The sequence below is a fragment of the Methylosinus sp. R-45379 genome (genome assembly GCF_001644125.1).
Lineage (GTDB): Bacteria > Pseudomonadota > Alphaproteobacteria > Rhizobiales > Beijerinckiaceae > Methylosinus.
Map to the genome: position 1 here is coordinate 1 of NZ_LUUM01000248.1, position 57,671 is coordinate 57,671.

Consider the following 57,671-nt stretch of genomic DNA (forward strand, 5'->3'; position numbering starts at 1 on the left):
GCGGGAGAAGGAGCGCGCACCGAGATTCAGACCAATTCTTTCGCGAGCTTATTCTCGACGGCGATGCGAATGAGGTCGGCGCGCGAGCGGGCGCCGAGCTTGCGCTTCAGCAGCGAGCAGCTGTTGGCCACCGTCTTGTAGGACACGCGCATGACATGCGCGATCTCCGCCATTCCCTTACCTTCCGCGAGCAGGCGCAAAATCTCCAGCTCGCGGCCGCTCAGCCCCTCGAGCGGATTGGCGCCGTGCTTCTGATCGAAGAAGGCAAGCTTTTGCGCCACCTGATTGGAGAGATAGCGCTCGCCAGCCGCAACCATGCGCACCGCCTTGAGGAATTGCGCCGGATCCTCGCTCTTGGCGAGATAGCCCTTCGCGCCATGCTCGATGGAACGCGCAGCGAAGACGGGATCGTCATTCATAGTGAAAACGATCGCCTTCGTATCCGGCTTGCGCTTCAGCATGCGCCGCAGCAGCTCGAAGCCGGAGAGCCCAGGAAGATTTATGTCGAGCACGATGACGTCCGGCTGCGCGGACGCATGCGCCTCGAGCGCCGCGTCAGCGTCGCGCGCCTCCAGCACTTCTATGTCCGATTGCCCGGACAACATGCCGCGGCATCCGGCAATCACCATGGGATGGTCGTCGACGATCAGCACGCGCATCGGGCATAGCCATTGTTCTAGAGAAGATTACTATGCGAATACAAAATCTTGTTTGTCAATCACCGGCGCCTCGCGCCGACGCGACGCGAAAATGGGAGTGTTCCATGTCCTTGAAGGCGAGGCTCGGCTGGCTCATCGCCATCGTCCTCACTGCAATGCTCGCGGTCAATGTAGCGATCATGATCGGCCACGCCGGCCCGCGCGTGCGCGCCGAGGCCGAGAGCATAGAGCATTTGGCGCATGAGCTGGTCGAGACCGCGCTCGCCAGCGTGCAGGAGACCAAGGACCCGATCCCCGCGCTGCGCAGGCTGTTCGACAATCTGCGCAATCTGCGCCACATAGAGATAGAGATATTGCCCAATGACGATATCGCGCCGAGCTTCGACTCGAAGTGGCGCAAGGAGATGCAGACGGGCGTGCCCGATTGGTTCGTGAGCCTGTTCGCGCCGACGCCCAAGATCGACATCATCCCCGCGCGCATCGGCGACGTCCAATACGGCAACATCGCCATCATCTTCGATCCGGTCGACGAGCTGGCCGAGATATGGTCGGACCTCCTATGGCTCGGCGCCATCAGCCTCGCCGTCACATTGCTGATGCTGGCGCTGGTGCTGACGCTGCTGAGCCGCACGCTCTCGCCTTTCGACTCGCTGGGGCGCGGATTGGCGCGGCTCGAGGCGGGCGAGAAGGATGTGCGTCTCGATCTGCGCGGCGCCTCCGAATTCAGGAATATTTCCCAAAAGCTCAATTCGCTCGCCGCGACGCTCGATCGCGTGACGGAGGAGAATCATTCGCTCATCGATCGGCTGTTCGCCGTGCAGGATTCCGAGCGTCGCGACATCGCCCGCGATCTGCATGACGAAGCCGGCCCCTGTCTCTTCTCCATCCGCGCCGGCGCCGCGACGCTCGTCGCCTCGGGATCGGGAAATTTTCCCGATCCCGAGCTGCTGCGGCGAACGTGCGCCAATATAGACGCCGCCGGACAGGCGCTGCAGACGCTGCTGCGGCGAATGCTCGAGCGGCTGCGCCCGCCGGCGATGAGCGAGCTCGGCCTCGAGGCGGCGTTGCGCGGGCTCTTCGCCTCCTGGACCGGCAGCCGCGCCGATGTGCGGCTGTCGCTGCGTATCGCGCATGATCTCTCCTGCCTCGACGAGAAGATCGCGCTGACCGCCTATCGCGTGGTGCAGGAATCGCTCACCAATATTTTCCGTCACGCATCCGCCGCCAATGCGGAGGCGCGACTGGAATTCGTCGAGGCGCCGCCGGAGCTCGCAGAGGCGGGCGGCGCCGAGGCGCTGCGCGTTCTCGTCGAGGACGATGGCGTCGGCCTGCCGGACGAGCGCAGATTCGGCCTCGGCCTCATCGGCATGAGCGAGCGCGTCCATGCGCTCGGCGGGCTGATGCGCATGGAGCCGCGGCCGAAAGGCGGCACGCGGATAGAGGTGCTGCTGCCGCTGCCCGAGGTGGAGGAGCCGCCCGAGGCGGACGAGCGCGAGGGCGACGATCTGTAGCGGGGCCGCGTGCATATGTACGCTTTGTGTGATCGGCCGGCTCCGACTATATTGGGAGAATCTCGCGATTTTCGTCGGGAAAAGGAGGCAAGATATGACGGCCAAGTTTCACATTATCGCCCTCGGCGCTGGACTGTGCCTCGCGTCGGCCATGGTCGCGCAACCTGTTTTCGCGGCGCCTTCGCCGATCAAGAGCTTCGACACGGATAATGACGGCACGCTCGATCTCGCCGAGGTGAGCAAGACCGCCGCGGCCGTCTTCGACAAGCTCGAGAAGGACAATGACGGCACGGTCGACCGCAAGGAGGTCGGCGCGCGCATCGGCAAGAAAGATTTCGCCGCCGCCGATCCGGACGATGACAAAACGCTCACGAAAGAGGAATATCTCGCCCTCGTCGGCAAGCTGTTCAAAGCGGCGGACAAGGACAACGAAGGCACGCTCGACGCCAAGGAGCTGAAGTCCAAGGCGGGTCAGGCGCTGCTGAAGCTGATTCGCTGAACGAAAAAAGGAGCGGCCGACACGCGTCATGATCAAGCGTTGCGTCATCGGGGCGTCGGTCGCCGCCATTCTCGCCATCATGCCCGCCGCGGCCGAGCCGCTGCGGGTGAAATTCGGCGTGCTGCGCCAGCAGCATTCGAGCGAAACTCTGTCGATCCTCGACCTGCCGGCCGAGGACGACACGCTCGCCGGCGCGCTGATCGGCGTCGCCGACGATAACACCACCGGCCGCTTCACCAATCAGAGCTTTGAGGCGATCGACGAGAAGCTCGCGCCCGGCGATGACGCCGTCGCCGCCGCGCAAAAGCTGCTCGACCAGGGCGCCGTCGCGATACTCGCCGATCTTCCCGCCGACGATCTTCTACATGTCGCCGACGCGCTGAAATCGCGCGACGCGCTTCTCCTCAATGTGAGCGCGGCCGACGATAGGCTGCGCGAGGAAGACTGCCGCGCCAATGTCATTCATGTCGCGCCGACGCGCTCCATGCTGACCGACGGGCTGGCGCAATATCTCGTCTGGAAGCAATGGCGCCGCTGGCTCGTCATCAAGGGCTCGCATCCGCAGGACGAGCTGCTCGCCGCGGCCTATCGCGCCAGCGCGAAGAAATTCGGCGCGAAGATCGTCGACGAGCGCGTCTATGTCGACACGGAGGGCGGACGCCGCTCCGATTCCGGCAGCGTGCAGACGCAACGGCTGATTCCGCCGCTGACGCAGGGCGCCAGCTATGACGTGCTGATCGCCGCGGACGAGAGCGAGGTTTTCGGCAATTATCTGCCCTATCGCAATTTCGATCCGCGTCCAGTGGCGGGCTCGGCCGGCCTCATTCCGACGAGCTGGGACGCCTCGCATGAGCAATGGGGCGCGGTTCAGCTGCAAAATCGCTTTCGCGCGCAGTTTCATCGCGGCATGAACGCCCGCGATCACCAGGCCTGGGTCGCAGCGCGCATGATCGGAGAGGCGGTGACGCGCGCCTCCTCCGCCGATCCGAAGACGCTGGCCGCCTATCTCACCGGGCCGGATTTCAACATAGCGGCCTTCAAAGGCGTGCGCCTGTCGCTGCGACCCTGGAATCGACAGCTGCGCCAGCCTATTCTGCTCGGCGACGGCCGCATGATTGTCTCGGTGTCGCCGCAGGAGGGCTTCCTGCATCAGACCTCCGAGCTCGACACATTGGGCGTCGACAAGCCCGAAACCAAATGCAGGCTGAAATGAAAGCGATCAGAAATCTCGGCGCGCGATTCCTTCTCCCGTTTACGGGAGAAGGTGGCCCGGCGCAGCCGGGTCGGATGAGGGTCCATTCGAGACAGCTCAGCGACTCGCCCTCATCCGCCGCGCATTCGCGCGACGCCTTCTCCCGCGAGTGGGAGAAGGGACGCGCGTTCTGCTCGGCTGCGGTCGCGGCTCTTCTTCTCGCTGCTCCGGCGCAGGCCTTCACCGCCTATGTCAGCAATGAGAAAGGCAATAGCGTCACCATCATCGACACCGACAAGATGGAGGCGATCAAAACGATCAAGGTCGGCCGCCGGCCGCGCGGCATCGAGATCTCCAAGGACAATTCCGAAGTCTATATCTGCGCGGGCGACGACGACACGATTCAGGTGCTCGACACCAAGACGCTCAAGATCACCGGCAATCTGCCCTCCGGTCCCGATCCCGAGCTGATGATATTGAGCCCCGACGGCAAGACCGTCTATGTGTCGAATGAGAACGACAATCTCGTCACCATGATCGACACCAAGACCAAGCGCCAGATCGGCGACGTGCCTGTCGGCGTCGAGCCGGAAGGCATGGCGGTGAGCCCGGACGGACGCATTCTCGTCAACACGTCCGAGACCACCAATATGGCGCATCTCATCGACACGCAGACGAAGCAGATCATCGCCAATGTGCTGGTCGATGCGCGTCCGCGCTTCGCCGCCTTCAAGCCGGATGCCTCCGAGCTGTGGGTGTCGTCGGAGATCGGCGGCACGGTCGCCGTCATCGATCCGCAGAGCCATAAGGTGACGCAGAAAATCCGCTTCGAGATTCCGGGCCTCTCCAAGGAGGCGATCCAGCCGATCGGCATCGCCTTCACCAATGATGGCAAGCGCGCCTTCGTCGCGCTCGGCCCGGCCAATCGCGTCGCCGTCATCGACACGGCGACGAAGAAAATCGAAAAATATCTGCTCGTCGGCCAGCGCGTCTGGCATCTCGCCTTCACGCCGGACGAGAAATATCTCCTGACCGCCAATGGCGTCTCCAATGATATTTCCATCGTCGACGCGGCCAGCCTCAAAGTGCTGAAGTCGATCCCCGTCGGGGCCTTCCCCTGGGGCATTGCGGTCGCCGGCAAATGACCGACGAACCGCTCGCGCTCAACGTCGAGCATATCGGACACAGCTATGGCGCTCGGCGCGCGCTGGACGATGTGAGCTTCTCCGTCGCGACGGGAAGCTTCACCGTGCTGCTGGGCCTCAATGGCGCCGGCAAGAGCACGCTGTTCTCGCTCATCACACGCCTCTACGCCGCGCGCGAAGGCAAGATCGAGATCTTCGGCCATGATGTCGCGCGCGAGAGCGGCGCGGCGCTACGCCGACTCGGCGTCGTCTTCCAGGCGCGCACGCTCGATCTCGAATTGAGCGTGATGCAGAATTTCGTCTATCACACCGCGCTGCACGGCATAGGCCCCGCCGAAGCGAAGCGCCGTGGGGAGGCCTTGCTGGAGCGCGCCGGCCTCGCGGATCGCGCCAAGGACAAGGCGCGCGATCTCTCCGGCGGCCAGATGCGCCGCGTGGAGATATTGCGCGCGCTGCTGCATGAGCCGCGCGTGCTGCTGCTCGACGAGCCGACTGTCGGCCTCGACATAAAGGCCCGCGCCGATATTCTCGCGCAAGTGCGCGCGCTGGTCGCCGAGCGCAAGCTCGCCGTGCTGTGGACCACGCATCTCATCGACGAGGTGACGCCAAGCGATGATGTCGTCGTGCTCCATCAGGGCAAAGTTCTCGCCGCCGACACATCGGCGAATATAATGGCGGCGACATCGACAGAGTCGATCGGCGCCGCATTCGAGCAATTGACCGGCGCCAAGGCGCGAGACGCGGCATGATGCGGCCCTCACGCCGCGCGCCCGAAGACAAAGCGGAACAGCGATGACGACCGAAACCAGCGGCTTCACCGCGCGCCAATACGCCATCTGCCTCGCCGGCGTGATCTGGCGCGAAGCCTTGCGTTTCCTGCATCAGCGAGAGCGCTTCGTCTCCGCTCTGGTGCGTCCCTTGGTGTGGCTGCTGATCTTCGCCGCCGGCTTTCGCCAAGTGCTCGGCGTCTCCATCATCCCGCCCTATGAGACCTATGTTCTCTACGAGGTCTATATCACGCCGGGATTGATGGCGATGATCCAGCTCTTCAACGGCATGCAGTCCTCGCTGTCGATGGTCTACGACCGCGAGATGGGCAATATGCGCACGCTGCTGGTCTCGCCCTTTCCACGCTGGTATCTGCTCGGCGCCAAGCTTCTCGCCGGCGTCGCCGTGTCGATATTGCAAGTCTACGCCTATCTCTTCATCGCCTATTTCTGGGAGATCGAGCCGCCGACGCCGCTCGGCTATCTCACCGTGCTGCCGGCGCTCGTGCTCGCGGGACTGATGTTCGGCGCGCTCGGCATGCTGCTCTCATCCGCGATCAAGCAGCTCGAGAATTTCGCGGGCGTGATGAATTTCGTCATCTTTCCGATGTTCTTCGCCTCATCCGCGCTCTATCCGCTGTGGCGCGTGCAGGAGTCGAGCCCCGTCCTCTATTGGATTTGCCTCGTCAATCCTTTCACCCATGCGGTGGAGCTGATCCGCTTCGCCTTTTATGAGAAAATCTCCTGGGACTCGCTCGCCGCCGTCGCCGGCTACACGACGTTCTTCTCCGCCGGCGCGCTCATCGCCTATGATCCCGCCAAGGGAATGCTGATGCGCAAGGGCGGCTGAGCCGCCCCCGCTCACTGGGCCGCTTCGAAAACCCGCTCGTCGCGACGCGCTGCAACAACTCCGGGCGTCGTCTCGATCCAATCGACCGCGACGGGCTTGCGCGTTCGGAACATTTCCGGCGCCGGCAGCGCATCATCGGCCTTGTAGCCGATCAATATGGAAGCGACGATATCGATCTCCGCGCCGAGACCGAGATAATGTCGAAGATCGCGCTGCACATTGAGATAATTGGATTGAATGCAGGTCGATAGGCCACGCGATTGCGCGGCGAGCGTGACCGCATAAGTGAAATTGGCCAATCCGAAAGTGCGCGTCAACGCATTGACGCGCACCAGCACGGGCACATTGCGCAGCGATGCGAAAAAGCAGCGCAGCCCTTGCAGAAGGCTCGGGTCGCGCGCCGCCCGCCGCAGCAGCGCAGTGAGCGACAAGCGCACGAGATCGACGTATCTGCGCCGGTCCGCGGTGCGATAGACGAGCACCAGCCGCGGCGCGCCTTTGACCTCGAAGAAGCGCCGATACATGCCGGTCACATAGCGCCTCCATTCATCCGCCGTCGCCGGCCTGCGCTCGTCGACCTTGGAAGGCTCCGCGCCGCCATTGCGCAGCACCTGCTCCAGCACCGGAAAGACGGACTCCCATCCGGCGAGCTCGAAGCGCGCGATCACATCCTTCGAGGCGTCGTGGCCAAGGACGATCACCTTCCAGGCTTGCGTGTTGCCCGGCGACGGAGCCCATGATGCGAGCTCGAATATTTCCGCGAGCAATGCGTCGTCGACCGGCGCATCGCTGTAATGCCGAATGGCTCTTCTTTCGCGCAATCCTTGTTCGAGACCGATATCGTCCATGCGCTCACTCCTTCGATTCCACCGACGCTGCGCTTCCATCGCGATGAGCCTCAATTCGGCATAGAGACGCGAACGCTCTCGTCATCGCCCGCTTCCTCGCCAGCGCCGATCGCTTTCGAGAAGTGGCGATTGAGACGCTTCGGCCTCTGGCGATGCGCCGCGATCGATTCCGCCAAGCGCGCTCCGACGCATGAGGATGCGCGCACGCGCGGCGCGTCGATGATCTCGTGCAGCGCCGTCGACAGATCGTCCATTTCATCGACGAAAGCGACATGAGCGAGGATTTGCAGCAAATGCGCTTCGGCGATATTGCGCGTCTCGCCCGTTCGATCTTCGACAGTGAAGAAGGCGTCGCCGATGCGCGCCGGGCGTCCTTGAAAGACCGCCGCCATGCGGTCGATCGCGATTTTCGCGTCGGCGATCCGCTCGGCCAGGGTGAAGCGCTCTATCCTTTCGCGATCGGCGAGAACCTCGGACAGCAGCACGGGAATGGCGTCCGTCACCATGGCGCGCGACATGACATCCCATCCGATGAGCCCGGCCATATGGCAGAGCCCTAAGGTATGATAGGGAACGCCGATCCGTAGATGCGGCATCAATACTTTGATATCCGATCGCGCGCAGACGACCTCGCGGCAGCTGAGCGCCAATTCGACGCCGGCGCCGACGAGATGGCCTTCGACGCGCGCCATTGTCGGGACGCTGCGGCCGAGCTCGCGGAGAAGCTGCGTCACACGGACGAAATAATTGTCCTCGCCCAGCAGATCTTCGCCGGGACTGACGCGCCGCGCCGCGGCTTCGAAATCGTTCAGATTGAGACCAGCGCAAGCGACCGAGCCCGAGGCCGTATCGAAAGCGATCTCGAGACGATCGAAGGGCAGCTCGTGAAAGCGGCGAAGCGTCTCATAGAGACTATCCGTCGCGACTTTCGTCAGCGCATTGTGGTTCGGCGGGTCCGAAACAATGACGTGAAGCACGCCGTCGCCGGCCTTGTAGCGCAGACCCGCGACATCGCCGAGCCCGAGCATGGCGCGCTTCGCCTCTTGCTGAAAATTGACGTCGTGCTGCATTTTGAAATCTCCAATCCGCATGAAATTGGACGCGTCGAAGCTGACGCGCGATAGAGGAGCCGTTCGGCTGCGCCGATGTCGCCTCGCGCGCCTATGATCCGGCGCCCGATTTCGGCGCCTCGACCGCGCGAAGCAGAAATGTCGCGAGCCAGGACGTCTCCGCCTCGACGAAGCTGCTCGGAACCAATATTGCGATCACGATGATCGCGACCGCGATGAGGAAAAGCGACGGCATCAGCAATCGCGACGGACGCCGCTCGATCGGTCGCGGAACCCATGGGATATGGCGCATCGGCGGCGCCACGCGTCGCGCGCTCGCCTGAATCTTGCGTCGATCCGGCGATTCTTGCGCCTCCCGCCACGCGGCGAGCACTCGACGCGCGAAAACGGTCTTCCATTCGGCATGGGCGTGATCGGGATGCAGCCAGATCATCAGCCAACGCATATGCTTTCGCATATCGGCGCGGCTCGCGCCGGGGCTCACGCCGAGAATTCTATGGCTGTCGGCCGTAGGAAAGAACAGGATCTGCTGCACATAAAATTCCGCCGCCGCTTTAACATAGCTCTTGTCCTTGCCGGAGCGACGCGCGGCCTCCTCGAGCGTTTCCTCGCAGCCGGCCGCGATGCGAATGACCTCGAGCACGTCGTCGGGCAATGGCAGCTCGCGCGCGCGCGCCGCCATCGGCGGGATCGACGCGAGAGCGAGCGCGCATTGCAATGCCCTGCTTCTCGGCACGTCACTGTTCCATCGTCGCGGAAATTGCGCGATCCTTTTGGTTCTTCGCTCCATAGCCGAAATATTCGCCGCCATAGGCAGGACCGTGGCCGTAAGCGTCACCATAGGCGTAGCCATAGGAGTGACCGACGTTGGTCGCGTCGAACTTATTCAGCAGGCAGCCGAGAATACGCGTGCGTGCGAAATCCAGCCGCTTGACCGCCGCACGGACGACGCGCCGGCGCGTGTGCATCGAATCGACCACGAACACAGCGCCATCCACTATGCTGCCGAGCAGGGGCGCGTCGGCGAGGCCCACGACCGGAGGACCATCGATGACGACAATGTCGAATTTCTCTCGCGCCAGCGCGAGCAGCGAGGCGAAGCGCGGTCCGGCCAAAAGCTCCGCGGGATTCGGCGGCACAGGACCGGACGACATGAAGGTGACGCCATAGATGAGATTCTCGGTGACGGCGGCGGAGGCGTCCAATGCCCCGGTCAGCACATTGGCGAGGCCGCTGCTGTTGTCGACGGAGAGTATGTCGTGCAACGACGGCTTGCGCATATCTGCATCGATCAGCAGCACCTGCATTCCGAGCTGCGCGAAATTGGCCGCGATGCAGACCGATGTCGTCGACTTGCCCTCTCCTGGCCGCGAGCTCGTGACGAGGAGCGTCTTGGGCGCGCCCGTGGCCGTCGAGAATTGCAGCGACGTCCGCAGCGAGCGATAGGCTTCCGCCATTGAGGACAGAGGATCGCCGATGACCTCGTTCGCGACAGAATAGGACGGGTCGCGGGCTTTCTCGTCATCCCGCCGCACGAGTGGAATGACGCCGAGCACGGTGAGGCCGAGCGCCTCCTCGATCTCTTCCGGAATCTTGAACGTATCGTCGAGAAATTCGCGCACCGCGATCGTCGCGACCGAGATGAGCAGGCCGAGGACAATGGCGAGGCCGAGATTCTTCAGCAGCCGCGGACTCGACGGGCTCTTCGGCCGCTCCGCCTTGTCGATGACCGAGACATTGTTGGTCCCGATCGCGCCGGTCACGCCGACCTCCTTATATTGCTGCAGCAGGCCGTCGTACAAGGACCGGTTGGTGTCGACCTCTCTTTGCAGAATAGTGTATTGAATGCTGCGATCCCGCAGATCGAGCGCATCTACCTTCAGGCTTTCGATGCGCTTGAGGAACGACGATTCCTGATCGCGTGCGGCTTCATAGCGCGCCTTGATCGCCTGACGAATGAACTCGACGTGCTCCCTGATCTGGCGATCATATTCCGCGATCTGCGCCCGCAACTGCCTCATCTCTGGAAAGTCCGGCTTCATGACGCCGAGCTTGTCCTGATATTCCGCCATCAGCTCGGTGCGGCGTTCGCGGGCTTTCTGAATGCTCTTGTCGTCCAGCACCTGCGGCAATCCCAATCCGCTGCCGCTCTGCGCCTGCATCCACAGCTGCTCTTCCTTGATGCGCTGCGCCATGGCGGCGCCGAGGGAGTCGTTGAGCGATTTGAGATTGGCCCCGGTGATGGAGAGCTTGTCATCGACATTCACAATGCCTTCGCGTTGCGCATAGGCGACGAGCTGCTTCTCGGAGTCTTCCAATTTGAGCTTCACCTGCTGCAGCTTCTCCTCGAGGAAAGTGCGCGCATAGGCGGAGGCGCTGTAGCGGCGGTCCAGCGTCATCGCTACGAAATTCTCGGCGACCGCTGCGCTGACCTGCTGCGCGAGAATGGCGCTTTTGCTGCTGAAGCTGACCTTCACGATGCGCGACATCGGAATCGGCTGTACCGCAAGGCCTTTCAGCACGGCGTCGACCGCCAAGCGTCGCCTGCGGACATTTTCGGGCTCCTCCTCGCGTCGCTCGAACAGGCCTTGAAGCACGCGCCCGAGGAGAGAGACCTCCACATCGACGAAGCCCTTCTTGTCCGCGAGGGAGAGCGAGGACACGACGCGCTCGGCGAGCGCGTGACTCTTCAAAAGCTCGTATTGAGTCGTGTAGAATTGCGGATCGTCGGTTTTCTCCACCAGCGCGTCTTGAATGCGCACGACCTTCGCGGCCTCGCGATCGATCTGCATCGTCGTCGTCGCCGTATAGATTCGCGGCGTCAGGAATGTGATGACGAAGGCGCAGAATATCGCGCCGGCGCAGATAGCGGCCACGAGAATGCGATACTTGATGAGCAAGCCGACATATTTGAGGAAGTTCGAGGCGCCGCTATTCTCGTCGAAGCTCGGCTGCCGTTCGTCACAAGGGGCAGAGTAGCGTCTGCCGGCGACGATCGCTCGCTCCGATTGCGTGGCGTCGAGAGCGACGGCAGACGCACCCGTCTCTGGCCTTTGATCCGCGCTCATTCCAAAAACGACCTTTCTAGCGTTGACTTTGGAGCGTCACCAAGGTCTCGCTCCGATGCTGAGCATTGCGGGGACCGCCGATTTGATGACTTGCACGCCTGTGCGCGCCAAGGATTCATCGACGACGATCGTGTCTCCGCCATAGACCAGCGGATCGGGCGCCTGGCCGGAACGAATGGCGGCGACGTCGAATTTCGCGCTGACGCGCCTTTGATCGGAGACGCGGATCAGCGTCACCGCTGAGTCGCCGACGTCATTGATCCCTTCCGCCATCGCCAGCGCTTGCAGCAGCGTGTTCTTGCCCTTGAGCGCATAGACGCCGGGCTTTTTGACCGCGCCTTCGACGGTCACGCGAAGCCCGACCGATTCTCTCACGAACACCGACACCTGCGGCGATTGCAGATATTTCGCCGCGAGCTTGCGCGTGAGCTCGGCTTCCAGCTCGCTCACCGTGCGACCTGCGGCGACGACTCCGCCGATCAAGGGAAAGGAGATGCGGCCATTGCCGTCGACCTGCGCCACGCGGCTGAGATTGGTAAAGCCGAATATGTTTATTTCCAGCACGTCCTGCGCGGAGATGCGATAATCGCTCTGTGTGAAATCCGTGTCGGCTCTCGCCGTGTCGGGCTCTGGAAGGCTGGCGGTGTAGGACGGGTCGACGCCCACGCCGACCTGCGGAGAGCATCCGGAAAGCGTGACGCAAATGGCGGCGAGCGCCGAAAATCGGAATAGACACACAATCATAATCTGGCCTTTGCTCCCGTGGGCGCGCATCCTCTGCTCGACCGAAACTCTTGTGAAAAAGGCTATCGAACAGCGCGCCGCGCGAAATCTCCGGCGCCTCGGTCAGCTGGGCTCGACGGCGCGATAGGGGTAATCCATCGCCACCGCGTCGAGCGCCGGTAGCCTCTCGGCGCGTTCCGCGACCGCGCGGCGACGGTCGCGCGGCGTCTCGCGCTCGCATGGGGCATCGCGACGCGATGCGGCATGCACTGCAAACTCTTGGCGATACCAGCGGATCGCATGCTCGACCGCGCGTCCGTTCAGCTTCTCGCCGCCGAGCGCGACGAGCAGCGTCCCAATGACGATGTCGAGATCGAGCCGCGGGCCGGCGTGCTTGATGTACCAGAGGTCGAGCGCGTTTTTTTCTTCCGGCGTGACGATGGCGCCGCCATTGATCTGCGCCCAGCCGGTGACGCCCGGACGCACGCTGAGTCGCGGTCCCGGATCCTCGGGCTGATCCTGCGGCAAGAGCGGCCGCGGGCCGATGAGCGACATTTGGCCCGCGATCACATTATAGAGCTGCGGAATTTCGTCGAGGCGGCTCGAGCGGATGATGCGGCCGATGCGGGATAGACGCTGCTCCTCCGGCGCCGGACGGCCCTTGTCGTCGAAAGGCGCGCGATAGGTGCGGAACTTATAGAGCAGGAATTTCTGGCCGTTCTTGCCGATTCGCTGCTGCCAGAACAATATGGGCGCGCCGACATCGATAAAGACGACATAGGCGACGCAGATCGCGAGTGGAAAGGCTGCGACGAGCAGCAGGCTCGCGGCGCAAATGTCGATGACGCGCTTCGCCTTGAAGTATGCGGGCGTCTCGAACGTCTCGATCGCGCCGAGCTCCTGCGCCGCGGCGGGCGGCGCAGCGATGAAGTTCCACGCTTCCGTTATGCAGTGGATCGGCACGCCGCGCGCCGCGCATTGCGCCTCGACCGTAGCGAGAAGATCGGCGGGCAGGAAGGTCATGTCCTCGGCGCGCCACACCTCGTCGACTTCGACGCCATGGACGGCGTATTCGTCGATGACGGCGCCGATGTCGCTGGGGTCGCCGACGATGGAGACGCCGGCGATCTTGCGGCCGAGGAGCGCTGGGCGCGCGTCGAGCGCAGCGACGATCTGGGTCGTGCGCGGCCGCAGATAATCCGTCAATTTGATCGCCGCCGAGGCGAAGCGATCGACGCCGACGACGATCACGCGGCGCAATTCGGCCTCGGCCTCCGCGCTGTCGAGCTCGTGCTTGCGCGAGAGATCCTTGTGAAGCGCGCGCATCGTCATGCGCGTGGCGATCATGCCGGCGACGAGCACCAATCCGAAGATCAAGGGCGTCGAACGCGGCACGCCTTCGAAGCGCGTGAGCGCGAGAAGAATGGCCGAGCTGGAAGCAACCGCGCAAGCGGTGGCGCCGCAGAGGGCGAAGGCGTCGCGCAGGGAGAAGAACTGCCCCATGCGATCGCTCAGCCGAAAGGCGAGGATCATGACGATGGCGCAGCCTGCGGAGATGACCGCATATTGATAAGGCGCTGGAAATGCCGCCGGAAAATCGCCGGGGTCGAGCAGCAGAGGATCGCGCAGAGCGAGCGCGATAATCGGCGCGATGATCGCCGACAGAAGATCGGCGGGCTCGATACGAAAACGAATGCGGTCTCTCGATGCTGGCGAAGCCAATCGCATGGCGCAAATTCTCCGATCGCGATCGGAAACTGGCGTGCATTTTTCGAAAAGTCACTCCGGGCTGGCGTCTAAGGCCAATGACGGACGCACGCATCTGCGCAAGCGCGCGGACGCGTGCGCACAATCGCGAAAAGGCCAGAAAATCATTGTCGGAAGGTGTGGCGCAGTCGCCGCGAAGGACACGCGGGATGACGCCGGCGGCGCGTCTGGAACCGCGGGAAAATTCGGCGCGCGGAGGCGCCGAGCGAGCGAGTCGTTTGTGGATAAGCTCGCTGGCGCAGCCTGCGAACGCGACCGCCTCGCCGCTCGAGCGGCGAGGCTGGATGATCGGCGAAGATCGCGCGGCTAGATCAGCGCTACTCGCCGGCGGCGGCGATCTGTCGGCTCTTCTCCGACATTTCGCGATAGCGCTCCTGCCATTCGGTGGGGCCGTTGGAAGGCGAGACCTGCACCGCCGTCACCTTATATTCCGGACAATTGGTCGCCCAATCGGAATTGTCGGTGGTGACGACATTGGTCTGGCAGAGAGGATGGTGGAAGGTTGTGTAGACGACGCCGGGCGCGACGCGATCGGTGATCTTGGCGTGGAGCGTCGTTTCGCCGGCGCGGCTCTGCACACGCACCCAATCGCCCTCGCGCACGCCGCGCACCTCGGCGTCATGTGGATGGAGCTCAAGCACGTCCTCGGGATGCCATTGGCTGTTCTCGGTGCGGCGGGTCTGCGCGCCGACATTATATTGTGAGAGTATGCGCCCCGTCGTCAGCAGCAGCGGGAAGCGCGGCCCGGTGCGCTCCTCCGTCGGCACATATTCGGTGATGACGAACTTGCCCTTGCCGCGCGCGAATTTGTCTATGTGCATGATCGGCATGCCTTCCGGCGACAGATCATTGCAGGGCCATTGCACCGAGCCCACCTCGTCGAGCTTGGCGTAGGAGACATGCGCGAAAGAAGGCGTGAGCTTGGCGATCTCGTCCATGATCTCGCTCGGATGCGAGTAGCTCCAATTGCAGCCGAGCGCATTGGCGAAGAGCTGCGTCGCCTCCCAATCGGCATAGCGCGCCTTGGGGCTCATCACGCGGCGCACGCGCTGAATGCGGCGCTCGGCGTTGATGAAGACGCCGTCCTTCTCGAGGAAGCTCGCGCCGGGCAGGAAGACATGCGCGTAATTGGCGGTCTCGTTGAGGAAGAGATCCTGCACCACGAGACATTCCAGCGCGCCGAGACCGGCGGAGACATGCTTTATGTCCGGGTCCGACTGCAGAATATCCTCGCCCTGCACATAGAGGCCCTTGAACACGCCATCGACGGCGGCGTCGAACATATTGGGAATGCGCAGGCCCGGCTCGCCGTCCAGCGGAACGCCCCAGGCCTCCTCGAACAGCTTGCGCACATTGTCGTCGGAGACATGGCGATAGCCGGGGAACTCATGCGGGAAGGAGCCCATGTCGCAGGAGCCCTGCACATTGTTCTGGCCGCGCAGCGGATTGACGCCGACGCCGGGGCGGCCGAGATTGCCGGTCGCCATGGCGAGATTGGCGATGGCCATCACCGTGGTCGAGCCCTGGCTGTGCTCGGTGACGCCGAGGCCATAATAAATGGTGGCGTTGCCGCCGGTGGCGTAGAGACGCGCGGCGCCGCGCACGAGATGCGCGGGAACGCCGGTGAATTTCTCCACCGCCTCGGGGCTGTTGTTCTCCTCGCCGACAAAGGCGGCCCATTCCAAATACTCGTCCCAATCGCAACGCTCGCGCACAAAGGCCTCATTCACGAGCCCCTCTTTCACCACCACATGGGCGAGAGCGGTGACGATGGCGACATTGGTTCCCGGCCGCAGCGGCAGATGGAAGGCCGCGCGGATGTGGGGCGAGCGCACCAGCTCCGTGCGGCGCGGATCGACGACGATGAGCTTGGCGCCCTCGCGAATACGCCGCTTGATCTGCGAGCCGACCACCGGATGCGCGTCGGTCGGATTGCAGCCGATGATGAGAATGACATCCGCCTCGGCGACCGAGTCGAAATCCTGCGTGCCGGCGGAGGTGCCGAAGGCTTGGCTGAGGCCATAGCCGGTCGGCGAATGGCAGACGCGCGCGCAAGTGTCGACATTATTATTGCCGAAGCCGCTGCGGATGAGCTTCTGCACGAGGAAAGTCTCCTCGCTGGTGCAGCGCGAGGAGGTGATGCCGCCCACAGCGAGCCGGCCGTATTTCGCCTGAATGCGCTTGAACTCGGAGGCGGCGTGGGAGATCGCCTCCTCCCATGACACTTCGCGCCAGGGGTCGGTGATCTTCTCGCGGATCATCGGGCTGGTCACGCGATCGCGATGCAGCGCATAGCCATAGGCGAAGCGGCCCTTGATGCAGCTGTGGCCGTGATTGGCCTTGCCGTCCTTCCAAGGGACCATGCGCACGATCTCCTCGCCGCGCATCTCCGCCTTGAAGGCGCAGCCGACGCCGCAATAGGCGCAAGTGGTGACGGCGGAATGTTCCGGCTGGCCGATGGCCACGACGGAATTCTCGGTGAGCGTCGCCGTCGGGCAGGCCTGCACACAGGCGCCGCAGGAGACGCATTCCGACTCCATGAAGGCCTCGCCGGCGCCGGGCGAGACGCGGCTGTCGAAGCCGCGGCCTTCGATCGTCAGCGCGAATGTGCCTTGCACTTCCTGGCAGGCGCGCACGCAGCGATTGCAGACGATGCATTTGGCGGGATCATAGGTGAAATAAGGATTGGATTTGTCCTTGGGCTTCCAATCCTCATTGCGGCGGCCTTCGAGGCGCGCCGTCACATGGTTACGCCCGCTATAGCCATAGCGCACCTCGCGCAGGCTCACCGCGCCAGCCATGGACTGCAGCTCGCAATCGCCATTGGCCGGGCAGGTGAGACAGTCGAGAGGATGGTCCGAAATATAGAGCTCCATTATGCCGCGGCGGATGGAGTCGAGCCGCGGCGAGAAGGTCTTCACCGCAATGCCGGGCATGACCGGCGTGGTGCAGGAGGCGGAGAGATTGCCGCGCCCTTCGATCTCTATGAGGCAGAGACGGCAGGAGCCGAAAGAATGGAGATTGTCGGAGGCGCAGAGCTTTGGGATTTCAATGCCGATCTGCATCGCCGCGCGCATGATCGACGTGCCTTCCGGCGCGGTGATCTCCGTCCCGTCGATGGTCAGAGTGACTTCCTTCTCGGAGCGGGAAGCCGGCGTTCCATAGTCGATTTCCTTGATGAGGCTCATGATTCTGGTCCCCGCGAGGCCGGAAGGATTCGATATAGTATAATTACATAACGATCGACAGGGAGGTTTTTGTCAATATCCGCATATCGTCGCTCGATAGGCGAAGCCTATAATCTCGTCCAGATGACCGCCGATACGCGGGAATGGCCGCAGCTGTTCAAAAGCATATGCGCCGAATATATCGATATGAAAGACGATGGCCGAGGGCGCTCGGTGCGAGCCTGAAGGCTCGCGATCCAATCCCCGCCCCGGACCGCGAGCCTTCCGGCTCGCTCTTTTCCGACGATCGGCCGAACAGCAGGCCGCCGCCTCGAAAAGGACAGGCGAGGCTAGAATTTGGCCTTGCGCGGCGCAGCCTTCGGTCTCTATGGTCGCTATCTATATAAGATGCATATATATCGTATGCGTCTTCCCGCCATCGCCGAAGGTCGAAAGGCCTCGCCCATGCCCTCGACGCATCGCTTCGTCCGGAACAGCTTCCTCTGCGCCCTGCTGGCGCTGCTCGCGCTCGCGGGTCCGGCGCGCGCCGGCGAAATGCGCGAGGTCACGGACATGGCCGGCCGCAAGGTCGTGATCCCGGCCGATCCCAAGCGCATCTTCGGCGCGGCTCCGCCGGTGGCGGTGACGCTCTACGCCATAGCGCCGGAGCGGCTCATCGGCATCAATGTGCCGATGCGCGGCGACGAGAAATCGCTCTATCGCAAGGAGGCGCTCGATCTGCCCGTGCTCGGCAGCAATGCGGGCATGGGCCGGCAGCTCAATCTCGAGGAGATCGCGGCGATGCGGCCCGATCTCATCATCGCCTGGCTCGGCTTCTATCAGGAGAAGGCGAAGGTGGTGGAGAGCTTCGCCAAGATCGGCGTTCCGGTGATCTTCTTGAAGCTCGACACGCTGGACGATTATGCCGACGCTTTCGCCTTTCTCGGACAAATCGTCGGACGCGAGGCGAAAGCCGCCGAAATGTCCGCCTATATTCGCGACGCGCTTCTCCGCGTGCGCGAGGCGACCGCCGATATTCCGCCGGCGGAGCGGCTGCGCGTCTATTACGCCGAATCCGCCGACGGGCTCGCGACCGATTGCGATAAGAGCTTCCATACGGAGCCGATCGTCATAGCGGCGGGCGACAATATCTATCATTGCGAGCAGAGCTCGCATGTCGGCATGGACAAGATCAGCGTCGAGCAGATCGTCGCGCTGAAGCCGTCGCTGATATTGACGCAGGACAAGAACTTCGCGGCCCTCGCCAAGAGCAGCGCGCTCTGGCGCAATGTGGAGGCGGTGAAGAACGGCCGCATCTTGAATGTCCCGCACGCGCCCTTCAACTGGCTGGACCGGCCGCCGAGCTATATGCGCGCGCTCGGAATCCAATGGCTGGCCAATCTCTTCTATCCGGCGCGCTTTCCGCTCGACGTGAAGGCGGAGACCAAAAAATTCTACCGGCTCTTTCTCGGCGTCGATATTTCCGACGCCGATTTCACCCGCATAATGGAATGAGTGGCGGTTCCGATGCGCCTCGCCCTTCTGCCCTTCCTCCTGCTGACGGTCATTGTTCTGGCTCTCTCGGTCGGACGCTATCCGCTCGCGCCAGCGGATATTTTCGCCTATCTCGGCGCCGTTCTGGGGCTCGTCGAGCTTCCCCCGGAGCGCTTCGATCTCCTGCATAATCTCATCGTCGAGATTCGCCTGCCGCGCGTGCTGGCGGCGGGGCTCATCGGCGCCGCGCTCTCGGCCTCGGGCGCGTCCTTCCAGGCGGTGTTCCGCAATCCGCTGGTCTCGCCGGGCATTCTCGGCGTGCTGGGCGGCGCCGGCTTCGGCGCGGCGCTCGGCATTCTGCTCTCCGGCGATTTTCTCACCATTCAGCTCTCCGCTTTCGCCATGGGGTTGGTCGCCGTCGGCGTCGGCGTCATCGTCGCCAATCTCTTCGGCGCCGCCTCCATGGTGACTCTCGTGCTCGGCGGCATGATCTCCGGCGCGCTGTTCACCTCGGCGCTGTCGCTCGTCAAATATGCCGCCGATCCTTACGATCAGCTGCCCGCGATCGTCTATTGGATGATGGGGAGCCTCGGCGCCGTCGATCTGAAGCAATTGCGCGGCGCCGCTCTGCCCATCCTCGCCGGCGTCGGCGCTCTGGCGGCGGCGGGCCGCGCGCTGGATGCGCTCTCTATGGGCGATGACGAGGCGCGCTCGCTCGGCGTGCCGGTGCATGCGACGCGCTATGGCGTCATCATCGCGGCGACTCTGGTCTCCTCGCTGTCCGTCTCGCTCGCCGGCATGATCGGCTGGGTCGGGCTGGTCGTGCCGCATGTGGCGCGGCTCGCCATAGGGCCGACCAACAGCCGGCTGCTGCCGGCGAGCGCGCTGCTGGGCGCGACCTTTCTCATCGCCGCCGATTGCGTGGCCCGCAACATCACCCGCGCTGAGATACCGATCGGCGTCGTCACCGAATTGCTCGGCATACCGGCTTTCATCCTCGTGCTCGGCCGGGCGCGGAGGGCCTGGGCGTGAGGCGGAGGGCGGTGGAGCCCCCCCTCCTCGACGCTCGCCCGCAGCGCGGGAGAGGGGGCGCCAGCGATAGGCGCGCGCGCCGTCTCGAAGAGGCGCGACGCCTGTCCCCTCTCCCGCATCGCCGAGAGGCCGCATCGTGAGAGCGCCGTCTGCGACCGCGCAGCTGCGCGGCGTCGATCTGCATTTTTCGCGCGGCAAGCGGCGCGTGCTCGAGGGCGCGACGCTCGGCTTCGGGACCGGGGAGATCGTCGCTTTGCTCGGCGCCAATGGCGCGGGCAAGAGCACATTGTTCCGCCTGCTGCTCGGCTTTCTCACTGCGAGCAGCGGCGAGGTTCGGCTCGACGGCCTCCCGCTCGCTTCCTTTTCGCGACGCGAGATCGCCAAGCGCGTCGCCTATGTGCCGCAGGGACATGTCACGCCTTTTCCCTATACGGTGCGCGAGGTGGTCACGCTCGGCCGCCTGCCGGAGACGGGTCTGTTGCGCGCGCCCCGCGCCGAGGATCGCGAGATCGTCGAAAGCGTCATCGCCCGGCTCGGCATGGAGCGGCTGATCGACCGGCCCTATACGGAGATTTCCGGCGGCGAGCGGCAGCTCACGCTCATCGCCCGCGCGCTGGCGCAAGGCGCGCGCCTTTTGGTGATGGACGAGCCGGCGACGGGGCTCGACTATGGCTATCAGCTGCGGCTGATGCGGCATTTGTCCGATCTTACCGCCGACGGCCATGGCGTGCTGGTCAGCACACATCATCCCGAACATGCGATGCAGCTGGCGACGCGCATCGCCATATTGAACGAGGGCCGCATAGAGGCCGATGGCGCGCCGCAGGCGGTGGTGACGGCGGAGCGCATCTCGCGCCTCTATGGCGTCGAGGTGGCGGTGTTCGACGATCCTTTCGGCGCGCGGCGGCTCGCGCCCATCGCCGGGCGGAATGGAAGGGCCGAAGGATGAAGCTCTATATGGGCTTCGACGACACCGACGTCGCCGGAGCGAAGATCGGCACCGGGCGGCTGGTGCGCATGTTCGAGCGCAAGCTCCCGGAAGGCGCGCGGCTCTGGGGCGCGCTGCGCCATCAATTGCTCGTCGATCCGCGCATTCCCTTCACCTCGCACAACAGCCCGGCCTGCGCCGTGGTGGAGATAGAGGACGAGGCGCTGATCCCTTCCCTCACCGCCCGCGCCATCGCCCATATCGCCGAGCTGGCCAGCGACGGCTCCGACCCTGGCCTCTGCATCGCGCGGGAGACCGACGATCTTTCCGAGATCATCGCATTCGGCCTCTCCTGCACGCATGAGATCGAGACGCAGGATCATGCGAGAGCGGTGGCCGCCCGCGCCGGCGTCGAGCTGCTCGGCCTCGGCGGAACCAATGACGGAATCATCGGCGCGCTGGCCGCCGTCGGCCTCTCCGCCTATGGCTGGTGCGGCCGCTTTCTGGAATATGGAAGGCTGCGCCGCCTGCCCGATCCGATCTCTGTGGCGGCGCTGGCCGAGGCCGGCATAGAAGCGGCCGCGATCGACAAATATGCGCGCGCGCTCGATCCAGAGGCGCTGATTCATACGGGCGGCTGGCTGTCGCCGCGGCTCTGGGGTGGGCGCGCCGTCGCGCCGGTGGAGGAGAAAGACGGCCGCCTCATCGCCATAGGCAAGCGCCCGCGCGACGCCGAGGTCGCCGACTGATGCGCCTCCTCATCGGCATAGACGACACAGACGGCGCCGGCTGGGCGGCCAGCACGGCGCGGCTGGCGCGCGAATTCGGCGACACGCTCGCGAGCGAGACGCGCTTCATCGGCTCGGTCGGCCATATTCTGTTTTCCGGCGTGACGGCGACGACCAATAACAAGGCCTCCTGCCTCGTCGTCGAGAGCGAGCGCGCCGATGCGGCGGATTTTCTGCTCGCCCAGGCCGCCGCCTATGTGGAAGCCAATGCGGCGCCCTCCAGCGCGCCGGGAATCGTCGTGGCCGGCGCAGAGGCGGAAGCGCTCATCGACTTCGGCCGCGCCGCCAGCCGGCGCGAGATTCGCCCCGAGGAGCTGCCACCTTTGATCGAAGGTCTGCGCGTCGCCGCCCTGCGTGGGGGCCGCGGCCTCATCGGCGCGGCGGCGGCGGTGGGACTGACGGCGCGCGGATGGTCCGGGCGCTGGCTCGAATTCGGCGGGCTGCGCCGGCTCGACCGCGCCGTGCAGGCGCGAGAGCTGAGAGCGCTCGGCATTTTCCTCGTCTCGCTGGAGACGGACGCCGAGGCGCCCGCGCCCGACGATTGGATCGACACACATGGCCGGCTGCGACCGCAGCTCGCGGCCGGCCGCGCCGTCCTGCCCTTGCGCCGCATCGGCGAGGGCATGTGGGAGGCGGCGACGGGAGAAACGGCCGACGCCGCGCTGTCGCGGAAATCTCGATAGCGAAGGAAATACATATATTCTATATCGCGATAGATGGCGTCATATGCATCGCTTTGCCGATATAATAGACTTGCCGCCACGCTCACGCCTATTTACGTAATTGCGTTACATCACGAATCGAGCGGCGGGCGAGCGGCGCGTCGGCCGAGGGCGGTGAAAGGCTGACAGCAATGACGATGTTCGCGCGCAAGAGACGCGGCTCCTCCCTTCTTCTCGGCGGCGCGTCCTTGGCCGCGCTGCTCGGCGCCGCCCATGGCGCCGGCGCGCAGAGCTTCACCCCGCTGCCGGAAATCTCGATCGGCCCGGCGCCCGCCGCGCCGAAGAAAAAGCCCGAGAGCTCCATTCTCGGCTCGGCCTCCGATAGCTCGACCGCCTATGCCGCGGATGCGCGCGGGCTCGATCTCGCCAGCGGCGGCGGCGGCTCCAACCCGATCCGCGGCATCTCCTGGCTGCCCTCCGTCGATGCGCCGGCCATCGATCCCTACGGCCTCGCCAATCTTCCCGGCGGCAACAAAGGCCTGCGCATTCGCGGCGAGGTCAGCCAGCACGGCAACAGCATCGGCACGGTGGAGGGACTGCCGCTCTCCGGCATCAATCCCGGCCCCGGCGTCACTTGGCTCATCGACAATGAGAATCTGAGCAAGATCGTGCTGCGGCAGGGTCCAATGCCCTCCGATGTGACCTCCTATTTCACCGTCGGCGGCAGCTTCGACAGCCGCCTGCGCTGGCCGGCGGAGAAATTCGGCGGCGAGATTTCGCAAAGCGTCGGATCCTTCTCCTTTCTGCGCACTTTCGCCCGCATCGACTCGGGCGAGATTTTGAACGGCACGACCAAGCTCTTTGTCTCCGGCTCCTTCACCGACGCCGACAAATGGCGCGGCTCCGGCAAGGACCCGCAGGGCAAATCCGGCTTCGCGGTCGGCATAGACACCAAGCCCGTCGATGGGCTGGAGGCGAAATTCTTCGTCGCCAAGAGCAGCTTCGACCAGCACAGCTATCAGGGACTGAATTATCAGCAGGCGAGCAATCTCGGCGCCTTCCGCCGCTATGATTTCGCCGCCTATCCAGGCCCGACGACGGCCAGCCAGATCAATTACTACGGCTATAATCTCCAGCATTTCGACTCTTGGACCGCATTCGGCGATATCGCGATAGAGGTCGACAAGACGACGCGCTTCGTCTTCAAGCCCTATTATTTCCGCGAGGACGGCTATTATCTCGACGGTCAGGCCAATGGCCGCATCCGCAAATGGATCATCGACCACGACATGTGGGGCGTGGTGAGCGAATTGCAGACGCGCGTGCTGGATACGGACGCCAAGCTCGGCTTCTGGCATGGCGTGCAAAATCCCCCCGGACCGCCGACGGCCTGGGAAGTCTTCGCCCCCAATGCGGGCGGCGGCCTCATCAATCCGAGCTGGGCGATCCTCGGCAAGCAGACCGCGCCGCATGTGTTCGATTCCGCCTATGGAATCGCGAGCCGCGACTTCGGTCCGCTGCATGTGGAGGCGGGCGCGCGCTATATTTGGGAACGCATGGCGGGCATAGACGCCTATAATTCGACCGGCATAGGCGATGTGCCCTATGACACGGCGCTGGCGCTCTCCTCCGGCGTCATCGCCAATCGCAGCGTCAAGCCCTTCACCATCGGCACTTTTCTGCCCTTCGGCGCGCTCACCTATCGGCTGACCGACGATCTATTGCTGAAATTCAGCGGCGGCGGCGGCTATGGCGGACCGGGCTATGACGCCTGGCCGGTGTTCCAGCAGAATTCGGCGACCTTCCTCGCCAAGGGAATCACCGCCGATCAATTCTGGCATTCGATGAAGCCGGAGACCTCGACGCAGCTCGATCTCGGCCTGCGCTGGTCCTTCGACGGCGCCTATGGCTCGGGCTATGTGGAGCCGACCGTCTATTACTCGCGTAACCACAATAAGCTCGTCTCTTACGATCCCGGCATAGGCACGCAATATGGCGCCAATGTCGGCGAGAGCCAGAATTACGGCGCGCAGGCCGTCGTCCATTATTCCCCGCTCGAGAGCGTCTCTCTCTTCGCTTCGCTCGGCTATCAGCGCGCCGAATTCGTCGAAGACCTGCCGCTGCTGCCCGGCGCCTCCGCGGCCAATTATTGGTCGACGCGGGTGAAGGGCAAGCAATTGCCGGACGTGCCCTATTTCATCTCGACGATCGGCGGCGATCTGCGCATAGAGGAATTCACCATCACGCCGATCCTGCATATCGTCGGCTCGCGCGCGGGCGACACATCCGGCTATCAGCCGCTCGCCGGCTATTCCACATTCGATCTCACCGTGAAATACGAGCACAAGATCGACTGGGGAACGATCACCGCCAGCGTCACCTGCATGAATATGTTCGACACCGCCTATATCGGCCAGATCAGCAGCGGCTATTATCAGCAGACGTCGGCCAACGGCATTTATTACCCGGGCGCGCCGCGCACCGTGCTGGCCAAGGTCGGCTTCAAATTCTGAACCCGCCCCCCGCCGCCGACGCGACCAGAGCCCCGCCGGCGCGCGTCGCCCTCGCCCCCGCGACGTCATGGCCGGGCTTGTCCCGGCCATCCACGCCCGGACGCCGAGGCGTCTTAGAAATTTGGTGTGGCACCGAAGCTACGGTGGCGCCAATCGCGAGATCAAATCCGTCGATAGCGGACGCTTTCATTCGGTTTCTCAGTGGCTTGGCGTGGATGGCCGGGACAAGCCCGGCCATGACGGCGTAGCATACGCAATATGTGAACCCGATAGCGACGCGCGTCGGCGGGAGGTAAGGCTTACTTAACCATAGGTTGCGCTGTTAAGCTTAACGCGATGGACCGCTTGCAAGGCTGCGCTTATGGTGCGGCAATCCTCGGTTCGGGTCGTTGGCGAAGTGAAATACGTGAAGCGTTTTCTGGGCGTGACGGCGCTCTTGGCGTTCGGCGGCCTGGAAGCCGCCTCCTCCGCCCGCGCATTCGATTTTTTCGGCCTCTTCGGCGCCGCCGAGGAGACGCCGGAGCCGAGCCGCGACGCGCTGCCCTACACTCTGGAATTCGGCGGCCTCGACGAGGCGGAGGGCCTCGCGCGCAATCTTCAGGACGCCTCCAACACATGGCGGCTGCGGCTGCAGGCGCCGCCGACCGGCGCCGGCCTCGCGCGGCGCGTGGTCGCCGATTTTCCGCGCCTCGCCGAGGCGCTATGGGCGAGCGGCTATTATGACGCGGAAATTAAGGCGACAGTCGCCGGCGTCCCGGTGCGGCCGGACGGCCATGGCGCCGATGTCGCCGCCGCCGCAGCCGAGCGGCTGCGCGGCCAGGCGCTGGCGCCCATCCGCATAGAGATCGTCCCCGGCCCGCTGTTCCATTTGCGCAATGTCGCGCTTCTCGACGCCCGCAGCGGCAAGCCGCTCGACGAAGCGCTGCTCTCCAAAAAATCGCTGGAGCGCAACAAGGACGAGCCGGCGCGCGCCGCCGCCCTGCAATCCATGCAGACCGCCTGGGTCGACGCGCTGCGCGCCAATTCCTATCCGCTCGCCAAAGTGGCGACCGCGAAGCCGACGATCATCCACCCCGAAAAGGCGATGGATGTCGTCGTGACGATCGATCCCGGCCCGCGCGCCGGCATAGGCGAAGTGAGGACCAGCGGCTCGCCGGGCATAGATCCGGACGTCATTCGTTCCTACATCTATCTCGAGCAGGGCGAGACCTATAGTCCGAAGAAGCTCGCCGAGCTGCGCAGATCCATCGGCCGCCTCGAGGCCGTCGGCTCGGTGAAGGCGGAGGATGGCGACAAGCTCGACGCCAATGGCAATCTGCCGATCCTCGTGCAGACCAGCGAGCGCAAGCCACATGCGGTGGGCGCGGACGCCTTCTTCTCCAATGTCGATGGGCCGGGCCTGCGCGCCTATTGGACCGATCGCAATCTCTTCGGCGGCGCCGAGCGGCTGCGCTTCGATGTCGAAGGCGGCCTCGCCCCCTTCGGCGGCGCGGCGAGCTACAAGGGCCTCTCCTCGATCCGCCTGAGAGACGTCATCGGCCGCGCCAAGGCGAGCTTCGTGAAACCTGCTCTGTTCGGCTCGCGCAACGATCTGCTGCTCGATATGAGCTTCGTGCGCGAGAGGACCGACTATTACGGGGCAGCGTTCGGAAACGCCACGGCGGCGATCCGCCATCGCTTCAGCGACACGGCGTCCGTGCAGGCGGGGCTCGAATTCGAGCGCGGGCATACGTTCGACGCTTTCGGCCCGCATGATTATTCGCTGCTCGGCTTTCCGCTCTCGGCCAATTACGACGGAACCGACGATCTCCTCGCGCCGACCAACGGCTTTCGCGCCATCGCCAATGTCACGCCTTATGTGAAGGCCTTCGGCGACAGCGTCGGCATGGTGCAATCGAAGACGCAGATCACCGGCTACAAATCGCTGGACGAGGATGGCTGGTATGTGCTCGCCGGCCGCATGGCGGCGGGCTCCATCGTCGGCGCGAGCATAGAGAATATTCCGGCGAGCCATCGCTTCTTCGCTGGCGGCGGCGGCTCGGTGCGCGGCTATCGCTATCGCTCGCTGAGCCCGGACGCCGGACTCGGCTTTCCGGTCGGCGGACGCAGCCTGCTCGAAGGCTCGGCCGAGGCGCGCATAAAGGTGACGCGCGATATCGGCGTGGTTCCCTTTTACGACATAGGCTCCGCCTTTTCGTCGCCATTCCCCGACTTCCAATCGTCCATGCGCTCCTCCGTCGGCATAGGCCTGCGCTATTACACAGGGATAGGCCCGGTGCGCCTCGATGTGGCGACGCCGCTCGGACGGCGTCCCGGCGAGAATAAATTCGCGATCTTCATCGGCGTCGGGGAGTCGTTCTGATGGGCTTTCGCCGCATTCTCGCCTATGCCTTCGGCGCGCTGCTGCTGCTCGCCGTCGCTGGAACGCTCACGCTGCGGATACAGACGCGCGAGGGCAAGAGCTTCCTCGCCGATCTCGTCTCGCGCGCCGCCTCCTCGCCCGATATGAAGATCGACATAGGCGCCTTCGAGGACCCGCTGTCGGCGCATCCGCTGCTGCGCGATATCTCCATCGCCGATAGGGACGGCCCCTATCTGAAGATCGACCAGATCACCCTGGACTGGTCGCCTTCCGCGCTCTTCTCGCTGCGCCTCGATATAGAGAAGCTCGCCATTGGCGCGATCGATATCGCCCGCCTCCCGGCGCCCTCGCGCGCTGCGGCGACGACGCAAAAGAGCGGCGGCGGCTTCTCGCTCCCCGATCTGCCTGTGCGCATACGCCTCGGCCGATTGGCGCTGGAAACACTGTCGCTCGGCGCGCCCGTTCTCGGAACCGCGGCGAAATTCACCGCGACCGGCGAGGCGGCGCTCGACAAAGGCGCGCATGTTTCGCTCGACATTCGCCGGCTCGACGCGCCGGGCGCCATTACGGCGAAAGCCGATGTCGCGGCGGGCGGCCAAAAGATCACGCTCGCCCTTACGGCGCAGGAGCCGGAGGGCGGGGCCATCGCCCGCCTCGCCGCTCTGCCCGGCCTGCCGCCCGTCGATATTTCGCTGACCGGCGAAGGAACGCTCGACGATTTCGCCGCGCATCTCGCCGCCAAGGCTGGAGAGAAGATCGGCGCCGAAGGCGCGGCGCGCATCATTCACAAGGATGCGGCGCGGCGGCTCGATTTCGACATGGGCGTCCGCCTCGCCCCGCTGCTGCCGCCGGCCGCAGTTCCGCTGCTCGACGGCGTAACGCAGCTCGCCGGCGCCGCCACTCTGCGCGACGATGGCGCGCTCGAGGGCGATATCGCCATCCGCAGCCGCGCGAGCGCCGAAGATGCGTTGCGCCCGCTCGATCTCGCCATTGCGCTGAAGGGCGTTCCAAAGGATGAGCGCATCAGCGCGATTCTGAGCGGAACGCTCGCCGCCCCGGCGCTCTCCGCGCCTGCGCTCGAGAAGCTGCTCGGCAAACGTCTCGCGCTCGGCGGCGCCGTCGCGTCGCTTCCCGGCGGCGGGCTGCGCTTCGAAGGCCTTTCGCTGCGCGGCGAACATGTTTCCGCGAAGATCGACGGCGCCGCGATGCGCGAAGCGCTCGACGTCGGCGCGAAGGTCACGATCGCCGATCTGAAACCCGCCGATCCGCGCCTCTCCGGCCGCGCAGAAATCTCGGTGAAGGCGACCGGCTCCGCCGACAAGCCCAACGCCGATTTCGAGGCGCTGCTGGAAGGCGCGCATCTCGACGGCCATGCGATTCAAAAGCTCGCGCTGCATGGCGCCGCGCGCGATCTCACCGGCGCGCTCGCCGCGACCGCGACGCTGGACGGCGCCATAGACGGCAGCCCCGCGCGCGGCAAGCTGAACGCGCGCAAGGACGCCGGATGGACGATCGACAATCTCGATCTTTCCGTCGGCCGCGCGGCGCTCCACGGCGCGCTCACGCTCGATGCGCAAAGCCTCGCCAGCGGGCGGCTCTCTCTGGTCGCGCCCGATCTCGACGATCTCTCGGCGCTCGCTCTGCGCAAGCTCTCCGGCGCGCTGAAGGCCGACATCATCCTCGACGCCGCTCGAGGCGCGCAGAACATATCGATCGACGCGCAGGGTACGCGCATCCGCGCCGCCGACGCCGCGATCGAGAAGCTCAGCGCGAAACTCTCCGGCCATGATCTGCTGCGCCGACCGGCGCTCGACGGAAACATCGCCGTGGACGCGCTCCATGTCGGCGGCAAGACCATTTCCAAAGCCCGCCTCACCGCCACGCCCGCCGGCGCCGCCACGGAGCTCGACCTGACCGTGGATGCGGAAGGCTTCGCCATTGCGAGCCGCGCCGCGCTGACGCCGGGCGAAAAGACGCGGCTCGACATTCAGTTGCTCTCGGCGCAACGCGCCGGCAAGCGCATCGCCCTCGCCGCTCCGGCGAGCGTCACCCTCGGCGGCGGCGCGGTGGAGCTGAAAGGCGTCGCCCTCGCTGTCGGCGCAGGCCGGCTCGACATAGACGGAACCATCGGCGAGCGGCTCGATCTCACCGCGCGAGCGCGGAGCGTGCCGCTCTCCATCGCGTCCATCGCCGACGCCAGCCTCGCGCTCGAGGGCGCGTTGGACGCCGAGGCGCGCATCACCGGCGACAAGAAAGCGCCGAGCGGCGATTGGAAGATCAAGATCGCCAAGCTCTCCGCCCCGCAATTGCGCAGCAATGGCCTGCCGCCGCTGGACATAGATGCGCGTGGCGGACTCGCCGGCGCGCGCACGAGCCTCGACGCGAATATCGCGCTCGGCGCCGGTGGGCGCTTCGCCATCACGGGCTCGGCGCCGATCGACGCCGCCGGCGCGCTGGATTTGCGAGTGAAGGGCGAGGCGGACGCCAAGCTCGCCGACACGGCGCTCTCCGTCAATGGCCAGAGCCTGCGCGGCAAGGCCAATGTCGATCTGCGCATCGCCGGCTCGCTCGCCGCGCCGGCGATCGAAGGCGGCGTGACGCTCGCGAACGGCTCCTTCGCCGATCCGCTGAACGGCGTCTATCTCGATCACATAGACGCCAAGCTCGACGGCCACGGACGCGAGATCGCCATCACGCGCCTGACGGCGCTGACCAAAAATGGCGGGCAGATCGCCGCGACCGGCAATATCGCCGTCGAGCCGCAGGCTGGCATGCCCGGCGCCATTCGCATCAAGGCCAAGAATGCGCAGCTCGTCAGCAGCGATCTCGTCTCCGCCACCGCCGATCTCGATCTCGACATAGGCGGCCCGCTCGCCCGTTCGCCGAAGGTCTCCGGCCGCGTGACGCTGACGACGATGGAGGTGAATGTTCCCGATCGCCTGCCCGCCTCCTTTCAGGCGCCGCGCGGCGCGGTGCATATTTCGCCGCGCGCTTTCGCCAAAGAGATGCTGGCGCTGGAGGCCAAGGAGAAAGCGCGCGCCGCCAAGCATTCGCCCTTCGACGCGACGATCGATCTCGCGCTCGCCGCGCCCAATCGCATCTTCGTGCGCGGACGCGGCATAGACGCAGAATTCGGCGGCGAGCTGAAGCTGAATGGCACGATCCAAAAGCCCGCCGTCAATGGGGCTTTCGATCTGCGCCGCGGCAAGCTGCAATTGCTGACCCAGCGCATCGATCTCACGCGCGGAAAATTGAGCTTCGCGGGCGGCCTCGTTCCGCAGCTCGATTTCACCGCCGAGACGACGGCCAGCGACGTGACCGCCAAGATCGGCGTCTCCGGCCCCGCCTCGCTGCCGAATTTCTCCTTCTCCTCCTCGCCGGAGCTGCCGCAGGACGAGGTGCTCTCGCGCCTGCTCTTCGCCAAGGCGTCGGGCTCGCTGTCGGCCTTTCAGGCGGTGCAGCTCGCCACGGCTCTCGCGCAATTCTCCGGCGCCGGAACCGGCGTCGACGCTTTCGAGAAAATGCGCAAGGCGCTCGGCGTCGACTCGCTCGATCTCGAGGCCGGCGGGTCCAGCGGGCCGACGGTCGGCGCCTCGCGCTATATCTCCGACAATATCAGCGTGGGCGTGCGCACGGGCGCCAAGCCGGAGCAGACCGCCGTCAGCGTCGGCGTGGACGTCACCAAGAATGTCCGCGTGAAGGGCGAAACCAAGGTCGACGGCAAATCGTCTTTGGGCGTCGGCGTCGAATGGGAATATTGACGGGGCGCCGCTATTCGCAAATGATGGTCCGAGACCGCGGCCGATAGGCCGTCATTCCACTCGCGGCCTCGTTCCGCTATATTGCCGCCAGAAGCTCATTTCACCCGAAAGGCCGCGAACATGCTCGACCGGCTCGTCGCGCGCGCGGCGCAATTGCCCGCCTATGGGGAATTACGCTGGCACGCCAATCATTCCTCCCGCATCATGATGCGCAAAGGCGTGCTGCTCGCCAATGGACGCTCGCGCGACAGCGGCGTCTCCGCTCGGCTCTATCGCAACGGCGCCTTCGGCTTCGCCGCCGCGCCCGCCGATGACGAGGCCAGCCTCTCCGCCGTTATCGCCACCGCCAAGGACAATGCCGAATTCGCCGGCGGCCACGCCGCGAGCGGCGCGCTCTCCACCGCGGCCGGAAGCGGAAGCTATGATTATCGCAGCACGCGCGCGCCGCTCTCGGCCGAGCAGCGCGTCGATATCGTGCGGCGGCTCGACGAGGCGATCCGCGCCCGCTATCCGGGCCTCGTCAATGTCGATATTTCGCTGTCCAGCCATGCGAGCGAGAAGATTCTCGCCAATAGCGACGGCGCGGCGACCTATTCCTTCGTGCCGCGCGCGGCGCTCGTCGTCTCCATGAGCGTCGCCGCCAATGACGGAATCGTCGAGCTCTATGACATTCTCGGCGGCTTCGGCGAGATAGAGGATCAATCCTTCGACGAGGCGACGCTCGCGCCCTGGCTCGAGGATCTGCACGAGAATTTGCGGCGCAAGGCCGAGGGCGGCCAATGCGAGGCCGGCGATCACGACGTCGTGCTCGATTCCGCGCTCGCCGGCATTCTCGCCCATGAGGCGATCGGCCATACTTGCGAGGCCGATCTCGTGCTCGCGGGCTCGGTCGCCGGCGACCATCTCGGCGAGCTGGTGGCGAGCGAGAAGATCACGCTCGGCGATTATGGCGGACGCGGGCCGGACGGCAAATCCTCCTTCGCCATTCATGTCGATGACGAAGGCACGCCGTGCCGCGACGTCGCCATCATCGAGAATGGCGTGCTGAAAAACTTTCTGCACAATAAGCGCACCGCGCAAATGCTGGGCGCGGAGCCCGCCGGCAACGCGCGCGCTTTCTCCTTTCAGGACGAGCCGCTGGTGCGCATGCGCAATACCTGCATCGCCAAGGGAAACGACAAGCTCTCCGACATGATCGGCGCGATCGAGCGCGGCTATTATCTGAAGCGCTCGACCAATGGCCAGGCGGACGCGACGAGCGAATTCATGTTCGGCGTCAATTGCGGCTATGAGATTCGCGACGGCAAGCTCGGCCGCGCCATTCGCGACACCACCATCTCCGGCGTCGCCTTCGACATGCTGAAGAGCGTCACCCATGTCGGCGATGATTTCCACTGGTCGGCGGGCGGCGGCTGGTGCGGCAAGAAGCAGGTGATCGCCGTCGGCATGGGCGGCCCGTCGATCAAATGCCGCGTCACTCTGGGAGGACGCGGATGAGCGCGCCGACGGATGATTTTCTCGACCAGATTCTCGCGCGAGCGAAAGCGGCCGGCGCCACAGCCGCGCAGGCGCTGAGCAGCCGCACGCGCTATTTCGAGATCGAATTCGATCATCGCAGCGTCGATCTCGTGCGCTCCACCGAGAATGAGACGACGATGATCACCGTGTTCCGCGACGGCAAGCGCGGCGGCGCGACGCTCAACGGCCGCCGGCCGGAGGAGGTCGAGGCTGCGATCGCCGCCGCGGCCACGGCGGCCGAAGCGGGCGTCGCCGATCCCGCGAACGACATCGCCGCGGCGCCCTCGCTGCCGCCCGGCGATCACGGCCCTTCGGAGCCGGACCGCGCCGCCATGCGCGCGCAGGTCGATGAGTTTCTGGCGAGCCTGCCCTCGCGCCATCCGCTGCTGCGGCTGCGCGACTGCCTCTACACTTTCACCGACCATGAGACCGAATTCGCCAATTCGGGCGGCCTGCGCCAGCGCGAGCGGCGCGGTGGTCACGGCTTTCGCGCCATGTTCATGGCCAAGGACGGGACGCTCACCACATCTTTCAACGCGGCGGGGGGAAGGTCCTTCACGCCCTTCGCCTCGCTCTATGACGCCGCCGGCGTCGGGCGGCTGATGGCGGAATGCGAGCGCTCGCTGGAGCGCCGGCCGGTCACGGGAAAATTCGTCGGCGATGTGATCGTCACGCCGCATTGCCTCACCGGGCTGCTGCCCTCCATCGCGGGCGCGCTCTCCGGCCCCGCCCTGCTCGCCGGCTCCTCGCCGTTCAAGGACAAGCGCGGCGAGCGTATCGCCAGCCCTTTGTTCTCGCTCGACAACGCCCCGCGCTCCGCGGATTTCGTGGACGGCTCGGATTTCGACGAATTCGGCGTGCCGACGCGCGATCTGCCGATCATCGAGGATGGCGTGCTGAAGGATTTCCTCATCGGCTATTTCTTCTCGCGCAAGCTCGGTCTGCCGCAGACGGCGGGCGTGCGCAACAGCCGCGTGCGGCCGGGAGAGACGAGCCTCGCCGATATGATCGCCGGGGTGAAGCGCGGCATTCTGTTCTCCCGCTTCTCGGGCGGCGCGCCCAATGACAATCTGGATTTTTCTGGAATCGCCAAAAACTCGTTCTATATCGAGGACGGCGAGGTGCGGCACGCCTCGAGCGAGACCATGGTGAGCGGGAATTTCCAACAATTGCTGCAAGATATTCACGCCGTCTCGAAAGAGGTCGTGAATTTCGGCGATTGCGTCTATCCCTTCATCGCCGCCTCGGGCGTGACCATTTCGTCGAAATGAGAGGAAGCGCCTTGGTCTATCGCCCCTGGTTCTCCGCCCCTCGCGCCTTCGGCCTCGTGGCGGTGGTTCTCGCTCTGGCGCTGGATCAGGCGCATAAATTCTGGATGCTGCATGTCTTCGACATCGGCCTGCGCCAACCGATCCGGCTCACTTCCTTTCTCGATCTCGTGCTGTCGTGGAATTTCGGCGTCTCCTATTCGCTGCTCTCCTCGCAGACAGAGCCGACGCGGGCGCTGCTCGTCGCCTTTCAATTGTCGATCGTCGGCTGCCTCGGCTACTGGCTATGGCGGGCGCCGCGGCGGCTCACCGCGGCGGCGCTCGGCCTGGTGGTGGGCGGGGCGCTCGGCAATGTCGCGGATCGGCTGACGCGCGGCGCGGTGGCGGATTTCTTCTTCTTCCACACCTCCCTGCCGGTGGGGCCGCTGGCCAATTACGTGTTCAATGTCGCCGACGCGGCGATTTTTCTCGGCGTCGTCCTGCTGCTGCTGGAGAGCTTTCGCACTGGCGCCGCGCGGCCGACGCCTGCCGCCGGATAGCCCCGAGAGGCTTTCTGTATTTCAATGAAGCTCTCGGATTTTTGTTTTGACGCGTTTCCAACGCCGAACCGGCGCCCACTTCGGCTGGAAACGCTCTCGCGACGATTTCGGCTGGCCCGGAGCCTCACACGCCTCTAAAATGCCGTTAAGCTGGCCGTAACAATTCGGCTCTTTGGGAATCGCGCGCGCTCGGACGGGGCCGCGCCCATGGGAGGAGATCTGGGCGATGAAACGGGCGACAGCCTCTCTGCGTCTTACGCCGGCATGCGTCGGGCTCGCGCTCGTGTTTCTCGGCGGAACGGGCGTCGTCCCGGCCGCGGCCTATGACGACAAATCGACGCTCACCTCGGTGCTCGGCTTCATCGGCGTCTATTCCGACGAGGACGAGAGCCAGAAGATCGTCTTCCGCGAGCATCCCAAGCTGGTCGTGCCGCCCAATCGACAGGGGCTCCCCTCGCCGCAGGCGGAGACCGAGCGCCCCGCCTCCTGGCCGGTGGATCAGGAGATCGCGCGCCGCAAAGGCGCGCCGGCTCCCGCGCGCCAGCCGGGCCTCAACGAGAATCCCAATGTCGCCGGCTCCAAGAATGGCGAGCATGACGGCCCGCGCAAATGCCTCGTCGCCGCCTCGGACGGCCATTGCACCATCGCCACAGACGCGGACGAGCCGGGCGCCGCTACCGGCCCGAAGACGCGCGGCGCCGGCGAGGCCTCGACCCGCTCCTATCTGACCGAGCCGCCGCAGGCCTATCGCCAGAAGGTGGCGGGCGGCAAAGGCGTGAAGGAAGCAGAGGAAAAGCCGGGCTGGACCAATCCGATCGGCATGATCGGCAGCCTTTTCGGCGGCTCCTGAGCCGCCGATCCAGCGCCCCACCGCTCAGCCGCCGCTCAGCACGATGCGGCGATGCGTCGGCTGCAGCGGGCGGGCGTTCATCGGGAACAGCGTCTTGAAGGCGTCTATGTCCGCCTTCGCCACGGCCACTGGCTCGGCGAAGACATTCCAATGCACCACCTCCGAACAGGGCGGCGTGGTCAGCGAGCCCTCGTAGCGGAAGAATTTCTTTCCCTTCGGCAGCAGAGCGGAGGCGTCGACCGGAGCCTTCAGCGCAGCTTTGCCCTCCTCCTTCGGCGCGGCGGCCATCAGCGCGGATAGCGCCTTATTGGGCGCGCCGGCGACGAGGAAGGAGCCGACCACCAGAAGATCGCCATTGTCGCCGGCGTGGACGAAATGCGCCTCCATCGCGAGGCGCTTGCCGCCGAGGGCGTGCTCGCTCGGCGTGTGGAAATGGAACTGTTTCAGCTCGAACTTGCGTCCGTCGAGCTCGGCGACGCCGCTCCCGGCAGCGGCGTTGGCCTGGATCGTATGGCCATTGTTGACGATCTCGAAAGCCTGCGGCTTCCAGCCGAGCTTGGGCGGGCGAATGTCGGCTTTCACCGCATCGGCGAGGTCGATCGGCGATTGTTCCGCGCCCAGCGTGCAGGCCTTCGCCGCCTCGTCATGCGCGCCCCAATGCTGCGCATCGTCATAGGTCCAATGCGCCCCCTCGGCGCGGGCCGCGGCGGCGCAGAACGGGCAGGCCGCGAGACCGGCCAGAAAAGAACGTCGTGTGAAAGCCATGCGATCCCCCCTTGCGGCGCTTCGGTCACGGCGCATTGGCCGCCGCGCCGTCGAATTTTGACGATTCGAGGGGAAGATGATGCCATGAGAGCTTCAGCTGCGGCAACGCTGGCGCGGAGCGTCCGACGACGCCCTCACAACGGGTATAGTCGTCACACAGCCTGCTCGCCATTCATCGACAAAGCGATGCGCCGCGCTCTCGCGCGCGGCGCCTGACATGCCTCGCATTCACGCTTATATAGATCGAATGCTTCCGTCGAAGCGTCCGGGGGAAAGCCCACGGCCGAACTGGCGCCGAATTCTCTTGGCCGGGCCGAGGTTCGGTCGGACCGTTTCTGGCCGTTCAGCACACGCCCGAGCGCCGGACGCGCTATAGCGAGGAAAGATTATCATGCCGATGACACAGCCGGGGGCCGAGGCGATCGCGGCCGATCACGCCGCCAGCCCCGCCTCCGCCAAGATCGACGCGCGCGCCGGAGCCGCCAAAAGCGAGAGCGCCGCCGCCGGGGTCGTCCATTCGCGCCTCGCCAATGGAATGGAGATCGTCGTCATCGCCGACCGCCGCGCGCCGGTCGTCACCCATATGGTCTGGTATCGCAACGGCTCCGCCGACGATCCGCTCGGCAAGTCGGGAATCGCGCATTTCCTCGAGCATCTGATGTTCAAGGGCACGCACGCCCATCCGCAGGGCGAGTTCTCCAATCTCGTCTCGGAGCTCGGCGGCCAGGAGAACGCCTTCACCAGCTATGACTACACGGCCTATTTCCAGCGGATCGGCAAGGAGCATCTCGGCACGCTGATGGAGTTCGAGGCCGATCGCATGACGAATCTGGTCCTCTCCGACGAGATTGTGGGGCCGGAGCGCGAGGTGGTGCTCGAAGAGCGCCGCATGCGCACCGAGAACGACCCTTCCGCCCAGCTCGACGAGGCGGTGCAGGCCGCGCTGTTCCCGCATCACCCCTATGGCACGCCGATCATCGGCTGGGGCCATGAGATCGAGACGCTCGGCCGCGAGGACGCCCTGCATTATTATCGTCGCTTCTACACGCCGGAGAACGCCATACTCATCGTCGCCGGCGACGTGGATTTCGAGACGGTGCGCGCGCTCGCCGAGACGAGCTATGGCCGCATTCCCGCGCGCGACGACGCGCCGAGCCGCAAGCGCCCGCGCGAGCCGGAGCCGCGCGCCCATCGTCTGGTGACGCTCGCGGACGAGAAGGTCGAGCAGCCGACGCATGAGCGCGTCTTCCTCGTGCCGTCCTACACGACCGGCGCGCCCGGCGAGGCCGAGACGCTGGAAGTTCTCGGCCATGTGCTGGGCGGCGGGCCGTCGAGCGTGCTGTATGATTCTCTCGTGGTGGAGCAAAAGCTCGCGGTCAACGCCGGGGCCTATTACATGGGCTCGGCGCTGGACGACACCCGCTTTTGGGTGTTCGCCACGCCGGCGCCCGGCGTCTCGCTGCAGCAGCTGGACGACGCCATCGGCGCGGTGATCGACAAATTCGCCGCCGCCGAGATCGCCGAGGCCGATCTGAAGCGCGCCAAGAATCGTCTCGTCGCCGAGGCGGTCTATGCGCAGGACAGCCAGGTCTCGCTCGCCCGCTGGTATGGCGAATCGCTGGCCACCGGCCTCGCGGTGGAGGATGTCGCCGCCTGGCCGGACCGCATCGACGCCGTCTCCGCCGCCGACCTCGCCGCCGCGGCCCGCAAATGGCTGCAGAAGCGCCGGGCCGTCACCGGCTTCCTCGAATCCGAGGGCCAGGACGAAGCCAAAGACGCCGAAGCCAAAGACGCCGTGCTCGCCGCCTGACATCGGAGCGTAAATCAATGACAGCCCACGCCATCGCGCCTGCGCGCAGCCGCGCCGAGACCATTCAGCGCGTCGTCACGCCCGGCGGGATCGAAGCCTGGCTCGTCGAGAGCTACGCGGTTCCGCTCGTCGCGCTCGAATTCGCCATGCGCGGCGGCGCCTCGCAGGACCCGGCCGGCAAGGCGGGTCTCGCGACGCTGCTCGCCGGTCTGCTCGACGAGGGCGCCGGCCCCTATGACGCCCGCGCTTTCCACCTCGCCATAGAGGATCTGGCGATCCGGCTCGGCTTCGGCTGCGACCGCGACGCCATCTCCGGCCATATGCAGACGCTCTCCCGCAACAGCGACGAGGCTTTCGAGCTGCTGCGCGTCGCGCTCTGCGAGCCGCGGCTCGAGCAACAGGCGATCGACCGCGTGCGCGGCCAGATCGCCGCCGGGCTGAAGCGCGACGCCAACGATCCCGATGCGCTGGTCGCTAGAGCCTTCCGCGAGGCCGCCTTCCCCGACCATCCCTATGGGCGGCCGGTGCGCGGCGATCTCGAGAGCCTCGCAAATCTGACGCGCGACGATCTCGACGCGCTGAGGATTCGCCTGCTGACGCGCAGCGATCTGAAAATCGCCGTCGTCGGCGCCATAGACGCGGCGACGCTCGCCGCCAAGCTGGACGCGATCTTCGGCGCCCTGCCGGCGCAGAGCCTTCTCACCCCCGTGCCCGAGATCGACATTCACGCGCTCGGCGAGCGCCGCATCATCGATCTCGACGTGCCGCAATCGGCGATCCGCTTCGGCCGTCCGGGCATGCAGCGGCATGATCCCGATTATTTCGGCGCCGTGGTGGTCAACCACATCCTCGGCGGCGGCGTCTTCACGGCGCGCCTGTTCAACGAGGTGCGCGAGAAGCGTGGTCTCGCCTATTCGGTCTATTCGCATCTCAACGAATATGACAAATGCGCCATGCTGGTCGGCGGCGCGGCGACGAAGAACGAGCGCGCCCGCGAATCGCTGGAGGTGATCCAGGCCCAATTCGCCGATCTCGCCAATGAGGGGCCGAGCGCGGACGAGCTCGACAAGGCGAAGAAATATCTGACCGGCTCCTATGCGCTGCGCTTCGACACATCGACGAAGATCGCCGGCCAGCTGGTCAATCTCCAGCTCGACGGCTTTGCACCCTCCTATCTCGACGAGCGCAATGGCCGTATCGACGCGGTGACGCTGGACGACGCCCGCCGGGTGGCCAAGCGCCTGCTCGGCGACGGCGAGCTGCTGGTGTCGATCGCCGGACGTCCGCAGGGCCTCTGATCGGGTCGAACCGCAGGGCTCCTCGATCGCTCATACGGTTTCCGGCGGATCGGCTGGCGCGGCCTTCGCCGCCTTCCTTCTCCCCGCTCGCGGGGAGAAGGAAGGCGCGCGCCGAAGCATTCAGCCGGAAACCGCATCAAAACGCGCATGCAAGGCGAGTATCGACAGCGCGATCCGGCCCAATGATCGGATCGCGCTGTCGAAAACATATGAGCGCAGGGCGAGCCTTCGCGACGCGCCACGAGCGATTATCTCCAGATTACACGATGATCTTCTGCAAAAGAAAACGGGCGCCGCAACCTGCGGCGCCCGACGGATCGTCATGAAAAAGGGGTTCGGCAGACGCCGAACCCCTGCGCCGTTGCAAATTCCGTCGGGTGAATAATTGATTCACTATTGATCGACTACCCTTCTTCTTTAGCGCGCTCCGATCGTAAAGGAAACAACCTAATATAGATCGCGAGCAGAAAGACGACGCCTGTGTCTCGTAGGTAACACTAGTACTTATACCATAGGATTATTACTTGTGGTGGTATTGCTTGGTACTAATACTAAGCACGCGGACGAGAGCTTTTACTTTCAGCGGCTTGCCCTGAGATTAGGATATGCTTCAGCACAGCCGTGAGCGGCCCCTTGTTTCGAAGGGCGGAAGATTATGAGCATTTCCCGATGACAGGCGAGCGGCTACGGCCAGCCGCCCCCATTATCCACAGGCTCAGTCCGCCAAAGGGAGAGAGAGCCGAAAGGCGGAGCTTCCGCCATCCTCTTTCTGCGACGAGAATCGCACGCCGTCGGCCTCGACGAGCGCACGCGATCTCGCCGGCTCTGCGGCAGCGCGCGGATCGCGACACGGCGCGATAGACGCGGCGCCGGCGTCGCTTATCTCGATGGCGATCTCGCCGCCCCGCGTCGATGTGACGACGATCAATTCGCGATGGGACGTGGCGATCGCCGCCTGCGCGGCCGCCCGCAGGAGATCGCTCACCTCCTCCTCGATCTGCGCCCGATCGCCGATCACGAGATCGCGCTCGGCGCACAGACGTAGCTCGGCGGAAACCGTCTCGCCGAGATCGCCGCGCATCGTCTCCCATGCTTCGCGAATCAGTGGATGCAGCGCGATCTCCGTCGACGCGCATGATTCATGCGTGAAAAGCTCGCGCCAATCGCCGACGAGACGCGCGGCGCGATACAATTGCGCGCCGGCGCGGTCCATGGCGGCGAGCTGCTCCTCCGACTGCGCGCCGCCGCCGAGCGTCGCGCGCCGGCGCGCAACCTGGAGATAGGCGGCCGCGGCGGTGAGCGGCTGATTGATATCATGGGCGAAGCCGACGGCCCGGAGCTCCAGCCCCCTCAGCCGCTCGGCCTGCCGACGCAGCTCCTGCGCTTCGGCCGCGTCCTGCGCGAAACCCACGCCGCGCCCGCCCCGCTCGTCGAGCGCGACGAAGCGGAGCCGCAGCCGCGCGCGCGCGCCGTCCTTGCGCATGAATTCCGTCTCGACGCTGTTCTCGACCGGAGACCGCAGCCGCGTGGCGGCCCGCCAATCAATGCGGCCGGCGCCGAGATCGTCGCGCTCATAGCCGGTCATGCGGAGAAATTCGTCGTTGGCTTCCGTCACCTGGCCGCCCTCCTCCCAGCAGAAGGCGCCGACCGGCCCATTCTCCCACAGCATGCGCGCGCAAGCGTCGCCCGCGTAGAAATCGGCGTTCCTCTCGGAGCGGAAGCGAAGGCGCCCAAGCAGGGCGAGCGCCGCCAAGGCCGCGGCCACCGCCATCGCGGCGGCGAGGCCGCCGATGAGAGCCGAGAATTGCGCAGCCGTATCAAAGGACGCAGTGCCGACCTGCTCTCCGACCGAGGCCTGCGAGCCGAAACACGTCAGCAAGGCGACGGCCGCGAGCGCCACGCCGAATCCGCCCGGCCGATGCGCGGCGAATTCACGGCGCCGAATGATATGATTCCAGAGGGCGCGAAGCCCGGCCCCGGCAGTTGCGCCCATTCGTCGTGGCGCGCCTGCCGCATCCCGAGAAAACCACATGCTCGGCACAAGCAAATTCCGACAATCACCGAATGCGACGAGCGCAAGACTGGCCCAGAAGATTTATTTTGGCAATCCGTCCGATCGATCGGACGTAGATGAAAATTATCCCATCACGCCATGACATTCTGGCGAAGCAGCGCAAAAAAGCGCGAGCGCAGGCCCAAGGAAGGGCGGCGCCCGATCGCGCCGACGAAGCGATAGGGCCGCGCGTGGCGCGCGGGAGGACGCAGGCCGCGCATGAAGACAGGCGCTGGCGATCGGGTCACGAGGAAATCTCCGGCCGCGCTGGCGCGAGCGCGCCGGGTTCCGCGCGGCGTAACGGCAGTCGCGCCTTGCTCATCAGCAGATAGATCACCGGCGTCGTGTAGAGCGTGAGAATCTGGCTCAGCAGCAGGCCGCCGACGATGGTGACGCCGAGCGGCCGCCGCAAATCCGCGCCAATGCCGCCGGCGAACGCCAGAGGCAGCGCGCCGAACATGGCCGCGAGCGTCGTCATCAGAATGGGACGGAAGCGCTCCTTGGCGGCGAGCAAGGCCGCGTCGCGCGTCGAAAGCCCGTCCTCGCGCTCGGCGATCAGCGCGAAATCGACCAGCATTATGCCGTTCTTCTTCACAATGCCGATCAGCAGCAGAATGCCGATGAAGGCGATCATCGAGAATTCCACCGCGAACATCTGCAGCGACAGCAGCGCGCCGAGCCCCGCCGCCGGCAGAGTGGAGATGATGGTGACGGGATGCACGAGGCTCTCATAGAGCACGCCGAGAATGATATAGACCGCGAGCAGAGCGACGACGATCAATATGGTCATGCTGCGCCCCACTCTGCGTGCGTCGCCCGCCTCACCGGCGAGCTCGCCACGCAGCCCGCTCGGCGGATTCATCGCGACGAAGGCGCGCTCCACCGCCTGGCTCGCCGCTTCGAGCGTCTCCTCCGGCGCCAGATTGAAAGTGATGGTGACGGCCGGCATGGCGCCTTGATGATTGACTGCCATCGGCATGGTCGAGCGCTCGAAGCGCGCGATGGCGCTCAACGGAACCTGTCCGCCGGAGGCGCTGGACACGTAGATTCCAGCGAGATCGCGCAGATCACGCTGGCGCGTCGGCGGCGTCTCCAGCACGGCGCGATATTGATTGCGCTCGCCATAGATGATCGAATCCTGGCGCTGGCCGAAGGCGCCGTTGAGCGCGGCGTCCACCGCCGAGATCGGCACGCCCATTCGCGAGGCGGCGTTGCGATCGACGACGACCTTGGCGCCGAGGCCGCCCTGCTGGCGGTCGCTCGTCACATCGACGATCTGCGGAACCTTGCGCATGCGCGCCAACACTTTTGGCGCCCACTCGGTCAATTCGGCGACATCGTCGTCGAGCAGCGTGAACTGATAGGCCGAGGCGCTCCAGCGCGCGTGAAGGAACACATCCTGCGAGGGCGTCAGCATCACTTGCAGCCCCGCGACCTTGGCGAGCTCCTTGCGCAGCCGCGCGATCACCTGCTTGCTGGAGAGGCTGCGCTCCTCGCGCGGCTTGAGCCTTATGTTGAAGCGCCCTTGATTGAGCGCGGCGGTGAGCGCGCCGCCGCCGACCGACGAGCCGACGCCAACGACATCTGGATCGGCGGAGATGATCGCCTCCGCCTGCTTCTGCAGCCGCATGATCTCCGCGAAGGAGACATCCGGCGAGGCTTCACTCGATCCATTGATGAAGCCATTGTCGTCCTGCGGAAGATTGCCCTTCGGAATCGCCTGATAGAGATAGGCTGTCCAGCCGATCGTGCCGACGATGACGATGAGCGTCAGCCGCGGATGATCGATAACAGGACGCAGGCTGCGGCCATACCAATAGACGATTCTGTCGAGCGCGCCTTCGACGATGCGATCGAAACGCGAGCCTCCGCCCTTCCCGCCCCATGGCGCGAAAGCGCAGACCATGGGCGTCACCGTGAGCGAGACGATCGTCGAAATGAGAATGGCGGAAGCGAGCGTGTAGGAGAACTCACGGAGAAAGCGCCCCATCAGCCCGTCCATGAACAGCAGCGGGACGAAGACGGCGATGAGCGACATGGAGATGGAGACGACGGTGAAGCCGATCTGCCGCGCGCCGATCAGCGCCGCCTCGAAACGGCTTTTGCCGCGCGCCACCCAGCTCTCGATATTCTCGATCATCACGATCGCGTCGTCGACGACGAAGCCGACCGAGACGGTGAGCGCCATCAAAGAGAGATTGTCGATGGAATAGCCCGCGACCCACATGGCCGCGCAAGCGCCGATGAGCGACAGAGGCAGAGTGACGCCTGCCGCGATCATCGGCGTCGCACGTCGCAGGAAGACGAAGACCACGCCCATGGAAGAAGGCGAGATGCGCATTATGCGCGCCGAACAGATATTCGGCGGCGAGCTCGTAGGAATCGGCCTGCTCTGCTTTCAGATCGGGGCTGTTGATGACGATGCCGCTCGGCGACACGGTGCGCTGATAGAGCTCTGTGACGCCCGGAAAGCGCGTTACATTGCCATAGGAGCCGCGCAGCAGCAGATCGGGCGTCGCCTGAAAGGCGAGCGAGGCTTTCGGCATGAAGGCGGCGAGATTGCGCTCCGGCTGCCGCGTTCCCGTGCCGCGCACATTCTCGTTGAAGCCGTCGAAAGCGCGCCACCACTCCTGGCGTCCGCCGAGCGTGAGCGTCCATTGCGGCGCGAGCTTCCACACGTCCTGAACATAGACGGCTCTGTTCTCGGTCTTGCCATAGGAGCGCTGCGCCTGCTGCAGGTAGTAGGACGACCAATAGGTCGGCGTGCTCTGCAAATGCAGCTTCAGCGTATATTCGTCGAGATGTCCGCCGAAGGAGACTTCGTGCTTGCCGAAGAGCTCCTCCTCCGGGCGCCAGATGAAGCGCATGTCCATCACCTTCCAGCCCGTGCCGCTGTATTCGCGCGTCTGACCGGAGGTGTCGACGCCATATTTCAGCGCCGAGACGCTGACGTCGCGCATCAGATCATAGGAGCTGCCGACCAGCTCCATGTCGAAGACGCCGCCTGTCTGCGTCTTGAACTCGGCGCCCTGCATGAGATGCAGGAATTCCGTATGCGCGGGATTCAATCCCGAGAGGGCGAAATTGACGCCATTCATCGTGATGCGGCCATTGCTCGTGTTGTAGACGGGCAGTCCGGTCGTCGCACTTCTCAAATAGCTCTGCGGATCTATGTTCAGGCCGAGCTGCATCAGCCCGATCGTGTAGCTGAGCCGCGCATCCTTGTTGAAGTCATAGGCGAGCTTCAGCGTGCCGACATTCTCCTCCGTCGTCTGCAAGCCGGCGGTGCCGAAGACGCCGCGCGGCGCGCCCTGACGATCGACGTCGAAATAGCCGCCGACGACCGGCGTTCCCGCCGCGCCCCCGGGGCTCGAGGAGCTGACATAGGAAATCGGCTGCGAATGCGTCAGCAGATGATTGTACGACGCGCGCCAGGAGAAATCGCCGTTGCGGTCGCCGACCGAGAGGCCGCCGGTGAAGCCGGGATTGCTTCTTTGCGTCGCATATTGATCGCCATAGGGCGCGAGAATGCCCTGCAGATTGGAATGCAGCTCGAACGTTTCCGGCATCTTCGTCGTGTAGGTGATGACGCCGCCGATCGCATTGCCGGAATAGAGCGCGGAATAGGGACCGTACATGACGTCGATACGCGACACCTCCTCGGGCACGATCATCGAATATTTGGGCGTGTGCTCGCTGGCGCCGAACAGAGCCGAGATGAGAATGCCGTCCTTGTAGACGAGCTGCCTCTGCGGCTCGAATGGGCCGATGGTGCGGCCGGTCATGCTCTGAAAGCGGTCGCCGGGGAATTTGGCCGACATGTCGAGGCTCGGCGCATAGCGCAGCATCTCGATCGCCGTCGTGGCGTTGACCGTCTCCGCGATCTTGGCGGCCGTCACCGTATGGACGACGGCGGGAATATTGTCGGGAATAGCCTTGGCGAAAGGCTTTTCGATTGCGGCCAGCGCGGGCGAGGCGGAGCCGGCGCCGGCGCCCTGGCCGCTCACCTCGATTTCTGGCAGCGCCTCCTGCGCGAGGACGCAGATGGGCGAAAGGACGGCGAGCGTCAACGCGGCGACGGACGCGCCGCTACGGAAAGCGAAACGAGACATGAATTCCCCCCTGAGCGGCCGCCAAACGGCCGGCGATTCCAACGGCGTCGACCGAAAGCGGCCGATGAGGCGTCAGGAAAAGCGGGGAGGCGCGTGGGAGGGCGGCTTATGACCGGCCAGGAAGAAAGAGGCGAGCGGATCGGCGCTCGGCGCCGGGATCGCCGCGGGCGGGAAAGGTGCGAGGCGAGTGAGGACGGCCGCGACGACGCCGAGGATCGCCGCGCAACAAATGACGCAATGCTCGCAATGGCTCGCGTGATGGGCGCCGGCCGGCGCATCGTCGCCGCTGGCGAGACGACAGCCGACCGACATTTCGACGCCGCCGTCGCCGGTCATCAGGGCGGCCGACGGCCCTGCGCCTTGCATCAGCAAGGCGCATGAGAGCGCGAAAATAGCCAGAAGCCGCCCCAACATTTTTGGTATTCCGCCGCGAACGCCAAAACATCACCGGAACGTTACCAACGGTCACGACGCTTGACAAGAGCGCGCGCCGCGGGACTCCAGAATCTGTTATTCATGTTACTAAATTGCAACAATAGTGTAAAATCGACGAATGTGCAGCAATTTCCGAGAAAATCGGATCATGGCGGCGTGACGAAAGCGGCATTCCGAGTTTCGGATAGATCGATGCTCGAGATTTGCGGCCGCCTTCGCACGAAAAGAGAGCCTTCGGGACTCTTCTTTGCCCGATCGGCGCGCGCGTTCCCCGCAGAAAGCCGAGCCCGACGCGTCTAGATCGCCGCCTCGACTTGCGCGCCGCCCGCGCTCGTGAGGCGCGACCCGAAGAGCCGAAATCCGACGATGAAGGTCGCGCCGCCGCCGGGCGTGTCGGCGACCTCGAGCTCGCCGTCGAGCTCGCGCGCCAGCTCCTTGACGATAGCGAGCCCGAGGCCAGTGCCCGGCGTCGTCTCCTCCTTGCGCCAGAAGGGCTCGAATATCAGGCTGCGATCCTCGGGCGCGACGCCGCCGCCATGATCGACGATGATGACGCGCGCATCCGCGCCGACGCGCATCATCACGGTTCCGCCCTCCGGCTCGGCGCGCAGCGCATTCTCGACGAGATTGCCGAGCACGCTCTCGATCGCCCAGGGGAATCCGCGGATCATCACCGGCGCTTCCGGCGCGTCCAGCTCGATCTCCTTTTTGGCGTCTATGGCGACCGGCATGAAATCGGCCGCCACCTTCAACGCCGTCGCGGCGAGATCGACGCAAAGACGCGTGTCGCGGCGGCGTTCGCGCGCCTGCGCCAGAACCAGCAATTGATCGACGATCGTCTGAATGCGCCGCACGTCGCGCGTGATTTCGCGCTTGAGATCGGAGGCATCCAGCTTGGCGACGCGCGCCCGCAGCACGGTGATCGGCGTGCGCAGCTCATGGGCGGCGTTGGCGGTGAAGCGTCGCTGCGCCGCGACGCCTTCCTCGACGCGAGCGATCGCGCCATTCACCGCCTCGACGAAAGGCGTGATCTCGATCGGCAGACCCGCGGCCGCGATCGGCTTGCGCAGCGAGTCGACGGTGATGGCCGAAGCCGCGACCGTGGCCGCGCGCAGCGGCGCGAGCGAACGTCGCACGACGAGCGTCGCGACCAGCGCCGCCGCCGAGCCGAGCGGCAGAAAGGCGATGAGATTGTTCAGCGAGACGAAATTCACCAGCTGCCAGATCGTATCGTCCCAATGGAACTGCGCGCTATAGGTGGCGATCGTCAGCTTGCCGAAAGCGCTGTCGATGGAGCGCACATAGCCGCGCGCATTGGGATCGGAATCGTCGGAGACATGGAAGAGCCCGCTATAGCTGTCGACGCCGGCGCGTCCCAGCGCGTCGAACAGCTTCTCGTCCGAGCCCGCGACGAGACGGCCGGCGGCGCGATCGAGTATGGCGAAGCGAAATCGCGGATTGCGCTCTTGCTGGCGCTGCAGCTCCGGCGTTCGCTCTGCCGTCAATGCGCCATCCGGCCCTCGGCGCAGCGCGCCCAATAGAATTTCCTTGGAGCGCTTGGTGGTCCAGCTGTCGAGGCTGGAATTGGAGCTATCGCCGATATGCAGCGCCGAGAGCGGCAGAAACACCGTCACCGGCAGAGTGAGATAGGCGACGAGCGAGCACAGTATCCAGTAGAAGACGAGCCGCGCCGAAAGCGATTGCGTGAGCTTCATTCCTCAGCGCTCCGAATAAGATAGCCTATGCCGCGCGCGGCGTGGATATCGGCGCGCGCGCCTTGGTTCTTCAGGCGCTGGCGCAGGCGGTGGATCAGCATCTTCAGCGCGTCGACCTGATCGGCGTCCTGCGCGCCATAGATCTCCTCGAGCAGATCGGCGCGCGTCACCGCGAGACCGGCGCGGCGCATCAGCGCCCCGAGCAGGATGAGCTCCAGCTTGGGCGCCAGAAATTGCCGGCCATTGATAAATCCCCTCTGCTCGTCGAGCTCGAAGCTGAGCGCGCCGACTTGCACCGAGGGCGCCACTTGCGGTCCGGGACGACGCAGAACGGCGCGAATGCGCGCCATCAGCTCGTCGGGATCGAAAGGCTTGGTCAGATAATCATCAGCGCCCGCGTCGAGTCCGTCGACCATCTCGTCTATGCCGCGCATGGCGGTGAGCATCAGCACGCGCATGTTGGGCCGATCCTCGCGCACCGAGCGGATGATGGCGACGCCGTCGCCGTCCGGCAGCCGCCGATCCAGCAGCATGACGCCGTAATCGACCGCCTCGATCGCCGCACGCGCCTCGGCGACCGCGCCGACGATATCCGCGACAAAGCCGGCATGGACGAGCTTTTCTTCCAGCAGAGCGGCGATCTCCGCCTGATCTTCGACGATCAACACACGCATCGGCTGTCCTGTCGCCCTCATGAGCATTGTCGCGGTCTTCCCGGCGGAGCCGCTTCGCCTCTATGCGCCCTGGGTCGCCGCAGGCCCTGGGCGTCTTCTAAGCCGACGTATCGTATAGCGCGTTACCAATATGTAAATATCATATTCGCCGCAGGCCGCGAGAACGTCAAATGGCGTCATTGGCCGCCACAGAATCGCCGAAAGCTTGCGAGTCTGGAGATTGTGACGCCTATGAGCGGTCCAGCGTCGCAATTTGGCGAATATTCGGCCCGCAGGAGCATGCTTCTATATATCGAGGCGATCTCGCCGCCGTTTTAGAGAGCGCTCATTGGCCCCGGTCTATTTCTGCTCTGTTTCTTGTAGCCTTTCCAAATTGCAGCGGGGGCGAGAGGCTGCGCGTCGAGCGCGCGCGGGCGCGGAAAAGGAGAATTTTTCGCGACAGGCGCGATTTGCAAGGTAACGTTTCTCAGACTTCGGCGAGCGGCTGAAGCTATATTCTTCGACCCCGCGGCGGGGGAGGAGATTTGCGAGGAGGCCATTCCATGACCAATGACACGATCGCGGCGCCGCGCGCCGCCGAGGAGCGCGCGCCTGCGGAAATCTCGCTGCGCCTGCGTGCGCGGCGGCTGTTTCTCGCCTTTCATCGCTGGACCGGCCTCATTCTCGGCGCGATCTTCGTCGTCGTGGGGCTCACCGGCGCGCTTCTGTCCTTCGCGCCGCAGATCGAAGCGGCGCTGCATCCCGAGCTCTTGCGCTCGGCGCCGCCTTCCGCCGAGGCCCGCTTCGCCCCGCTCGACGAGATTTATGCGGCGGCCATCGCCGATCTGCCGCGCGGCGCGACGCCGAGCTTCCTCGCCATGCCGCGCAGCCGCGAGGGCGTCGTCTCGCTCTCGTACCGGCTGCGGGACGCGGACGACGTCATCGAGACGCATCGCCTCTTCATCGACCCCTATACGACCAAGGTGACGGGCGACCGGGCGATCAAGAAAGGCGACGACGAAATCCGCCAATTCTTCTTCAATTCGGTGCGCAGCCTGCATTACACGCTGTGGCAGGGCTCGGATCGCTCCTGGCTGGTCGGCGGGCCGGCGCTTCTGCTGCTGCCCTCCATGCTGCTCGGGATCGTTCTGTGGTGGCCGCGGCCGGGCCAATGGCGGCTCGCTTTCGCCATTAAGCGCAAGGCGAGCGCCGATCGGCGGATTTTCGACCTCCATCGCGTGGTCGGCGCGGTCATCGCCGTCGTCCTCTGCTGCTCGCTGACTTCCGGCTGCTTTTTCGTGTTCCGCCAGCAGGGCCGCGACCTCGTGCGCCTGGTCTCGACCCTGCGCGAGGCGCCGCGCGGCTTGGCGTCGCGGCCGATCGCGGATCGCGATCCGATCGGGCTGGACGCCGCCCTCGGCATCGCCGAGCGCCGCTTTCCAGGCGCCGCGCCGACGGGCTTCAGCCTGCCCGCCAATGAGAAGGGCGTCTATGTCGTCTCCATGCGCGCGCAAGGCGAGCCCAATCACGCCAATGGCCGCAATCGGGTGACGATCGACCAGTTCAGCGGCCAGATTCTGTTCACCGAGGATCGCGCCAATTTCAGCGCCGGCGAGCGCTTCCTGGAATGGCTGCTGCCGCTCCATTCGGGCGAAGCCTTCGGCCTCGCCGGTCAGGCCGTCATCCTGCTCGCCGGCCTCGCGCCCGCCTTTCTCTATGTCACCGGCTTCCTGCGCTGGCGCCGGCAGCGTGACCGTCGCGCTGTTTCAGCGTGAGCGAATCTGCTAGACCTGCCGTCGACAGAAAGGCTTCTTCGAAAATGGCGCGCATCTTTCTCCTCTCCCTGATCCTGGCCGGGATCGTCTCGCTGACCGACGGCTTCGCCCCCAGAGCGGCGCTGGCCGGGCCGAATGTGCCGTTGTGTCTCGCGATGCAGAATAATTACAATGAATGCGTGCGCCACGAGCGCGCGCGGGAGCGTCATCGCCACTACGAATATGAGGACGAGTGGGGCCGTGGCCCGCGCGAGCGGCGGCGTCACTCGGATTGCGGCGCCTGGCTCGTGCAGTTGAAAGCGCAGGGCTGCTTCTGAGCGACCGTCAGCCGCCGATCAGCAATCCGGCGGCCGTGGCGCTCATGCAGGTGGCGAGCGTGCCGGAGAGAATGGAGCGCAGGCCGAGACGCGTGATCTCCGCGCGCCGGCCGGGCAGCATCACATTCAGCCCGCCGACGAGAATGCCCATGCTGCCGAAATTGGCGAAGCCGCAGAGCGCATAGGTGAGGATCAGCCGGCTGCGCGGCGACAGCGCCTCCGCGCCGAGCGCGCTCATGTCGCGATAGGCGACGAACTCGTTGACCACAGTCTTCGTCGCCATCAGCGCAGCGGCCGCCGGCGCCTCGCTCCAGGGCACGCCGATCAGCCAGACGATGGGGCGGAAGGCATAGGCGAAAGCGAGCTGCAGGCTCGGCGTCTCGCCGCCAAATTGCGGCAGATGCGCGAGCGCCATATTGACCAGCGTCACCAGCGCGATCGTCGTCAGCAGCATGCTGATGATACCGACGAGCGGGCCGACGCCGTCGGAAACGCCTTTGACGATGGCGTCGAACGCCCCTGCCGGCGGATTCTCCACGGCGAGCCGCGCTTCGGCATTGTCCTTATAGATATCCCAGGGCGACATGACCGCGGCGACCGCTATGCCGGCCGGCGTCGCGATCACCGAGGCGATGAGAATATGGCCGAGCGCATCCGGCAGGAAAGGCGCGACGAAGCCGGCGTAGATCACCATGACCGTGCCGGCGACGCCGGCCATTCCGCAGCTCATCAGCGCGAACAGCTCGCCGCGCTGCATGCGCGCGAGATAGGGGCGGATCAGCAGCGGCGCCTCGATCATGCCGACGAAGATGTGAACGGAAGCGCCCAGCGCCAGCGCGCCGGAAAGCCCCATGGAGCGTCGCAGCAGAAAGGCGAAGCCGCCCGCGATGCGCTGCATCACGCCCCAATAAAAGAACAGTGAGGCCAGCGCCGAGATGGTCAGCACCATGGGCAGCGCCTTGAACGCGAGAATGAAGCCGGCGCCCGGCGTCTTCTCCTCGAAAGGCGCGGGGCCGCCGCCGAGATAGCCGAAGACGAAGCCAGAGCCCGCCTCCGTCGCCTTTTGCAGGGCCTCCGCCCCGTCATTGGCGAGCAGCACGGCCTGCTTCGCCGGCGGAAAATGCGTGAGGACCAGCGCCGCCACGAATTGCAGCGCCAGCCCGCCGAGCACGACGCGCCAGGGAATGCGGCGCCGATCCTCGCTGACGGCGCAGGCGATGAGCAGGAAGCAGAGAAAGGCGAGACAGGAACGAGCGATATCCGCCATGGGCTGCGTTTCTCCGATCGGCGCGGGAGGGCCGCCGCGGCGATGCAATTTTCAGGTCCAGACGCGGTCGGGCGCGACAGGCTTCGTCCACTCGGAGCATTTTCCGCGCGACCCGTGGCGTTCGCCACATCCCTCAGGAGCGAACCGAGCGACATTTCGCGAGCGGACGATGTTTTGCGACCGCGTTCCAACATCCATCCAGGGAGGATGACATGAATCTCGATCTCTCCAATTTTCATTTCCCGGCCGGCGTTCGCGCGAAAGCTCTGACGCTGGTCATCGGCTTCGCGATCGGCGCGATGGCTCTGTCGCTCGGCGGCTGCACTTGCGCCGACGCATATGGAAACGAGGTGGCCTGCCCCGACATCTACTGAACGAAAGACGTCTCCCTACGGGGGCGGACGCTGCGGCTCAGAGGGCCGCCGGCTCGCCGCTGGCGACCCAGCGCTCGAAATCCCCGAGCTTCTTGAACGGAAAGGCGGGGAGCGCGGCTTCGCGGCCGCGGATCGGCGCCTCGACGACGGCGTGCGGCGGCCGCAGCCCCGCGGCGTCGCAGGTCTGCGAGGAGACGAGCGCCACGCAGTCCATCTCCTTCGTCAGCGATTCGAGCCGCGCGGCGATATTGCCGGTGTCGCCGAGAAACTGCAGCGACTGCCGATCCGTCGGGCCGACGGCGCCGACGATGGCGAGTCCGCTGTGCAGCCCGACGCCGAAGGCGAGCGGCGCTTCGAGATCATGCGCGAAATCGCGGCTGACGCGGCGGATCGCGCGCCAGACGCCGCTGGCCGCGCGCAGCGCCGCGCGGGCGCCCTCGTCGGCGTCGCCGTCCAGCCGAAACAGGCTCATGACGCCGTCGCCGGCGACGCTGGTCACATGGCCGCCCTCCGCCAAGATCGCATTGGTCGTCGCGCGAATGTAGGAGTCGACGATATAGATCGCGTCATAGGGCAGGCGGTTGGCGGCGAGCTTCGTCGAATCACGGAGATCGACGAACATGGCCGTCACGAAAAGCTCGCGGCCCTGGTCGAGAAGAACGCAGAGGCCGTCGAGCGGGCTGTCCGCCGGCAGCATGGGATAGACGCCGATATCGCAGCGCGGCCGCGTCTGGCAGGCGAGGCGCACGCCCTCCGGCGCGCCGATCTGCGCCAATGTCGCGAGCTCCGCCGGGCCGGGCGGCGGCAGCTCCGACGCGCCATAGAGCACGCGTATGCGGCAGGTGGAGCAGCGCGCGCGCCCGCCGCAGACGGAGGCGTGCGGAATGCCTTTGAAACGGCTGGCCTCGAGCACGGAGAAGCCGAAAGGCGCGCGAACGCTGCGGCCGTCGCGATAGTCGATGCGCACCGTGTCGAACATGCGCTCGCGCATGTTGCGCAAGGCGCGCAGCAGCAGCACGACTGCGAGCAGCGCGAGATAGGAAATCTGCAGATAGAGGATGATCGAAGCGAGCATCGCCGGCACATGCGCATGCGGCGATCCTTTCGCCGGCGGCCCATGCGCCTCTATGACGGCCTCGTCCATATAGGCGCGCAGGATCAGCTCCCAGCCCGAGTTGAGCAGGCCCGCTATGGCGAGCGCGGGCAGAGCGAGCGCGAGAAGAAGAAACAGAATCGTGCGCCGGCGATACCAATCGCGATAGCGCAGCCACATGTGAATGCCGATGCAGCCATGCGACCAGATGAGGACCATGAGCAGAAATTGCCGCGGCAGGCCGAAGGTGGGATCGCTGATCCAGAAATGATAGAGAATGCGAAAATAGGAATCCTCCAAGCCGAAGGCGAGCACGGCGACGCGCGTGTCGGTGACATGCGGCGCGAGCAGCAGCGGTATGGTGAGGCCGAGGCCGAGCTGCCAGGCCTCTATCGCCGGCATGCGCAAATGCCGCCGGCGATAGAGCGCGAAGAGGCCGAGCGACATGTGAACGGTGAAGCAGAACAGCAGAAGAGCGACGCCGAAGCCGGTGCGCCAAGGCGCGAGAATGACGCCATGGCCGATGGCCTGGAGATTGTCGAGAAAGAACAGGCCGGTCGCGTGAGAGATGAAATGACAGGCCGCATAGGTGAAGAGCGTGAGCCCGGTGGCGAGGCGCGTGCGGCGCTCCAAATCGAAGTTGACACTCCAAGCCGACATGACTCATCCTTTGAAACGCTGACAAGACGAATTTTCAGGAACGCGGGACATGATACGAAAAAACCAGACGCTTGCACGCGTTAGTTTGTTCCGCTCGCTTTCCAAGGAGGAGATCGCGCAGCTCGACGCGCGATGCGTGTGGCGCCGCGCCCAGGAAAAGGAATGCATCCTCAATTATAAGGACGACAGCGCGGATATTTATTTCGTCGCCTATGGCGATGTGCGCGTGTCGATCCAGAGCGTCGCCGGCAAGGATCTGATGCTGCGCGTCATCAAGGAGGGCGAGTTTTTCGGCGAGCTCTCGGCGCTCGACGGCAAGCCGCGCTCGGCGGCGATCCATGCGATAACCGACACGGTGATCGCGCGCATGAGCCCCGCGATCTTCCGCGAGGTGATTCATCATTATCCCAATGTCTGCGATCAGGTGCTCGAGACGCTGACCGGCGAGGTGCGCCGCCTCACCACACGGGTGAACGAGTTCACCAATCTCGACGTGCGCGGCCGCATTCACGCGGAATTGCTGCGGCTGGCGCGCAGCGACAGCGGCGGCGAGAATCGCGGCGTGATCTCGCCCGTTCCCACCCATGCGGAGATCGCCTCCCGCGTCAGCACGCATCGCGAGGCGGTCACGCGCGAGCTGAACCGTCTGGAGCGGGCGGGACTGCTCGAGCGCCGCCGCGGCGCCTTCGTGCTGCTCGATCTCGCCGAGCTCTCCGCCTCCGTCGAGGCGGCGCGGTAGCGAATCTCTTCCGCGGCACGGTCGTTGCTACCCGCGCAAGGACGCGGGGAAAAGAGACCATGAGCAAGTTCATTTACGCCCATTCCGGCGACGCCGACTGGAAGAGCGCCTTGGCCTCCTGCCTGGAGCAGATCGAGCGACAACGGGCCGACGCGCCTGCGCCAAATCTCGGCTGGTGCTATCTCACCGACTATTTCACCCAGGCGGCGAGCGACATTTTGTCGGCGCTGCGCGCGCGCCTGCCCGGCGTCCATTTCGTCGGAACGGTGGGGGTCGGCGTCGGCGCCGAGGCGGTCGAATATTTCGACGCGCCGGGCCTCGCGATCATGCTGGCCGATCTTCCCGCCGACGCTTTTACGCTGTTTTCCTCTCTCGAGGCCCTGGACGGGACGCCCAAGGGCTTCGAGCCCTTCACCGCGCTGGTCCACGCCAGCGGCGGCACGCCCGATCTGCAGGCCAAGCTGGAGGCCGCAAGCGCCAAGCTCACCACCGGCTATCAGTTCGGCGGCCTCTCCTCAGCGCGCAACAAGGCGCTGTGCATCGCGGATGAGGTTTTGGCGGGCGGCTTCACCGGCGTCGCCTTCGGGCCGCAGGCGACCGTGTTCTCGCGCGTCACCCAGGGCTGCCAGCCCATAGGGCCGCTGCGCACGGTCACGCGCGCGCAGGGCAATTACCTCGTGACCCTGGACGAGAAGCGCGCCCTCGACTGCGTGCTCGAGGATATGGGGCATACGCTCGACATAGACGACGCCGAACTGCGGCTCGAGCTGGCGCAGACCTTGGCCGGGCTGGTCGCCACTGGCGAAGATGTCTCCGCCAAGCCCGGCCAGTTCGGCACGAACACGGAAGTGCGGCACATTGTCGGCGTCGGCCGCAAGGGCGGGCTGCTGATGATCGCCGAGCAGATAAAGGACGGCATGCGGCTCGCCTTCTGCAAGCGCAACGCCGAGGCGGCCAAGCATGATCTCCTCCGCATCGTGGCGGAGGTGCGCGCCCAGGCAGAGGCCGCCGGCGGCATGAGAGGCGCGCTCTATATCAGCTGCTCGGGGCGCGGCGGCCCGCATTTCGGCGAGCCCAACGCCGAATTCCGCATGGTTCACGAGGCGCTGGGAGGCGAGACGCCCGTGATCGGCTTTTTCGCCGGCGGCGAGATCGCCCGCCATCATCTCTACGGCTATACTGGCGTGCTGACGGTTTTCGCCGGAGCCTGAGAAAGAGGAAGCCCCAAAATGAGCGCCGAGCCGCGCGGCGAGGATCCTGGCCGGATCGTCTCCGCCTCCGGGGTTTTGATGCCCCGCATCATCTATGGCACGGCCTGGAAGAAGGAGCGCACCGCCGCTCTGGTGGAAGAGGCGCTGCGGACCGGCTTTCGCGGGATCGACACCGCCTGCCAGCCCAAGCATTACAACGAGCCGGGCGTCGGCGAAGGTCTGGCGGCGGCGCTCGGCGCCGGGCTCGACCGCGCGGATATTTATCTGCAGACCAAATTCACGCCCTTCGGCGGGCAGGACCCCGAGAACATCCCCTATGACGCTGAGGCGGCCATAGGCGAGCAGGTGCGGCAATCCTTCGAGGTCTCGCTGCGCAATCTGCGCGTGGATCGCCTCGACGGATTGGTGCTGCACTCCCCCTACCCGGAGGACAAGGACACTCTCGAAGCCTGGCGCGCGATGGAGAGCCTGGTGGCGCAGGGCGGCGTGCGCCAATTGGGCGTCAGCAATTGCTACGAGCTGTCACGGCTGAAGATGTTGTGGAAGAAGGCGCGGGTGAAGCCGGCCGTGATCCAGAACCGCTTCTACGCCAAAACCGGCTATGACCGCGAGATTCGCGCTTTCTGCGCAAAGCACAAAATTTTCTACCAGAGCTTTTGGACGCTCACCGCCAATCCCGAAACATTGGCGAAGCCGGAGCTCGTCGCTCTCGCCGAAAAATATGGGCGCGGCCGGGCGCAGATTTTCTTCCGCTTCCTGACGCAGCAAGGCATTCTGTGCCTCACCGGCACGTCCTCGCAAGAGCATATGCGCGATGATTTGGCGATATTCGATTTTTCCCTGACCGCGGAGGAATGCGCGACCCTCGACGCCCTGCTGACCGCCGCGCCGGCCTGACCAGCGTCGAAAGCGCGCGGAAAGCGCCCTTGCATTCTCACGCTCGGCCGAAGATCATGCGGCGCGAGCGCGGGGGCGCGCGACGCGAACGCATCGGGGCGGCTGTATTTCCATGTCGAAGACGCTCGTTTCGGAAGATCAGAGTTTCTGGCAAGACCTCGATGACGAGGATCGGGGCAAGATCAAATCCTGCGTGCGGCTGCGCAGGATCGCGCGCGGCGAGGCGCTGATCGAGCTCGGCGCGCCGTCGGAGACTCTCTATATCGTCAATTTCGGCCAGTTCGGCGTGGTCAACGCCGCCAATGGCGAGATCGTCGCCGAGATCGGCAAGGACCAGCTCATCGGCGAGATGGGCTTTTTCACCGGCGAGCCGCGCGGCGCCGGCGTCGTCGCCATGCGCGACTCCGAGGTGCTGGAGATCGACCGCGCGCAATTCGAGGCGCTGGTCGCACAATTCCCCGACATGCAGCGCGCCGTCACCCGCTCGCTGGCCCGGCGCCTCGCGCGTCTCGGCGAGATCACGCGGCGCAATTTCCGCCAGAGCAGCCGCGTGCGCGTGATCGCGCTGATCGCCGCCGGCGGGGGCGCTATTCCCGAAGGTTTCAGCGCCCGCCTGCTGCAGGCGATCAATGCGCGCGCCCATGGCTGCGCGCGCGCCTCCGCCGACGCGCGCGCGCATTTCCCAGATGGCGCATTCGACCGCTACGCCGTCGCCGATTGGCTCGGCGCGCTCGAGCAGGAGAACGACTTCGTCCTCTGCGTCGCCGATGGCGAATTGAACGAATGGACCCGCGCCGTTCTCAATTCGGCCGATCTGCTGATCATGGCCGTCGCCGACGGGTCGCAGGCGCTCAATCCGGTCGAGGAATTCGCCTTCACCCTGTTTCCCGCCAATCGCCGGCGCATCGTCAGGCTCTATCCACATCGGCCGCAGACGCAAGAGCCCTCCGCGCCCTGGCTGCGCGAGCGCGACGTCTTCATGCTGCATCATGTGGCGATGGATTCGGGCGCGGATTTCGATTGCCTCGCGCGCTTCATCACGGGCCAGGCGATCGGCTTCGTCGCCGGCGCCGGCGGCGCGCTCGGCCTCGCCCATATCGGCATAGTGAAAGCCTTTCAGGAGGCGGGCGTCGTCTTCGATATGTTCGGCGGCAGCAGCATCGGCTCCGGCATGGCGGTGGCCTTCGCGCAATTGAAGAGCCCGGAGGAGGTGGAGGCGGCGATTCACGAGATATTCGTGCAGAACGCCGCGCTGAAGCGCCTCACTTTGCCGAAGTTCGGCCTGCTGGACCATACGATTCTCGAGGCGACGCTGGCGAAGTCCTACGGCTCCATCGCCTTCGAGGATTTGTGGCGGCCGAGCTTCGCCATAGCGACCGACCTCTCCACCTATACGATGCGCGTGATCCGCTCCGGCCCGACATGGCAGGCGGTGCGCGCCTCCTGCGCCATTCCCGGCGTGCTGCCGCCCTTCTTCGACGAGGACGGCCATATGCTGGTCGACGGCGCCGTCTCC

General features: G+C 65.2%; 44 protein-coding genes and 1 pseudogene (1 of these 45 running past the window's edge). 27 read left to right on the top strand and 18 right to left on the bottom strand.

Features of this window, described 5'->3' with window-relative positions:
- Positions 1-26: 26 nt before the first annotated feature.
- Positions 27-659, bottom strand: a complete 633-nt coding sequence (locus A1351_RS11680) for a response regulator transcription factor (protein WP_064033037.1) — start codon at positions 657-659, stop codon at positions 27-29.
- A gap of 104 nt (positions 660-763) precedes the next feature.
- Here A1351_RS11680 and A1351_RS11685 point away from each other — a divergent pair, with 104 nt between their 5' ends.
- The 6 genes from A1351_RS11685 (at position 764) to A1351_RS11710 (ending at position 6,623) form a co-directional block, all read left to right on the top strand.
- The gene (locus A1351_RS11685; protein ID WP_064033038.1) at positions 764-2,170 is read left to right on the top strand and encodes a histidine kinase; all 1,407 of its coding nucleotides are present in this window, start codon (positions 764-766) and stop codon (positions 2,168-2,170) included.
- Positions 2,171-2,264: 94 nt separating this feature from the next.
- Positions 2,265-2,669, top strand: a complete 405-nt coding sequence (locus tag A1351_RS11690) for a calcium-binding protein (protein WP_064033039.1) — start codon at positions 2,265-2,267, stop codon at positions 2,667-2,669.
- A gap of 28 nt (positions 2,670-2,697) precedes the next feature.
- Positions 2,698-3,882, top strand: a complete 1,185-nt coding sequence (locus tag A1351_RS11695; RefSeq protein ID WP_064033040.1) for an ABC transporter substrate-binding protein — start codon at positions 2,698-2,700, stop codon at positions 3,880-3,882.
- A gap of 74 nt (positions 3,883-3,956) precedes the next feature.
- Positions 3,957-5,006, top strand: a complete 1,050-nt coding sequence (locus A1351_RS11700) for a YVTN family beta-propeller repeat protein (RefSeq protein ID WP_036291304.1) — start codon at positions 3,957-3,959, stop codon at positions 5,004-5,006.
- Positions 5,003-5,755, top strand: a complete 753-nt coding sequence (locus A1351_RS11705; RefSeq protein WP_026599892.1) for an ABC transporter ATP-binding protein — start codon at positions 5,003-5,005, stop codon at positions 5,753-5,755. Before A1351_RS11700 ends, A1351_RS11705 begins: the two co-directional genes overlap by 4 nt.
- Before the next feature lie 43 nt (positions 5,756-5,798).
- Complete coding sequence (locus A1351_RS11710) at positions 5,799-6,623, top strand: ABC transporter permease (protein ID WP_024878298.1); 825 nt, start codon at positions 5,799-5,801, stop codon at positions 6,621-6,623.
- Positions 6,624-6,634: 11 nt separating this feature from the next.
- On the opposite strand, the gene A1351_RS11715 is transcribed toward A1351_RS11710, so the two are convergent.
- From A1351_RS11715 to fdhF, 7 genes are all read right to left on the bottom strand, one after another.
- Positions 6,635-7,471: a nitroreductase family protein gene (locus A1351_RS11715; protein WP_064033041.1), complete on the bottom strand. Its 837-nt coding sequence runs from the start codon at positions 7,469-7,471 to the stop codon at positions 6,635-6,637.
- 50 nt (positions 7,472-7,521) lie between these two features.
- Positions 7,522-8,541, bottom strand: coding sequence for an enoyl-CoA hydratase/isomerase family protein (locus tag A1351_RS11720; RefSeq protein WP_157096274.1), 1,020 nt, complete (start codon positions 8,539-8,541; stop codon positions 7,522-7,524).
- Between the two features lie 91 nt (positions 8,542-8,632).
- Positions 8,633-9,277, bottom strand: a complete 645-nt coding sequence (locus A1351_RS11725) for a hypothetical protein (protein WP_157096275.1) — start codon at positions 9,275-9,277, stop codon at positions 8,633-8,635.
- Between the two features lies 1 nt (position 9,278).
- The gene (locus A1351_RS11730; protein WP_064033044.1) at positions 9,279-11,609 is read right to left on the bottom strand and encodes a polysaccharide biosynthesis tyrosine autokinase; all 2,331 of its coding nucleotides are present in this window, start codon (positions 11,607-11,609) and stop codon (positions 9,279-9,281) included.
- Between the two features lie 36 nt (positions 11,610-11,645).
- A complete protein-coding gene (locus tag A1351_RS11735; RefSeq protein ID WP_024878293.1) occupies positions 11,646-12,353 on the bottom strand; it encodes a polysaccharide biosynthesis/export family protein in 708 nt (235 codons plus the stop codon).
- Between the two features lie 102 nt (positions 12,354-12,455).
- Positions 12,456-14,060 carry a sugar transferase gene (locus tag A1351_RS11740; RefSeq protein WP_245291638.1) on the bottom strand — a complete coding sequence of 535 codons (1,605 nt, stop codon included), beginning with the start codon at positions 14,058-14,060 and terminating at the stop codon, positions 12,456-12,458.
- 356 nt (positions 14,061-14,416) lie between these two features.
- Positions 14,417-17,287 (bottom strand): formate dehydrogenase subunit alpha, encoded by a 2,871-nt coding sequence (fdhF, locus tag A1351_RS11745; protein ID WP_026599888.1) that lies wholly within the window; start codon positions 17,285-17,287, stop codon positions 14,417-14,419.
- A 444-nt stretch (positions 17,288-17,731) separates the two neighbouring features.
- On the opposite strand from fdhF, the gene A1351_RS11750 reads away from it, so the two are divergent.
- The 12 genes from A1351_RS11750 to A1351_RS11810 all read left to right on the top strand — a co-directional run bounded on the left by A1351_RS11750 (position 17,732) and on the right by A1351_RS11810 (position 34,981).
- Positions 17,732-18,781, top strand: coding sequence for an ABC transporter substrate-binding protein (locus A1351_RS11750; protein WP_064033057.1), 1,050 nt, complete (start codon positions 17,732-17,734; stop codon positions 18,779-18,781).
- A 12-nt stretch (positions 18,782-18,793) separates the two neighbouring features.
- Positions 18,794-19,792: an iron ABC transporter permease gene (locus A1351_RS11755; RefSeq protein ID WP_024878289.1), complete on the top strand. Its 999-nt coding sequence runs from the start codon at positions 18,794-18,796 to the stop codon at positions 19,790-19,792.
- 136 nt (positions 19,793-19,928) lie between these two features.
- Positions 19,929-20,741 (top strand): ABC transporter ATP-binding protein, encoded by an 813-nt coding sequence (locus tag A1351_RS11760; protein ID WP_064033045.1) that lies wholly within the window; start codon positions 19,929-19,931, stop codon positions 20,739-20,741.
- A complete protein-coding gene (locus A1351_RS11765) occupies positions 20,738-21,469 on the top strand; it encodes a hypothetical protein (protein WP_064033046.1) in 732 nt (243 codons plus the stop codon). Before A1351_RS11760 ends, A1351_RS11765 begins: the two co-directional genes overlap by 4 nt.
- A complete protein-coding gene (locus A1351_RS11770; protein WP_064033047.1) occupies positions 21,469-22,191 on the top strand; it encodes a hypothetical protein in 723 nt (240 codons plus the stop codon). Before A1351_RS11765 ends, A1351_RS11770 begins: the two co-directional genes overlap by 1 nt.
- A gap of 170 nt (positions 22,192-22,361) precedes the next feature.
- Positions 22,362-24,683, top strand: a complete 2,322-nt coding sequence (locus A1351_RS11775) for a TonB-dependent receptor (protein ID WP_064033048.1) — start codon at positions 22,362-22,364, stop codon at positions 24,681-24,683.
- Between the two features lie 406 nt (positions 24,684-25,089).
- Entirely contained in the window at positions 25,090-27,045 is a 1,956-nt protein-coding gene (locus tag A1351_RS11785) for an autotransporter assembly complex family protein (protein ID WP_064033058.1), read from the top strand.
- Positions 27,045-30,806, top strand: coding sequence for a translocation/assembly module TamB domain-containing protein (locus A1351_RS11790; RefSeq protein WP_024878283.1), 3,762 nt, complete (start codon positions 27,045-27,047; stop codon positions 30,804-30,806). Before A1351_RS11785 ends, A1351_RS11790 begins: the two co-directional genes overlap by 1 nt.
- A gap of 120 nt (positions 30,807-30,926) precedes the next feature.
- A complete protein-coding gene (locus A1351_RS11795; protein ID WP_024878282.1) occupies positions 30,927-32,303 on the top strand; it encodes a TldD/PmbA family protein in 1,377 nt (458 codons plus the stop codon).
- Positions 32,300-33,595, top strand: coding sequence for a TldD/PmbA family protein (locus A1351_RS11800; protein WP_024878281.1), 1,296 nt, complete (start codon positions 32,300-32,302; stop codon positions 33,593-33,595). Before A1351_RS11795 ends, A1351_RS11800 begins: the two co-directional genes overlap by 4 nt.
- Positions 33,596-33,606: 11 nt before the next feature.
- Positions 33,607-34,131, top strand: coding sequence for a signal peptidase II (gene lspA, locus A1351_RS11805; protein WP_024878280.1), 525 nt, complete (start codon positions 33,607-33,609; stop codon positions 34,129-34,131).
- A gap of 226 nt (positions 34,132-34,357) precedes the next feature.
- A complete protein-coding gene (locus tag A1351_RS11810; RefSeq protein ID WP_026599876.1) occupies positions 34,358-34,981 on the top strand; it encodes a hypothetical protein in 624 nt (207 codons plus the stop codon).
- Between the two features lie 24 nt (positions 34,982-35,005).
- Here the strand turns inward: A1351_RS11810 and A1351_RS11815 are convergent, their stop codons facing one another.
- A complete protein-coding gene (locus A1351_RS11815; RefSeq protein ID WP_024878278.1) occupies positions 35,006-35,746 on the bottom strand; it encodes a carbonic anhydrase in 741 nt (246 codons plus the stop codon).
- Between the two features lie 391 nt (positions 35,747-36,137).
- Here A1351_RS11815 and A1351_RS11820 point away from each other — a divergent pair, with 391 nt between their 5' ends.
- Both A1351_RS11820 and A1351_RS11825 read left to right on the top strand, forming a co-directional pair.
- Complete coding sequence (locus A1351_RS11820) at positions 36,138-37,556, top strand: pitrilysin family protein (protein ID WP_026599874.1); 1,419 nt, start codon at positions 36,138-36,140, stop codon at positions 37,554-37,556.
- Positions 37,557-37,573: 17 nt separating this feature from the next.
- Positions 37,574-38,854 carry a pitrilysin family protein gene (locus A1351_RS11825; RefSeq protein ID WP_026599873.1) on the top strand — a complete coding sequence of 427 codons (1,281 nt, stop codon included), beginning with the start codon at positions 37,574-37,576 and terminating at the stop codon, positions 38,852-38,854.
- A 715-nt stretch (positions 38,855-39,569) separates the two neighbouring features.
- On the opposite strand, the gene A1351_RS11830 is transcribed toward A1351_RS11825, so the two are convergent.
- The 7 genes and pseudogenes from A1351_RS11830 to A1351_RS11850 all read right to left on the bottom strand — a co-directional run bounded on the left by A1351_RS11830 (position 39,570) and on the right by A1351_RS11850 (position 47,843).
- Positions 39,570-40,754, bottom strand: coding sequence for a PAS domain-containing protein (locus A1351_RS11830; RefSeq protein ID WP_198022729.1), 1,185 nt, complete (start codon positions 40,752-40,754; stop codon positions 39,570-39,572).
- A gap of 245 nt (positions 40,755-40,999) precedes the next feature.
- Positions 41,000-41,155 (bottom strand): hypothetical protein, encoded by a 156-nt coding sequence (locus A1351_RS24735; RefSeq protein WP_157096276.1) that lies wholly within the window; start codon positions 41,153-41,155, stop codon positions 41,000-41,002.
- Positions 41,152-43,248, bottom strand: coding sequence for an efflux RND transporter permease subunit (locus A1351_RS25835; RefSeq protein ID WP_083967291.1), 2,097 nt, complete (start codon positions 43,246-43,248; stop codon positions 41,152-41,154). The genes A1351_RS24735 and A1351_RS25835 overlap by 4 nt, the downstream gene beginning before the upstream one ends.
- Before the next feature lie 37 nt (positions 43,249-43,285).
- Positions 43,286-45,019, bottom strand: a pseudogene (locus tag A1351_RS11835) (TonB-dependent receptor); the annotation flags it as partial.
- 72 nt (positions 45,020-45,091) lie between these two features.
- Positions 45,092-45,433: a hypothetical protein gene (locus tag A1351_RS11840; protein ID WP_024878273.1), complete on the bottom strand. Its 342-nt coding sequence runs from the start codon at positions 45,431-45,433 to the stop codon at positions 45,092-45,094.
- A 317-nt stretch (positions 45,434-45,750) separates the two neighbouring features.
- Complete coding sequence (locus tag A1351_RS11845; protein ID WP_024878272.1) at positions 45,751-47,169, bottom strand: HAMP domain-containing sensor histidine kinase; 1,419 nt, start codon at positions 47,167-47,169, stop codon at positions 45,751-45,753.
- Positions 47,166-47,843 carry a response regulator transcription factor gene (locus tag A1351_RS11850; RefSeq protein ID WP_024878271.1) on the bottom strand — a complete coding sequence of 226 codons (678 nt, stop codon included), beginning with the start codon at positions 47,841-47,843 and terminating at the stop codon, positions 47,166-47,168. Before A1351_RS11850 ends, A1351_RS11845 begins: the two co-directional genes overlap by 4 nt.
- A 542-nt stretch (positions 47,844-48,385) precedes the next feature.
- Between A1351_RS11850 and A1351_RS11855 the strand changes: the two genes are divergently transcribed.
- Positions 48,386-49,597, top strand: a complete 1,212-nt coding sequence (locus A1351_RS11855) for a PepSY domain-containing protein (RefSeq protein WP_024878270.1) — start codon at positions 48,386-48,388, stop codon at positions 49,595-49,597.
- Between the two features lie 44 nt (positions 49,598-49,641).
- A complete protein-coding gene (locus tag A1351_RS11860; RefSeq protein ID WP_024878269.1) occupies positions 49,642-49,914 on the top strand; it encodes a hypothetical protein in 273 nt (90 codons plus the stop codon).
- A gap of 7 nt (positions 49,915-49,921) precedes the next feature.
- On the opposite strand, the gene A1351_RS11865 is transcribed toward A1351_RS11860, so the two are convergent.
- A complete protein-coding gene (locus A1351_RS11865) occupies positions 49,922-51,181 on the bottom strand; it encodes a NupC/NupG family nucleoside CNT transporter (RefSeq protein WP_026599867.1) in 1,260 nt (419 codons plus the stop codon).
- Between the two features lie 212 nt (positions 51,182-51,393).
- Here A1351_RS11865 and A1351_RS24740 point away from each other — a divergent pair, with 212 nt between their 5' ends.
- Positions 51,394-51,555, top strand: coding sequence for a hypothetical protein (locus A1351_RS24740; protein WP_157096277.1), 162 nt, complete (start codon positions 51,394-51,396; stop codon positions 51,553-51,555).
- Positions 51,556-51,592: 37 nt separating this feature from the next.
- Here A1351_RS24740 and A1351_RS11870 read toward each other — a convergent pair whose 3' ends face one another.
- Positions 51,593-53,308 (bottom strand): adenylate/guanylate cyclase domain-containing protein, encoded by a 1,716-nt coding sequence (locus A1351_RS11870; RefSeq protein ID WP_051465359.1) that lies wholly within the window; start codon positions 53,306-53,308, stop codon positions 51,593-51,595.
- 49 nt (positions 53,309-53,357) lie between these two features.
- Here A1351_RS11870 and A1351_RS11875 point away from each other — a divergent pair, with 49 nt between their 5' ends.
- From A1351_RS11875 to A1351_RS11890, 4 genes are all read left to right on the top strand, one after another.
- Complete coding sequence (locus tag A1351_RS11875) at positions 53,358-54,047, top strand: Crp/Fnr family transcriptional regulator (protein WP_064033050.1); 690 nt, start codon at positions 53,358-53,360, stop codon at positions 54,045-54,047.
- A 59-nt stretch (positions 54,048-54,106) separates the two neighbouring features.
- Positions 54,107-55,258 carry an FIST N-terminal domain-containing protein gene (locus A1351_RS11880; RefSeq protein ID WP_024878265.1) on the top strand — a complete coding sequence of 384 codons (1,152 nt, stop codon included), beginning with the start codon at positions 54,107-54,109 and terminating at the stop codon, positions 55,256-55,258.
- An 18-nt stretch (positions 55,259-55,276) separates the two neighbouring features.
- Positions 55,277-56,155: an aldo/keto reductase gene (locus A1351_RS11885; protein ID WP_064033051.1), complete on the top strand. Its 879-nt coding sequence runs from the start codon at positions 55,277-55,279 to the stop codon at positions 56,153-56,155.
- 112 nt (positions 56,156-56,267) lie between these two features.
- On the top strand, positions 56,268-57,671 hold the 5' portion of the coding sequence (locus A1351_RS11890) for a patatin-like phospholipase family protein (protein WP_064033052.1). It continues 420 nt past the right edge of the window; the window shows 1,404 of its 1,824 coding nt (coding positions 1-1,404); its start codon is at positions 56,268-56,270; its stop codon lies beyond the right edge, outside the window.

Coding starts and splice junctions, on each gene's coding strand:
- A1351_RS11680 (WP_064033037.1), bottom strand. CDS start 659: ATGCGCGTGCTGATCGTCGACGACCATCCCATGGTGATTGCCGGATGC.
- A1351_RS11685 (WP_064033038.1), top strand. CDS start 764: ATGTCCTTGAAGGCGAGGCTCGGCTGGCTCATCGCCATCGTCCTCACT.
- A1351_RS11690 (WP_064033039.1), top strand. CDS start 2,265: ATGACGGCCAAGTTTCACATTATCGCCCTCGGCGCTGGACTGTGCCTC.
- A1351_RS11695 (WP_064033040.1), top strand. CDS start 2,698: ATGATCAAGCGTTGCGTCATCGGGGCGTCGGTCGCCGCCATTCTCGCC.
- A1351_RS11700 (WP_036291304.1), top strand. CDS start 3,957: ATGAGGGTCCATTCGAGACAGCTCAGCGACTCGCCCTCATCCGCCGCG.
- A1351_RS11705 (WP_026599892.1), top strand. CDS start 5,003: ATGACCGACGAACCGCTCGCGCTCAACGTCGAGCATATCGGACACAGC.
- A1351_RS11710 (WP_024878298.1), top strand. CDS start 5,799: ATGACGACCGAAACCAGCGGCTTCACCGCGCGCCAATACGCCATCTGC.
- A1351_RS11715 (WP_064033041.1), bottom strand. CDS start 7,471: ATGGACGATATCGGTCTCGAACAAGGATTGCGCGAAAGAAGAGCCATT.
- A1351_RS11720 (WP_157096274.1), bottom strand. CDS start 8,541: ATGCAGCACGACGTCAATTTTCAGCAAGAGGCGAAGCGCGCCATGCTC.
- A1351_RS11730 (WP_064033044.1), bottom strand. CDS start 11,609: ATGAGCGCGGATCAAAGGCCAGAGACGGGTGCGTCTGCCGTCGCTCTC.
- A1351_RS11735 (WP_024878293.1), bottom strand. CDS start 12,353: ATGATTGTGTGTCTATTCCGATTTTCGGCGCTCGCCGCCATTTGCGTC.
- A1351_RS11740 (WP_245291638.1), bottom strand. CDS start 14,060: ATGCGATTGGCTTCGCCAGCATCGAGAGACCGCATTCGTTTTCGTATC.
- fdhF (WP_026599888.1), bottom strand. CDS start 17,287: ATGAGCCTCATCAAGGAAATCGACTATGGAACGCCGGCTTCCCGCTCC.
- A1351_RS11750 (WP_064033057.1), top strand. CDS start 17,732: ATGCCCTCGACGCATCGCTTCGTCCGGAACAGCTTCCTCTGCGCCCTG.
- A1351_RS11755 (WP_024878289.1), top strand. CDS start 18,794: ATGCGCCTCGCCCTTCTGCCCTTCCTCCTGCTGACGGTCATTGTTCTG.
- A1351_RS11765 (WP_064033046.1), top strand. CDS start 20,738: ATGAAGCTCTATATGGGCTTCGACGACACCGACGTCGCCGGAGCGAAG.
- A1351_RS11770 (WP_064033047.1), top strand. CDS start 21,469: ATGCGCCTCCTCATCGGCATAGACGACACAGACGGCGCCGGCTGGGCG.
- A1351_RS11775 (WP_064033048.1), top strand. CDS start 22,362: ATGACGATGTTCGCGCGCAAGAGACGCGGCTCCTCCCTTCTTCTCGGC.
- A1351_RS11790 (WP_024878283.1), top strand. CDS start 27,045: ATGGGCTTTCGCCGCATTCTCGCCTATGCCTTCGGCGCGCTGCTGCTG.
- A1351_RS11795 (WP_024878282.1), top strand. CDS start 30,927: ATGCTCGACCGGCTCGTCGCGCGCGCGGCGCAATTGCCCGCCTATGGG.
- A1351_RS11800 (WP_024878281.1), top strand. CDS start 32,300: ATGAGCGCGCCGACGGATGATTTTCTCGACCAGATTCTCGCGCGAGCG.
- A1351_RS11810 (WP_026599876.1), top strand. CDS start 34,358: ATGAAACGGGCGACAGCCTCTCTGCGTCTTACGCCGGCATGCGTCGGG.
- A1351_RS11815 (WP_024878278.1), bottom strand. CDS start 35,746: ATGGCTTTCACACGACGTTCTTTTCTGGCCGGTCTCGCGGCCTGCCCG.
- A1351_RS11820 (WP_026599874.1), top strand. CDS start 36,138: ATGCCGATGACACAGCCGGGGGCCGAGGCGATCGCGGCCGATCACGCC.
- A1351_RS11825 (WP_026599873.1), top strand. CDS start 37,574: ATGACAGCCCACGCCATCGCGCCTGCGCGCAGCCGCGCCGAGACCATT.
- A1351_RS25835 (WP_083967291.1), bottom strand. CDS start 43,248: ATGCGCATCTCGCCTTCTTCCATGGGCGTGGTCTTCGTCTTCCTGCGA.
- A1351_RS11840 (WP_024878273.1), bottom strand. CDS start 45,433: ATGTTGGGGCGGCTTCTGGCTATTTTCGCGCTCTCATGCGCCTTGCTG.
- A1351_RS11845 (WP_024878272.1), bottom strand. CDS start 47,169: ATGAAGCTCACGCAATCGCTTTCGGCGCGGCTCGTCTTCTACTGGATA.
- A1351_RS11850 (WP_024878271.1), bottom strand. CDS start 47,843: ATGCGTGTGTTGATCGTCGAAGATCAGGCGGAGATCGCCGCTCTGCTG.
- A1351_RS11855 (WP_024878270.1), top strand. CDS start 48,386: ATGACCAATGACACGATCGCGGCGCCGCGCGCCGCCGAGGAGCGCGCG.
- A1351_RS11860 (WP_024878269.1), top strand. CDS start 49,642: ATGGCGCGCATCTTTCTCCTCTCCCTGATCCTGGCCGGGATCGTCTCG.
- A1351_RS11865 (WP_026599867.1), bottom strand. CDS start 51,181: ATGGCGGATATCGCTCGTTCCTGTCTCGCCTTTCTCTGCTTCCTGCTC.
- A1351_RS24740 (WP_157096277.1), top strand. CDS start 51,394: ATGAATCTCGATCTCTCCAATTTTCATTTCCCGGCCGGCGTTCGCGCG.
- A1351_RS11870 (WP_051465359.1), bottom strand. CDS start 53,308: ATGTCGGCTTGGAGTGTCAACTTCGATTTGGAGCGCCGCACGCGCCTC.
- A1351_RS11875 (WP_064033050.1), top strand. CDS start 53,358: ATGATACGAAAAAACCAGACGCTTGCACGCGTTAGTTTGTTCCGCTCG.
- A1351_RS11880 (WP_024878265.1), top strand. CDS start 54,107: ATGAGCAAGTTCATTTACGCCCATTCCGGCGACGCCGACTGGAAGAGC.
- A1351_RS11885 (WP_064033051.1), top strand. CDS start 55,277: ATGAGCGCCGAGCCGCGCGGCGAGGATCCTGGCCGGATCGTCTCCGCC.